Source organism: Streptomyces sp. NPDC050619 (assembly GCF_040654815.1).
Taxonomy (GTDB): Bacteria; Actinomycetota; Actinomycetes; order Streptomycetales; family Streptomycetaceae; genus Streptomyces.
Map to the genome: position 1 here is coordinate 53,873 of NZ_JBFAIR010000038.1, position 56,348 is coordinate 110,220.

The following is a 56,348-nucleotide window of genomic DNA, read 5'->3' on the forward strand; positions in this document are numbered from 1 at the left end:
GCCCCGCAGGCCCCTGGCTGGACGGTGCCTTCGCCGACAGCCCCGCAGGCCCCTGGCTGGACGGTGCCTTCGCCGACAGCCCCGCAGGCCCCTGGCTGGACGGTGCCTTCGCCGACAGCCCCGCAGGCCCCTGGCTGGACGGTGCCTTCGCCGACAGCCCCGCAGGCCCCTGGCCGGACGGTGCCTTCGCCGACACCCCCGCAGGTCCCCGGCCGGACGGTGCCGTCACCCACAGCCCCGAGGGTTCCCAGCCAGCGGGTGCCTGCACCGAAGCGGGTGCCTACGCGCACGCCCTCGCCCCGCCGCGGAGCATCTTCGCCGACGCCGGTGCCGCCGGACTCGCCGCCGCCGCGCGCCGGGCCGCCGAGGAGCTGGGCGGGCTGGAGTCGGCGCGCCGGGCCGAGCGGCGGCTGGCCGGACTGGACGAGGAGCGCGTCGAGCTCGACCGGCAGGAGCGGGCCGACGAGGACGTCCGGCTGGAGGCGGAGGCCTGGCTCGCCGGGTGGGAGGGGACGCGGGCCGCACTACAGAGCCGTATCGAGTCCGCTCAGGAAGCCGCCACCCGGGCCGAACAACTCGCCGTGCAGCGCGAACCCGCCCAGCGGCGGCTCCAGGCGGCCCGGCAGCGCGACCAGTTCGCGGTCGACACGGACGATGCGCAGCAGCGGGCCCTCGCCTCCGCCGAACGCGCCGTGGAGGCCCGCGCGCACTGGCTCGACCTCAAGGAACAGCGCCTGAACGGCATCGCCGCCGAGCTGGCCGCGCACCTCACCGACGGCGAGCCGTGCGCCGTCTGCGGAGCCACCGAACACCCCGCCCCCGCCCGCAAGGTCGCCGGGCACGTCGACCGCGAGGCGGAGGAACGCGCCCTCGCCGCCTACCAGCACGCCGACGACCGGCGCGCCGAGGACGAACGGCGGCTCGGCGTCGTACGGGAGGCCCTGGCCGCCGCCACCGCCGAGGCCGGCGACACACCCACCGCACAACTCGCGGAAGCCGCCGAGGAGTTGGAGCGGCGGTACGCGCGGGCACGCCGGGACGCCTCCGTGCTGCACCCCGCGCACGAGGAGCTGCGCCGGGCCGAGGGCGAACACGAGCAGCGCACCGCGGCCCGGCAGCAGGCGGCGGTCAGGGCCGCCTCCCGGGTCGGCAACCGGGAGCGGCTGGACCGTGAGAAGGCCGCGCTGGAAGCGGAGCTGACCAAGGCGCGCGGCGCCGCCGACAGTGTGGCCGCGCGGGCCGCGCAACTGGAGCGGCTGGCCGCACGGCTCACCGACGCCGCCGACACCGCGCGCGTGGCTGAGGACACCGCCCAGCGCCTCAAGGACGCCGACGCCCGCCTCGCCGACGCCGCCTTCCGCGCCGGCTTCGACACCCCGCAGTCTGCGGCCTCCGCACTCCTCGACGACGCGGCCCACCGCGAGCTGCAACGGCGGCTGGACGCCTGGCAGGCCGAGGAGGCCGCCGTACTACGCGCCGTCCTCGGCGAGGAGGACACCGCTGCCGCCGCCCAGCAGCCGCCCGCCGACCTCACCTCCGCGGAAGGCGCCGCCGCTGCCGCGGCCCAGCGGCTGCGCGACGCCGCCTCCGCCCGCGACGCCGCCGCCCGGCGCTGCGCCGAACTGGACCGGCTGTCCGGGCGGGCGGCCGAGGGCGTACGGCGGCTGGCGCCGCTGCGCGAGGAGTACGACCGCGTGGCCCGCCTGGCCGGCCTCGCCGCGGGCACCTCCGCGGACAACGAACGCAAGATGCGCCTGGAGTCGTATGTGCTGGCGGCCCGGCTGGAGCAGGTCGCCGCCGCCGCGACCGTACGGCTTCAGCGCATGTCGTCGGGCCGGTACACCCTCGTCCACTCCGCCGACCGCAGCGGGCGCGGTCGCAGCGGTCTCGGGCTGCATGTCGTAGACGCCTGGACCGGCCGGGAGCGTGACACGGCGACGCTGTCCGGCGGCGAGACCTTCTTCGCCTCGCTCGCCCTCGCCCTCGGCCTCGCGGACGTCGTCACGGACGAGGCCGGCGGGGTCCGGCTGGACACCCTCTTCATCGACGAGGGCTTCGGCAGCCTCGACGAGCAGACCCTGGACGAGGTCCTCGACGTCCTCGACTCCCTGCGCGAGCGGGACCGCAGCGTCGGCATCGTCAGCCATGTCCCCGATCTACGGCGGCGGATCCACGCGCAGTTGGAGGTAGTGAAGGGGCGTTCGGGGTCGGTGCTGCGACAGCGCGGTGTCGGGTGAGGTCAGTGGCCCAGCGGGCGGCGCGGGAGCGGGGAGGAGTAGACGACGCTGGTGGTGACCGAGCCCAGCGTGCCGATCTTGCCCGACACCTCTTCCAGATGGCGCATGGAGCGGACCGCGACCTTGATGACGAAGCAGTCGTCGCCCGTCACATGGTGTGCCTCCAGGATCTCGGGCGTCACGGCGACCAGATCGTGGAAGGGCTTGTAGTTGCCGTTGGGATAGCGCAGGCGGACGAACGCCAGGATCGGCAGCCCGAGCCGCTCCGGATCCACGACGGCCGCGTACCCCTGGATGACGCCCGCCTCCTCCAGCCGCCGCACCCGCTCGGTGACCGCGCTCGCTGACATGGCGACGGCCCGGGCGAGCTCGGCGAAACTCGCCCGGCCCTCCCGCTGGAGGACGTCGAGGATGCGCCAGTCCGTGGCGTCCGGGGAATACGCGGTCATGCCCGAGGGATAGCAGGGGAATCCCCGGCGAAGCAAGGGGAGGGCCGGGGATCGCCCCTTCTGGGACGGGGACCACCGCTCGTAGATTTCTGGCCAAGCAGAACAAACAAGCAGAACAAACAAGCAGAACAAAGCTGAACAGCTGAGGAAGGCCAGACCATGAGCGTCACCACGACCGCCGCCAACCCCGTCCTGCGCGTCGCCCCGGCGGCCCCCGGCGCGGCAGCCGCCTACTTCCGTGCCAGTCTCGCCTTCCACGCCGACGTGTCCGACGTAGCCGCCGCGCTCGCGGCCGGCGGCGACCCCGGCTTCGTCGTCCTCGACTCCCGCTCCACCGAGTCCTGGGACCAGGGCCACATCCCGGGCGCCGTCCACCTCCCCACCGCGCTGATCCCCGAGCGGGCCGAGCAACTCCTCGACAAGTCGGTGCCGGTCGTGACGTATTGCTGGGGCCCCGGCTGCAACGGAGCGACCCGCGCCGCCCTCGCCCTCGCCGAACTCGGCTACCCGGTCAAGGAGATGCTCGGCGGTTTCGAGTACTGGGCGCGCGAGGGCTTCGAGTTCGAGACCTGGGAAGGCCGCGAGCGCCGACCCGCCGACCGGCTGACCGCGCCGGTGGACGCGGAGGACTGCGGCTGCTGAGGCGGGAAACCAGTGGGCCTCCTGTGCGTGTAGGTTCTGGCGCATGGTGCGATACGAGGAGCCGGGCACGGTGGACTGGGTCGAGTCGGGCGGTGGGCCGCTCATAGCGGTGCCGGAGACGGTCCTGCCGTTCTGGGCGGGAGCCGACGGCGACGAGACCGCGTCCGACTACGACCGGGCGTGCGAGGTCGAGGGGTTCATCGGGCTGCTGCCCGTCGGGGACAGCGCGGCCCTGGTGTTCGGCGACGAGCCCGCCTCCACCACGTATCTGCCGGACCACGCCACCTTCGTACGCTGGTCCGCGGCCGACTCCGAGGCCGCGCTGCTCGCGCAGGTGCCGTCGGCGCTGGACGCGGCGGTGTGGGAGCCGGAGGTGCGCTGGAACGTCCCCGGCACGGTGCTGCTGTTCGACGCGGCCTGGCCCGGCCCCGACTCCGCCCGCACCGACCACGTCAGGGTCGAACTGGAACCCGGCCGGTACGCCGTCCGCGCCGCCCACGTGCGGCCCGGCCCCGAGACCTGGCTCGGCCTCGTGCAGCTACGCCAACTGCCGACCTGACCCGACGGCGAAAATCCCGTGCGCCCTCGCCCGGGCGCGGCCCATCATCGTCGGCATGCCTCGATTCCCCCACCCCAGCCCCGAAGAACTGCGCCGCGACCCCCTGCCCCTGCGCGGCCGTACCGCCCTGGTCACCGGAGCCAGCCGGCGGGCCGGCATCGGGCATGCGGTGGCGCGGCGGCTCGCCGCGTACGGGGCGAGCGTCTATCTGCATCACCATGTCCCGCACGACGAGGAGATGCCCTGGGGCGCCGACCGGCCCGAGGAGGTGATGGCCTCCGTGCGCGCGGCGCTCGGCGATCCGGACGCCCGGGTCGTCGCGGGTCCGGGTGACCTGTCCGACCCGGCCGCGCCCGCCGAGCTGATCGCCACCGCCGCCTCGGAGCTCGGCGGACGGCTCGACATCCTCGTCGCCAACCACGCCCTCAGCGGCTTCGACGGCACCCTGGACACGATCGACGCCGCGATGCTCGACGCCCACTGGGCGATCGACACCCGCTCGGTGCTGCTGCTCGTGCAGGCCTACGCCCGGCTGCGGGCCGGGCTGCCGGCGCGTATCCCGGGCGGCCGGGTGGTGATGATGACCTCCGGTCAGGACCACGGCGCCGGCATGCCCGGCGAGATGGCGTACGCACTCCAGAAGGGCGCCCTCGCCTCCATCACCCGCTCCCTGGCGACCACGCTCGCCGAGCACGCGGTCACGGTGAACACCGTCAACCCCGGCCCGGTGGACACGGATTACCTGACCGGCGAGGCGTACGACACCGTCGCCGCGATGTTCCCGGGCGGCCGGTGGGGCATGCCCGACGACCCCGCCCGTCTCATCGCCTGGCTGGCGACGGACGAGGCGGGCTGGGTCACCGGCAACGTGATCGACTCGGAGGGCGGCTTCCGGCGCTGACCCTCACAAGAAGAGCTACAGCTGCGACAGCTCGTCCACCAGGTCGTCCAGGCCCAGGGAGCCCTGGGACAGGGCGGCCATGTGCCAGGCCTTGAGGTCGAAGGCGTCGCCGTGCCGCTCGCGCGCCTTCTCACGGCCGAGCAGCCAGGCCCGTTCGCCCAGCTTGTAGCCGATCGCCTGCCCGGGAATCGTCAGATAGCGGGTCAGCTCGCTCTCCACGAAGTCCGCCGGACGGCTGCTGTGCGCGCCGAAGAACTCCTGGGCCAGCTCCGGGGTCCACCGCTCGCCCGGGTGGAAGGGGGAGTCCGCCGGGATCTCCAGCTCCAGGTGCATGCCGATGTCGACGATGACCCGGGCGGCCCGCATCATCTGCGCGTCGAGGTAGCCGAGCCGCTGCTCCGCGTCCGTGAGGAAGCCCAGCTCGTCCATCAGCCGCTCCGCGTACAGCGCCCAGCCCTCGACGTTGGCGCTGACCATGCCGATCGAGGCCTGGTAGCGGGAGAGGTCCTTGGCCACGTGCGTCCACTGCGCGAGCTGGAGGTGATGACCCGGCACGCCCTCGTGGTACCAGGTCGAGACGAGGTCGTAGACCGGGAAGCGGGTCTGGCCCATCGTCGGCAGCCAGGTGCGGCCCGGCCGCGAGAAGTCTTCGGACGGCTGCGTGTAGTACGGCGCCGCCGCACCACCGGGCGGGGCGATCCGCGACTCCACCTTCCTCACCCGCTCGGCGAGTTCGAAGTGGGTGCCGTCGAGCGTCTCGATGGCCTGGTCCATCAGACCCTGGAGCCAGTCGCGGACCTCGTCGACACCCTCGATGTGCTTGCCGTGCTCGTCCAGGTGCGCGAGCGCCACCCACGGCGTCTCGGCGCCCGCAAGAACCTTCTCCGCCTCCTTCTTCATCTCGGCCAGCAGCCGGTGGTACTCGGCCCAGCCGTAGGCGTACGCCTCGTCCAGGTCGAGGTCCGTACCGTTGAAGTAGCGCGACCAGCGGGCGTAGCGCTCACGGCCCACCGTGTTCGGCGCGCCCTCGATCGCCGGCGCGTACACCTCCCGCATCCAGTCCCGCAGTGCGGCGACGGCCGCGGTCGCCGCGCGGGCTGCCTCGTCGAGCTCCGGGCGCAGCGACTCGGGTCCGGCCGACGCGAAGTCCTCGAACCAGCCACGTCCCTTGCCGTCCGTGTCCGCCCACTCGGTGAGCTGCTCGACGAAGGTGGCCGTCGGGCGCGGGCTCGCGTACAGCTCGCGCTCCAGACCGAGCGCGAGGGACTCGCGGTAGCCCGCAAAGGCGGCCGGCACCGCGCGCAGCCGCTCGGCCACCTGCGCCCAGTCCTCGTCCGACTCGGTCGGCGTGACGGTGAAGACCTCGCGCACCGAGTGCGCGGGCGTGGCCATGTTGCCCACCGAGCGCAGGCCCTCGTCGGCCTCGTGCACGGCGAGTTCCGCGGTGAGCCGCTCGCGCAGCAGGCGTGCGCACCGGCGCTCGATGTCACTGTCCGCGCCGGGCCGGCGCTCGGCCTCGTCGAGCCGGGCGAGCGTGGAACGGTGAAGGTCCGCGAGCGCCGCCTGGCCCGCGGGCGAGAGGTCGGGCAACCTGCTCGAACTCTCCTTCACGCCGAGATAGGTACCGGTGACCGGATCGAGGGCGATGAGCTCGTCGACGTAGGCGTCGGCGACCTCGCGGGGCAGCGGGCTCTTGGTCTGCGACATGCGGACCATCCTCGTACGAGGGGTCGCCGCACGTCACCCGGATTGCGCCGAGGGCGTAGCAGGCGGCGACAGGGGGCAGCAGGGGGGCGACAAGGGGAAACGGCCCGGCGAGGTCCGCCGGGCCGTTCGTGGTGTCGTGGTAAGCGCCGGTGCTCTAGTCCCGCACGATCCGCTCCCCGAACTCCCGCTCCCGGGACTCCTCGTACGGCCATCCCGAGGCGACCGAGGCCGCGTCCAGGCGGGCCGTGATCACCAGGGTGCCCTCTTCGATCTGGTAGTCGAGGGGGAGCCCGAGTCCGCGCATCGCGGCGACCATGCCGGTGTTGGACGACTGCGTCACGGCGTACACGCTCTCGCAGCCGGCCTCGACCGCCATCGCGACCAGCCGGCCCAGGAGTTCGCCGCCGATGCCGCGCCGCTGCCAGGCGTCCTCGACGAGTAGCGCGACCTCCGTCTCGTCCCCGTCCCACAAAAGATGACCGAGCCCGACGATGCGCCCGGAGGGCGTCTGCACGGCGAGCGTCCGGCCGAAGCGCGGGCTGAGCAGGTGGCTCAGGTAGCGGTTCGCGTCACCGACCGGTCCGTGGTAGCGCATGCCGAGCGTCCGTGCCGAGCACCGCTCGTGCATCGCCGTCGCGGCGTCCAGGTCGTCGGTGTCGGCCCGGCGCACGGTGATCGCGTTGCCCTCGGGCAGCGTCAGCACGTCCTGGCTGCGCGGCACCCGCGGACCGAGCCGCGCGTCCAGCTCCACCAGCGCCCGCGCCCGCGCGAACTCCGTCGGGGTGAACGGCAGATACGGCCGCTCCACGGTGATCACTCCGCCTTCCGGCGCCCGCAGCCGCATCACGGTGTCCTCCAGCACCCCTTCCACCGGCACGGCCTGCGGCTCCCGGCCGCCACCGGCCGCCCGCGCGGCGGGCAGCGAACGGATGGTGCACCGGCCGAGCAACTGCCGCAGCGCCAGCGGGAGTTCCGCCGCGTCCAGCGCGGTGCGGGCGGCCAGGCCGAGGACCCGGGTCGGCGCGTCCACCAGATCGTGGGCGTCCGCACGCTCGATCCAGGTGTCGAAACCGCCGGCCAGCGCGACCGCCCGCGTGACCTCGCCGGCCGCGAGCCCGGCGGGAGCGCGCAGCAGGAACTCGTCCACCGTGCCGTCGGCCAGGGGATGCGTCTGGAGGCTCAGGATGTCGACCTGCCGTCCGGCGAGGGCCGCGCACAGGGCGGCCAGCGAACCGGGTTCGTCCTTCACCGTCGTCCGCATGCGCCACAGGGTGCTCTCCCCGGCCGCGGCGGCCGGTGCCGTCGGCGACCGGTCGGACGGCCCGGCCTGCTGTCCCTCGGACGGCGGCCGGGCATCGGTATCGCCCGCCGGTGGTGCGTGACCGTGGCGGTGTGCCCACCAGGTGTGGAACCCGGCCGTGGCGATCAGGGCGATCGCCGAGACCACCAGCAGCGCCGGGCCCTCGGGGCCGTGCCCGACCAGGTTCGCCACGGCGTCCGCCACCGCGACGGCCGTGAAGAGGGCGGCGAGTTCGACCGCGTCGCGGCGCCAGTGGTGGACGGGGCGACCGTGCTTCACACGTGTCACATCAGATACTTTTCGAGTCATGCGTCCACTGTGAAGGAACGGTGTTGCGTGATCACGAACGCTCTGTGACTGATCGGTAAAGTGTGATTCTGTGTCTTTTGTTGTTCTTTTAACAGCGGCGACTGCCACAAACAGCAGCGGCGGCTGCCACAAAGTGCCCGCAGGCGCGCCGCGCACCGGGAGATGACGCCGGTGCGCGGAGCGTCCTACGAGGGTACGGGACCTACTGGCCGACCCGTCCCGGCTGCAACACCTGTGTGAACAGCACGGTCCCGTCCTGCTCGCGCAGCCGTACCGTCAACTCCCCGCTGTCGCCGTCGATGTCGACCTCGCCGAAGAACTGGTAGCCGTCGGCGGGCGAGACGTTGGCCACGGTGGGCGCCTTGACGAAGACGCGGTCCGGGCCGAAAGTGCCGTCCAGCGTGTTCGCCGGGAAGGCGCCCGCGTTGAGCGGCCCCGAGACGAACTCCCAGAACGGCGCGAAGTCCTTGAACGCGGCCCGCGACGGGTCGTAGTGCTGGGCCGAGGTGTAGTGGACGTCGGCCGTCAGCCACACCGTGCCGGTGATCCGCCGGTGCTTGACGAACCGGAGCAGCTCGGCGATCTGGAGCTCGCGGCCGAGCGGGGCCCCGGGGTCGCCCTGCGCGACCGCCTCGATGTTCGGCTTGCCGTCCGTGGCGTCCGGCACGACCAGGCCGAGCGGCATGTCGGAGGCGATCACCTTCCACACCGCCCGGGAACGGCCCAGCTCGCGCTTGAGCCACTCCAGCTGCTCGCGGCCGAGGATGCCCTGCGCGTCGGCGGTCTGGTCGTCCGGCGAGTTCGCGTTGCGATACGTGCGCATGTCCAGGGCGAAGACGTCGAGGAGCGGGCCGTAGTTCTGCACCCGGTAGACCCGGCCGTCGGGACGGCGCAGCGTCGAGATCGGGAAGTACTCCGAGAACGCCTGCCGGGCGCGGGCGGCGAGGACGTCGACGTTCTTCTCGGTGTACCGGCTGTCGGCGAGGATCTCACCGGGGAACCAGTTGTTGGTGACCTCATGGTCGTCCCACTGGATGATCGAGGGGACCTGGGCGTTGAAGGCCCGCAGGTTCTCGTCCAGCAGGTTGTAGCGGAAGTTGCCGCGGAACTCCGTCAGCGTCTCGGCGACCTTCGCCTTCTCCTGCGTGGTGATGTTGCGCCAGGTCCGCCCGCCGGGCAGGGGCGCGGTCTCGGCGAGCGGGCCGTCGGCGTAGATGTTGTCGCCGCTGCACAGGAAGAAGTCGGGGTCGAGCCCCGCCATCGCGTCGTAGATCCGGTAGCCGCCCAGCTCGGGGTTGATGCCCCAGCCCTGCCCGGCCAGATCGCCCGACCAGACGAACCGTACGCCGTCGCGCCGTTTGCCGGAGGCCGTGCGGAAGGTGCCGGTGACCGGTTCGCCGGTGCGGCGCGGGTCGTCCGGGTCGGCGAGCAGCACGCGGTAGTGGATCTGCTCGCCCGACGGCAGCCCGCGCAGCGCTGTCGTGCCCGTGAAGTCCGTGTCCGCGCCGAGCAGCGGGCCATGCCATCTGCGCGGGTTGCGGAACGACTCGGTCGCGGACGTCTCGACGATCATCCGGGCCGGACGGTCGGACCGTATCCACACCAGCCCGGAGTCGGAGGTCACGTCGCCCGTCTGCACGCCCCAGCCCGCCTTGGGACGCCCGGACAGGGCGAAGGCCGGCGCGGCGCCGAGGGCGGTGGGCAGGGTCAGGGCCGCCGAGGCGGCCAGGGAACCGCGCAGGACGCTGCGGCGCCCGGGGAACGGACGGTGTGACATGGAGAGGCCTCCAGGGACGGGATCCGGCCGGTGTGCAGTGCCACAACTACTGGGGCACCGCAGCGCCCACGGAAACCACAAGTGAACAACTGACCGCCCGCACCCGGGAACCCGTGTGCGATTCGGGGACGCGAAAGGCGCGAATGCGTACCGTGCCCCTCAGCCGGCGACCGCCTCGGCCATCATCCGCACGCCCGCCCGGATCCGCGCCGGCGCGAGGTGCGCGTAACCCAGAACCAGCCGCACACCCTTCTTGTCTCCCCGCTCCCTGTCGTCGGGCTCGGCACGCGCGTGCGTGTAGGCCGTCAGCGGGCGTACGGTCACTCCGGCCGCGGCCACCTCCGAGAGGAACCGCTCCTGTGGGCCGTAGCGCTCCGGCAGCGCCGCGATGACATGCAGGCCCGCGGCGATCCCGGACACCTCGGAGCCGGGGAAGTGCTCGTCCAGGGCGGCCACGAGCGCGTCCCGGCGTTCCCGGTAGGCGCGCTGGCAGCGGCGCAGCTGGCGGTCGTAGTCGCCGCGCTCCAGGAACCGGGCGAACAGCGCCTGGTCGAGCGTGGGATGGCCGAGGTCGAGGGTCCGTTTGCGGGCGACGACCTCGTCGACGAGCGACTCCGGGACCAGCAGCCAGCCCAGCCGCAGCCCCGGCGCGAGGGACTTGCTGACCGAGCCCGTGTACGCCACGTGTTCGGGGTCGAGCCCCTGGAGCGCGCCCACGGGGGCGCGGTCGTAGCGGAAGTCGCCGTCGTAGTCGTCCTCCAGGACGAGCCCGTCCACGGACCGTGCCCAGTCGAGGAGTTCGGCGCGGCGCCGCGCGGAGTACGCGACCCCGGTGGGGAACTGGTGCGCGGGCGTCGTCACGACGGCCCGTACGTTCGAGGAGCGCAGCGGGCCGACGGCGAGTCCCTCGTCGTCCAGGGGCAGCGGCACCGTGGTGACACCGGCCGAGGCGTACAGCTCGGCGTGCTGCGGGCTGCCGGGATCCTCGACGCCGACGGAGCGCACCCCGCGCGCGTGCAGCACGAATCCGAGCAGTGCGGTCGCCTGGGTCACCCCGGCCAGTACCACGATCCGCTCCGGGTCCGCGACCACGCCCCGGCGGCGCGCGAGCAGTTCGGCCAGCGCGGTGCGCAGCCGGGGCAGTCCGCGCGGATCGGGGTAACCCAGGCCCTGATGCGGCAGTTCCGCCAGCACCCCGCGCTGCGCGGCGGCCCACGCGGCGCGCGGGAACAGCGACAGGTCCGGCGATCCTGGAACGAATTCGGCCCGGGCGCCCAGGGAGCGCGGGGCGAGATCACGCGCGCGGGGGCGCGCGGCCCGCACGGCGTCGCTCACCCAGGTCCCGGACCCCCGCCCGCTGCGCAGGTAACCCTCCGCCGTCAGCTGCTCGTACGCCTCCGTGACCAGGCCCCGCGACACTCCGAGGTCGGCCGCCAGGTCCCGGCTCGACGGCAGCCGCGTGCCCGCCGCGAGCCGCCCCGAGCGGACCGCCTCCCGCAGCGCCGCCTGGAGGGAGCGACCACGCGCGCGTGCCGGCGCCGACGCGGCGGGCAGGAGCAACTCCCACGCGGCGGCGGTCCCGGAGCCGGTCGGTGATGACGTCATGCAAGGGGACCTTAGACGCACCGGGCCACGGCCATCCTCCGCTCTTGCGAGGGGTCACCCCGGCTGCCGCGTAACCAGAAGTGAAAGGAGCGCCCGTGGACGCCAAGAACAGATTCGAGACGAAAACTACCTTCGCGCTCTGCCGACTTGAATGGCTGGCCATTCTGGTCGTTTCACTCGTGCTCGCCTTCCAGCATCTTTCGGAAATTCGCTGGGGTGTGTTCATCGCCCTGTTCGCGGTGATCGACGTCATCGGCTACCTCCCCGGGGCGTTCGCCTTCCGGCGCAGCCGTGACGGGCGGATCGCCCGGGGCTACTACGTGGCCTACAACACGATGCACAGCCTGGTCACGGCGGGCGCACTGGCCGGAGCGTGGGCGTTGTTCGTCCGGCCGGAATGGGCCCTGCTCGCTCTTCCCATCCATCTCATGGGCGACCGGGCGCTCTTCGGGAACTCCCTGAAACCCTTCAGTGTCCCTTTCGAGCCGAGCAATCCAAGCGATTCCCTGGAGGGTGCGCATGCCGTCCGTGCTTGACACGCTCGCCGACCACAGTGACAATCCCAGCTCTTTTCTCGCCCTGAACAGTGGGAACGAATACTTCCGCGACGACCGTTTCGAGGGCGCCTGCGCCTATCGCAGGTCAGGACGTCACATCCTCCAGTTCGGCGGGCCGTTCACCGCACCGGAACACCGGGCGCGGCTGCTTGAGTCCTTCGTCGCCGAGGCCGGGCCCCGCCTGGTCGCGGTGCAACTCCAGCGCGCGGACGCCGAGTTGTACGCGCGGCACGGCTTCACGGTCAACCAGATCGGAGCGTCGTACGCCGTCGACCTGGCCCGTTTCACCCTGCGAGGCTCCCGGTTCGTGCGGCTGCGGAACAAGATCTCGCGGGCCCGGCGGGCGGGCCTGGAGGTGGCCGAAGTCCAGCACGACGACGACTGCTCCGAACTGGACAGACTGGACGACACCTGGCTGCGGGACAAGGGCAGGCACGTCAAGGAGTTGCGATTCCTCGTCGGCCAGCGGACCGGGCCCCTGCAAAAGCACCGCCGGCTGTTCGTCGGCCGCATCGAGGGCGAAGCGGTCGGCTACATCAACTACTCACCGGTCTACGGCAGCCGGCCCGGGTGGCTGCACGACCTCAGCAGGCGACGGCCCGACGCGCCGCCCGGCGTGATGGAGGCCCTCAACGCCACCGTCATGGAACGCTTCGTCGCCGACGGCGCCGGATGGCTCCACTTCGGGTTCACCCCGTTCACCGGGCTCGGCGAGGAACACGAAGTCCCCGGCGCCAGCCGCGGGTTCGCCCGCTTCGCCCGGCTGCTGGCGGAGCGCGGGAAGGCCATCTACCCCGCCGCCTCCCAGCTCGAATACAAGGAGAAATGGGCCCCGCACGCGGTCCTCCCGGAGTACATCGCCTTCCTGGGCAAGCCCCGCATCGGTGCCGTCTGGCAGCTGCTGCGCGCCACCAACGCCGTATGACCGAGCAGCGCTCACTCATCCCACCCCGGAGGACCCCACGTCCATGAGATTCCTCGAACGTGAACGCACCACACTGGCCAAGCTCCTGCCGGATCTCGACCCCGCGCTCCGCGAGACACCGCTCATGGAGCTGGAGCGGCCTGGCAGCCCCGGTATCGGGCACTTCCGGGACAGCGGCGGCCCGGGCCTCCTGGTCCCCGAATCCCACCAGGGCCGGGGCGCCACCGCGCTGGACGCGCTGCGGGTGCAGCGGGCCATCGGCAGCCGCTCGCCGTCCCTCGCCGTGGCGACCACCATGCACCACTTCTCCATGGCCACCCTGGTCGGCCTCGGCCACCTCGGCGGCGAGGCCGACGGCCTGGAATGGATGCTGATCGAAGGCGTGGCGTCGACCAACCGCGTCATCGCCTCCGGCTTCGCCGAGGGACGCAGCGGCGCCGGCATCCTGGAACCGTCCATGACCGCCACGGTCACCGAGGACGGCGTACGGATCAACGGCGTCAAACGCCCGTGCAGCCTGGCCCGCTCCATGGACGTGCTGACCGCCAGCGTCCTGGTCCCCCGCGAGGACGGCCAGGGCGACGAACTCGCGGTGGCCCTGGTGCCCGCCGAGAGCGAGGGACTGAGCGTCACCGGCTTCTGGTCCAGCGCCTTCCTGGCCGGCGCGGAGAGCGAACAGGTCACGCTCACCGACGTGCTCGTTCCGCCGGAACTCCTGCTGCGCACCGCGGCACCCGCCGGGCAGCGGCTCGACGAACTCCAGACCGCCGGACTGATCTGGTTCCAGGCGCTCATGACGGGCAGTTACCTCGGCGCCGCGAGCGCCCTGGTGGAACGCGTGCTGCTCAACGACCGGATCCCCGAGCACGAGCGAGTGCGCCTGTACATCGAGACCGAGGCCGCGATGGCCGCCGCCGAGGGCATCGCCCGGCGCGTGGACGACGGCGACCTCGGCGAATCCGCACTCGCCCAGTCGCTCTTCATCCGCTACGGCGTCCAGGACACCCTCGCCCGCGTCGTCCCGCGCGCGGTCGAACTGCTCGGCGGACTCAACTTCATGACCTCCGACGAGATCGGCCACCTGGCCGCCTGCGCCAACGGCCTGTCACTGCACCCGCCGTCCCGGACCCGGATGACCGGCCCCTTCTCCGGCTACCTGGCCGACCAGCCGCTCGCCATCGCCTGACCGTCACGCCATCGCCGGACGGTGTCATGCCGTCGCCCGAGGCATACGCCGTCCTACGGCAGCCGAGTCCCGTTGGGGGAGTACACCCATGCCGCGACAAGTCCCCAGTCCCAGTCCCAGTCCCACTCCCTTGCCCACACCCCGCACCGCCCCGCGCGAGCGTCCCACCCTGCTGCTCACCGGCGGCTCCGGGGTGCTCGGGCGAGCCCTGATCGACGAGCTGACACCCGACTTCGACCTGGTCTGCCTGCGCCGCAACCGGCCTCTGCACGACCCCCGGGTGCGTGAACTCCAGGGCGATCTCCTCGCCCCCCGCCTCGGTCTGCCCACCCTGGCGTGGGACCGGCTCGCCGGCGAGGTGGACGTCGTCCTGCACTCCGCCGCCGAGACCAACTGGCGTACCCCGCCCGAGGACATCGTGCGGACCAACACCTCGGGCACCCGCGCCATGCTCGACCTGGCCGCCCGGGCCGACGCGCCCCTGTACCTGGTGAGCACCGCGTTCGTGGCGAGCAGCCCGGCCGCCGAGGACCACCGGCGCTTCCCGGGCGCCGCCGCCTACCTCGCCTCCAAGACCGCGGCCGAGCAGATGGTGCGCGACGCGGGACTGCCCGGGGTCATCGTGCGCCCCTCCGTCGTGATGGGCGACTCCGTCACCGGGCGGATCGCCGGGCAGCAGGGGCTGACCAAGACGATCGGCTCGATGGTGCTGGGACAGGTTCCGGTGCTGCCCGGCGCCCCCGAGGCCCGCATCGACATGGTCCCGCAGGACTTCGTCACCCGGGCCGTCGGCGACCTGATCCGGGGCGGGGTGCGCGGCGGGGAGTACTGGCTGACGGCCGGCAAGGAGGCACCCGCCCTGCGCGAAATCTCCGATGTCTGCGCCGAGTTCGCCGTACGCCACGGACTGCCCGAACCGCACCGGCCGCGCCTCATCCCGGTCGAGGCCGTGCACCGGCTGCTGCTGCCCATGCTGGAGGGCACCTCGATGCCCGCGTCGATGCGGCAGCGCCTCCAGCACTACGCGGAACTGCTCCTGGTCTTCCAGCGCGAACTGCCGTTCGCCTCCTCCCTCGGCGACCCCGACTGCGGCACGCGCCTGACCCACACCGATATCCGTGCCGCGCTCGTTCGCAACCTGGAGAGCTGGGCCGAAGGCAGGGCCGGAGTGCTGAGGCGGCACCGCGCCGCCCGGCCGGCCGCCACGACCCCGAAGGAGCTGGCGTCATGACGATCTCGCCCCCCGCGCCCGTCATTTCGGCCGCACCCCTTCCCGGCGGCACGGAACTCGTGGAGCTGTACCTCAGGCACATCGGCTCCGGCCGGGCGGTGATGGGCCGGGTCATGGGCGGCATGGCCGAGGTCCGCTCCGAAGGGACCTGGATCCACACCGACGACGGCCGCCGCTTCCTCGACTTCGGCGGCTACGGCGTCTTCATCCTCGGCCACCGGCACCCTGCCGTCGTCGAGGCGGTGCACCGGCAGATCGACACCCACCCGCTGGCCAGCCGCGTCTTCCTCGAACCGGTCGCCGCGCGCGCCGCCCAGGCGCTGGCCGCGCACACCCCGCCGGGCCTCGACTACGTCCACTTCGTCAACTCCGGTGCGGAGGCGACGGAAGCCGCGCTGAAACTGGCCCGCGCGAACGGCCGCAACTCCGTGATCACCACCCGCAAGGGCTTCCACGGCAAGACCCTGGGCGCGCTGAGCGTCACCGCCAACGCCACCTACCAGGCGCCGTTCCGACCGCTGCTCCCCGACACCACACAGGTCGCCTACGGCGACACGACCGAGCTCAAGCAGGCGCTCGCCGCTCGCCGCGACCGGGCCTGCGTCATCGTCGAGCCGGTGCAGGGCGAGGGCGGGGTACGCATCCCGCGCCCCGGCTACCTCCGCGAAGTGGCCGCGCTGTGCAAGGAGTTCGGCGCGCTGCTCGTCGTCGACGAGATCCAGACCGGGATGGGGCGGCTCGGCACCTGGTGGGGAGTGGACGCCGAGGGCGTCAGCCCCGACGTACTCCTCGTGGGCAAGGGGCTCAGCGGCGGAGTGGTCCCGATCGCCGCGATGGCCGCCACCGAGCAGGCGTACGGCCCCTTCAGCCGCGACCCCTACCTGCACACCTCCACCTTCGGCGCCTCCCCGATCGCCTGCGCCGCCGCGCTCGCCACCGTCGAGACGATGGAGCGGGAGGACACCGTGGCGCGAGCGGCGACGCTCGGCGCGCGCATCCTCGCCGGCGTGCGGGCCGTGTGCGCGCCGTATCAGGAGGTCCTGGTCCAGGACGTGCGCGGCCGGGGGCTGCTGATCGGCATCGAGTTCGCCGAGGAGCAGGCGGTCGGTGAGCTGCTGCTGGAGCTCATCTCCCGCGAGGTGCTCGTCAACCACTCCCTCAACTCCACCCGGGTGCTGCGGCTGACCCCGCCCGCGGTGGTCGAGGACGCCGCGCTCGACCAGTTCTTCATCACCCTCGCCGAGTCGCTGCGGACCGTTGCCGCGCGCATGGCCGTGTGACACCACAACCCGGAGACCGGAAACGGAAAGGAAAGGGAGAACCATGCGCCATGTGGTCCTGCACGCGAACGTCGAGGGCCTCGCACCGGCCGACGTCTACCGACGCATCACCGACTTCCGCCGATATCCCGAACTCACCGACACCGTCCGCGAGGTCCGCGTCGACGCTCCGCTCGCCGACGGCTCGCTGGTGTCGGAGTGGACCGTCTCGTTCCGGGGCGGGCTGATGCGGTGGCGGGAACGGGACACGTTCGCGCCGGACACGCTCTCGCTGACCTTCGAACAGCTCAGCGGCGACTTCCAGACCTTCGAGGGGAGCTGGCGCTGCGAGGCGCGGGACGACGGCGGCACGCTCGTCGTCTTCACCGCCTCCTTCGACCTCGGTATCCCCACCCTCGCGGAGATCCTCGACCCGGTGGCCGAGTCCACGCTGCGGACCAACATCGCCCGCATCCTCATGGGTCTGGTGGGCGCGGAGGTGATCGATGAGTGCGCCGCCGTGGCTCGCGGCTGACCGGGAGATCGTCGAGAACCGGCCCGCTCCGTGCGCCGACCCCCTGCGCGACGAGCCGGGCCCCGGTGCCGCCCGCTGCCTGGGCCTGTACGCCAAGCTGGCCGCCGGGGTGACCGTCGTGACGGCCCGTGGCGAGGAGGGCCCGCTCGGCATGACGGTCTCCGCGGTCACCTCCCTGTCGGCCCGCCCACCGCTGCTCCTGGCCTGCCTGCGCGACGGCTCCCGGACCCTCGCCGCCGTCCACGCTCACGGAGCCTTCGCGGTGCACCTGCTGCGCGAGGAACAGCACGGCCTGGCAACGCGGTTCGCGAACCCGACGACGACCGCGGCCCAGCGGTTCACCGGCACCGACCACCGGCAAGTGCTGGGCGTCCCGGTGATCCAGGGGGCACTCGCCTGGTCGGTGTGCCTCGTGGAGGACGTACGGCGCTACGGCGACCACCATCTCGTCGTCGGACGAGTGGCGGCCGTGCACGTGGGCGGGGGGCGTCCGCTGCTGTGGCACGAGCGGCGGTTCCGGGGGGTGACGGAGTGTGAGCCTGGGCCGGAGCCTGGGAGAGCACCGGGTCATGAGGCCGATGCGGTGCCGACGGCCGAGAGGGTCCCGGTGCCCGTGCCCGTGTCCGTACCCATGTCCGTCCCGGACGGCCCGGGATGACGACCCGTAGCCGTCTGCCGGCCGGATCCCCCGCCTGGGAGCCGGCCGAAGTGCCGCCCCAGCCTCAACTGCACGGCGTGGTCACCGCGGACGTGGCCGTGGTCGGGGCCGGTCTCGCCGGCCTCGCCTGCGCCTACCACCTCGCGGAACGCGCCCCCGGCCTCGACATCGCCGTCGTCGACGCGGAGCGGACCGCGGCGGGGGCCAGCGGCCGGGGGACCGGCCTGCTGGGCCCCCGGGCCGGTCCGCCGATCGACCGTGCGGCACGCCGCTTCGGTCCCCAGGAAGCACGCCGGATGCACCTGGCCAGCGTGCGAGCGGTGGAGCAGGTCCTCGACCTGTGCGCGCGCCTCGACGTGCGCTGCGGGCTGCGGCGCGGCGAGCAGATCGTGGCGACGCGCTCGCCCGCACACCTGGCTGCCCTCGCCCGGCAGGCGAAGGCCTACCGGGCGCTCGGCCTGGACGTGCCCGTCCTGTCCGGGGCCGCGATCCGCTCCCGGATCGGCGTGCCCTACACCGCGGGGCTCCTGCACCGCACCGCGGCCACCCTCGACCCGGCCGCGCTGACTTGCGCCCTCGCCCGGGCCTGCGCAGCCAAGGGCGTGCGCTTCTACGGCGACAGCCCGCTGCGGGCCGTGCGCCCCGGGGACCTGGTCGGACCCGAACTGGTCTTCCCACACGGCAGGCTCTACGCCGGGCAGGCGGTGCTCGCCGTCAACTCCGCCGCGCAAGGAGTGGGTCTGCCGGTCGGCACGGTCCTGCCGCTTGAGGTGTACGCCGTGTCCACCGCGCCCCTGCGCCGGTCGGCGTACGAGGCTCTGGGCGGGCGCGCGGGGTACGCCGTCGTGGACGCGGCACCGATGGCGCCCTACTACCGGCTCCTTCCGGACGGAGGGCTGGTGGCGGGCGGCGGAACGGTCACCGCCCCGGCCGGGCTCGGCCCGCCCCGGCTCCAGGCCGTCCGCGAGCGGGCCTGGAACTGGCTGGGGCGCTGGCTGCGTTCCCTGCACCCCGAGCTGTCCGACGTACCGGTCCTCCACCGTTGGTCGGGCCGCATCGGCATGACCCTCGACGACCTGCCGGTGGTCGGACCGGTCCCCGGCTGCCCCGACGTCTGGTACATCGGCGGCTGCTGCGGACACGGCCTGGCGATGTCCGTGGCACACGGCGCCCACGTGGCCGGAGCACTGCTGGGCGATCCTGACCCCGGGGACCCCCTGCCCTGGCACCGCTCCAGAGCCCCACGACTCCCCGTCCGAGGCCCCGCCCGTCCCCTCCTACGGGGCTACGTCGCCACACTCGGCCGCGCCGCGCGACGCACGTGCTGAGGACCGAGGGGCGGGGGTGGTTGTGGCTGTTGGGCGTGGGGTGGCTCTCGGGTGTGGTGCGGCTGCCCCGTCCGGCTCAGCCACCAGGGTCGGCGGCTTGGCCCGGGCCCGGCTCCGTCCCGCCCGGCGTCCCTCCGTGACCAGTCATAACCTGCCATAACCAGCCGTACCCCTCACCTCGTCAGAAAGGCGCCCATGCGACCGCCCCTCAACACCGACGGCACCCTCCCGCCCACCCTGCCCATGGGAACCCCGGACGTCGCCTATCACCTGGCCCTGCGTGGCCGGCCGTTGCCGGTCGTGTTCGCGTTCCGGTTCGGTGGGCCTGCCCCGAGCCTGGAGGCCGTACGCGCGCGCGTGGCCGAACGCGCACACCGCATCCCGGCCTTGCGCTACCGCGTCGCGCCCGACCGGAAGGTGCTGCTGCGCGTCGACCGGATCGCGGTGGAGCAGCACGTGCACGAGGCCTGGCTGTCCGAGGACGACGCCGGCGGCGCGGGCGCCGTACGGCTGCTGCTGTCGCGGCCCATGAACGTGGGCGAGCGGCCGACCTGGGACGTCTGGCTGGTGCACGGGCCGGAGGGTGATCACACCCTGTGCTACCGCACCGACCACACCCTCCAGGACGGCGTCGGCGCCGCGCACACCGCCCGCGCCCTCCTCGACGACAACCCCGAGGGCGGCCCGGCAGCGCACCACCGCTCCTGGCCGACCCCGCGGGGTCTCGCCGGCGCGATCGGTGACGTAGCGGCCTCCTTCCGCCCGACCGCCAAACCCGCCTTCGACGGGACGAGCAGTGGTCGTACGACCGCGTGCCACGCGGACACCTCGCTGGAGCGGCTGCGCGCCATCGGCCGCGCGCACGGGGGGACGGTGAACGACGTCTATCTCGCCGCGCTCTCGCACGCCGTCCGCACCTGGCACCTGAAGGCCACCGGCTCCCCGCACCCGCCTCTGCCGGTCGCTGTCCCGATGTCGGTACGGGCGCCGGGGGAGGAGTGCGCGCCCGGCAACCACATGGTCGTCGCGCGACTGCTGTTGCCGTGCGACGAAACCACACCACGGCAGGCCTTCGCCCGGGTCGCGGCCCGCACCACCCGCCTGCGCGCGAGCCGGCAGCGTGATGGCCTCAACCTGCTGCTGGCCGCCACCCCGCGGGCGATCGGTGCCAGGATCGGGACGCGGCTGGTCAACGGCTCGGTCGTCGCCGGCCCGGCGAGCAGCGTGAACTTCGGCCAGGCCCTCGTCCACCAGGGGCTCGCGGCCCGCCGGGCCGTCGTCCTCTCCGGCCTCGCGTCGGGCATCCGGGTCCTGACGACGCTGACCGGCCACCATGACGTCGCCTGCCTGACCGTCGTCCACGACGAGTCCCTGGCGACCGCCGACGAACTCCCCGACCTGTGGCTTGCAGCCGTCCTCGAACTGGAGCGGGCGTAGCCGCGACCTCCGGAACCGAAAACGAACAGCGACAGGGGAGCCCGGAGCCGCATGGCCCCGGGCTCCCCTGCTCTGCGCACCTCAGTCGCGCAGTGTCCCCGTCGTCAGGAACACGCACTTCGCGGCGGCCTCGGTGAGCAACGGCAGATAGGGGGACAGGCGCTGGATCACGTACGGCAGGGTGAACAGGTCCGCCGCCCGCGCCTCCCAGCCCTGCCCCGCCCACCAGCCTTCCGGTTCGGCGAGCTGCCAGTGCCAGGCGATACCGGTGGCCGACAGGGCGTCGAGGAAGGGCGCCACGAACGACGAGGAGGCGGACTCGGCGTTCACGCACTCGGCGCCGAAGACACTGCCGGGCGCGGAGAGTTCGGTCATCGTGCCGACGATGGCCTCCACCGCGTGCGGCTGAAGGTGATAGAGGAGGGTCTCGCACAGCCACGCGGTGGGCCGCCGGGGGTCGAACCCCGCGGCGAGCAGTTCCTCGGCCCAGGCGTCGGACGGGTCGACGCCGATGGTGCTGCGGCGTCCGCAGGTGGGCGGGCTCCAGTCCAGCACGTGGTCCTTGAAGGCCAGTACGGCAGGGTGCTCCACCTCGAAGACATGCACCCCGGTCGGCCAGTTCAGCCGGAAGGCGCGCGTGTCGAGACCCGCCCCGAGCAGCACCACCTGGCGGCAGCCCGAGCGGGCCGCGTCGACCAGGTACTCGTCGTAGAAGCGGGTGCGCACCACCGCCCAGTCGGGCAGCAGCCGTTGCAGCGGGCCCTCGCCCGGAGGGCCTGCGCTGAACCCGGCCGTGTGCAGGAAGTCGGCGGCCCAGGGATCGAGGACGTACGGCGCCTCCCGTTGGCACTCCGCGGCATGGGCGGCCGCCGTCCAGAGCGCGACCCGCGACAGACCGTCCGGCAGCGTGCTGCTGGGTACGGGCGGTGACTGCGGGCGGGCGGTGTCGGGCATGAGTGACCTCCGTCTGATCGTGCCAATGGTGTTGTTCGTCGGGAGTTGGACGGGTCAGCCGGACCGGCGCCGCCCCAGCACAAGCGCCAGCGCACCCAGCGCCAGCAGGCCGCCGGAGGGGTGGATCGAGCGCTGCCCGCCCATCGCGGCCGAGGTCCGCGGCTCGTGGATGTTGAGGGCGAACTGGCGGTTGGCCACGTCGCCGAGAACCGCGCGCAGCTGCTCGGGACTGGCGACGGCGGCGAGCATCAACTCCATGGAGTTGCGGGCGAACTGATGGCGGCCGAGGAACTCGCGGCCCAGCGCGAAGAGGATCTTCGGCACCTCCCCCTGGAACACCTCCGGCAGCGTGATCTCGGGCGCCAGGCACCGCACCGAACCGTCGAGGTTCGCGAAGGACTTGCCGAGCAGGGAGACCGCCGGCGGAGAGCCGATGCCCCGCTTGGTCGCCTTCGCCAGCACGGTGGTGAGCGAGACTCCGAAGTTCATCTCGTCCAGGGAGAGATGGGAGACCTTGGGGACGAACGACGCCATGTCGGCGGTGAACGCCGGCATGTTGGCCCACGCCGTCATCCGGCCCATCTCCGCCCAGTGGTGCGCCAGCCCCGACCCGTCGTTCTGCGCCAACGTCATGAACAGCGGCAGCAGTTGGAGGCTGGTGCGCCGGTCCAGGCGGCCGACCATGCCCCAGTCGATCAGCGTCGCGGGCCCGCCGGGAACCGCGAAGACGTTGCCCGCGTGGGGATCGGCGTGGAACATGCGGTGGACGAAGTAGCCGTGGTACATGAAGCGCAGCAGATCCTTGCCGATCTCCGTGCGCTCGTCGTCGGTGAAGTGGGCCCGGTCGATGTGCCGCACCGACTTCCCCGGGGCCAGCGACTGGACCAGCACCTTGGGACCGGCGTACAGCACCCGGGGCACTTCCAGCGTGCGGAAGGGGCGGATGTTCTCCCGGGCCTCGTCCATGTTGCGGGCCTCGCCGGTGAAGTCCAGCTCCGGCTCCATCGCGTCGAAGACGGAGCCGAGCATCGCCTCGATGTCGATGACCTCGTTGAACCGGGGCGCCACCCGGGCCACGATCCGGGAGGCCCGGCGCATGAGGGCCATGTCCGCCATGACGCCCTCGCGGATGCCGGGCCGCTGGAGCTTGACCACGGCCGGCCGGCCGCCGGGCAGTGTCACCCGGTAGACCTGGGCGAGGGAGGCCGCCCCGAGCGGGGTGACGGTGTCGATGTCGTCGAACCGCAATTTCCAGTCCGGTCCGAGGTCGTCGGCCAGCACGGGCTCGAAGACCGAGAACGGCTGGACGTCGACCTGGTCGTGCAGGTTCTGCAGCTCGTCCCTGATGGACTGGGGCACCATGTCGGGCCGGGTGGACAGGATCTGACCGAGCTTCACATAGAAGGGCCCGAGGCTCTCCAACGCGTGGCGCACCGCCTTGGCGCGCCGTTGTTCGGCCCCGGCGGAGGCCTCGGCGGCCTCCGCCGGAGCCCATTCGCCCCGTTTCGTGCGCTTACGCAGCCGTGTGGCCTGTCCGACCTCGTCGGCGACGAGGCTCCCCAGGACCTTGACCACGAGACGTAACCGATCGCCGACGACAGACGCCATCGTGTGTGATCCTCCTCAGACCCTTGAGCCCGGTCCGGGGGCGCCGGCCGGTGTGCTCGGCGAAACCGGTCGAGCGGGACGACGACGCGGTCGGTCAGCTGCTGGCCGAAGCCTTGCCGCCGGCCTGGCCCTGGAGCGCCTGGATGAGCTTCGGGATCAGTTCCGTCAGCTGGGCGAGCTGGGCCGGCAGCGAGAGCAGGTCGCCCACGCCTTCGGCGGCGTGCCCGACCCCGCCGGCCAGCTGACCCACTCCTCCGGCCAACTGCCCGACGCCGCCCAGGGCGCCTGCCGCACCGCCGAGCGCGGCGAGCGGATTGGCGGCACCGCCGAGCGCCGCCAGCGGGTTGCCCGCTCCGGTGAGGGCGGCCAGCGGATTGCCGGCGCCGGCGGCTCCCGTGAGGGCCGCGAGCGGGTTGGCCGCGCCCGCGGCGCCGGTGAGCGCGGCCAGTGGGTTGGCCCCGGCGCCCGCGAGGGCGGCCAGCGGATTCGCGGCGCCCGCGAGCGCCGTGGCCGGATTGAGGGCACCGGAGAGGGCGCCCAGAGCGTTCGCCGGAAGCCCGGCCAGCGTCTCGACGGCGTTGCCGGACGACTTCGACTTCTCCGGCCGGTTGAGAATGTCGTCGAAGGCCTCCTTGCTGCTGTCGGCCATATTCCCCATCAGATCCTTGAGGATGTCCTGCATGTTCTTGTTGTTGGCCATGAACGGAGTTCCTTTCGGTGTGAGAGTGCTGCGAAGCCGTCGTTGCGGACGTTTATCCGATGCGGTCTTCCATGGCCTTCGCGCACACCGTTTTCAGGCGTGCCCGGCCTCTGGTGAAAGCGGCTTCGGCTGCTTTGACGGAGATGTTGTGCAGGCGAGCGAATTCCGCAGTGGAAATCCCCGCGGCACGGGCGAGTATTACTTCCTGCTCCCGGCCGCGCAGGTATTTGACCTGATCCATGAGCCACTTTCCGAAGGCCTCGTCACAGACGTCCTCCTCGGTGGTCCCGGGATCGTTCAGGAGGGCCGCCCGCTGTAACAGGCGGCTGCGGCGCTCCATTTCGCGGTAGTAGTCGATGCAGAGGCGAAGTGCCACGGACGTCAGAAAGGGCCCCAGGCGATTTCTGTCGAGCGAGGCGTGCGCGGCTGCGCGGGCCATCGTCTCCTGAACGCAGTCCTCGGCGTCCGGTAAACTCGGGAGTCTTCGGCGAACCAGCCGCATGAGGCGGTCCTGGTGCTGGAAAATCTCTTCCCAGGAGCAGGGGGCGGGCGATGGGCAGGTGGAAGGTTGCGCCATTTTAATTGCAGCCCGTGTCTCTCGGTCAGGCAGGTGGAATTGGGCCGCATTTAATTCTCGGCCATGCGGTTTTCCTACCCGACGCGATGTGGCGGCAAACCGGGAATTTAAGCTTCCGAATGGCGCAGGAATGTTTTTCCTTTCACCTTCCTTTCCGCCGCGTCCAGTCGCGGTTCCAGTTGACCCACATGTCCCGTGCGGTCTGGTGCACCAGGGACGCGCTGCGCCCCAGCTCGGTGCCGTAGACCTGGACCGCCTCCTTGCCCACGAGCCGCGCCCCGCCGGTGAAGTAGGCACCCCGGACGTGCCGTGGCGAGCGGTACTTGCCCCACAGCAGGATCTTCATCAGCGGCCAGAGGGTGAACACCCCCGCCGGGCAGCGGTCTTCGGGGTCGAGGGTGCCCCACACCGCCGGGCACAACTCGCTCTCACGCAGCAGCGCGTAGATACGCGTGATCGCCTGATCCTTCGTCAGCTCGCCCGCGCCATAGGCGAGTACGGCGTCGCGTGCCCTCTCGAAGAGCCGCTCGACCCAGGGATTGTCGACGCCCTGGAGTCCCCGGTAGGGCGGTGTCTCCAAGGAGTCGAAGGCCGCCGGATCGTGTGTCTTCTCGAAGGTCACGGCGGCCTGGTTCTGGGCGTTCGTGCCGTACAGCGTGGTGATGGTCCACACGCGGTTCCAGGCGTTCCACAGATCGAAGTCGTCGAAGGACAGATAACTGCAGGACACCAGGTCGTCGTAGAACCGGAACATCCGCTTGATCCAGTGCTCCAGGTAGGAGAACCGGGCGGTGTCGAAGTCGTCCTGGCGCACCGCCGAAATGAGCCGGTGGCTCAGGGCGTTGAGCGACATCACGGTGACCGCGAGTCCGCTGGAGAAGAGCGGGTCGATGAAGTCACTGGCGTGCGGCAGCAGGCACCACCGGTCGCCGACCACCGTCCGTGAGGAGAACTGGGTGCGATCGGTCGAGACGTACGGCCGTACGGACCGCGCCTGCTCGAACTGCCGGGCCACGCTGGGGAATCGCCCTACGTGGTTCCAGAACTCCTCCTCTGCGGAAACCCCTTCGGGACGCGGATAGCGGTCCAGGTCGAGGTTGACTCCGACACTGCACAACTCGCTGGTGCTGGAGGTGTGGTTGTCGAACGGGATCACCCAGAACCAGCCGCCCTGGAAGAGGTGGTGGAGGGTGCCCTGGCTGAACGGGCTCGGCATCTTGTGCTGCTCGCGCGGGGGCGCCACGGTGTCGAAGGGCTTCACGTTCACCATGTGCGTGAAGATGGTGCGCGAGCGCGTGCGGTAGGGCGGATCCTGCCTGAGTCCCAGGCGCTCGGGCAGCACGGCCCGCATGCCGCCGGCGTCGACCATGTACGAGGCCTGGAAGGTGCCCTTCTCCCGGGTGACGAGGGTGACGCCGTCCTCGTCGAACTTCACGTCGTCGACGACGGTGTGGGTGTGCGCGGTCGCGCCGTACGAGACGGCGACGTGGAACATGTACGCGTCCACGTCCTGGCGCAGGTAGTGCGAGTCGGGGCCGAGCGGCGGCCCCCACGTGGGGTACTGGGTGCACTCCTCGGGGCGGGTGGTCTCGCCTTCGCGGTGGTAGACGAAGCTGAAGTTGCGCTTGATCCCGCAGTTGGACGACACATGGCGGCGCAGCGCACCGTTGGTCGCCAGGTGCTCGATCTCCGGGACGTCGTAGCGGCGGGCCAGGACCCGCAGTCCGAAAGTGGTCTCGGGGACGGTGGACTCTCCGATGGCGAACCGGGGATGACCGCTTCCTTCCAGAAGCAGTACGCGCACGCCGTGGCGCGCGAGGATCGCCGCCAGCATGGTCCCGCCGATGCCGCCTCCGACAATGGCGACATCGAAAACACGCTGGTCCTCTTGCATGTCTGCGGTCCTTTCACGACAGGAAGAGCGAGTGGCCGGGCCGGAGTTCAGCGGGTGGGCGCCGAGGAGATCGGCAGCGCCCGCCGCACCCCGCAGGCGGCCACCCGCGCGGAGAACGAGACGGCGAACCAGGGTGTGGGCGCGAGGCCGGCCAACCGCCGCCGCTCGCCCGGCACTTGGCCATGCCCGCGTCCGGTGACGTCCAGCCAGGCACCGAAGTGCAGCAGCCGCGCCTCCGGGCCGGCGTCGCGTGCCGGGAACGGCCGCATGTGCTCGCGGACCGCACGGGTCAAGGCCCCGCGCCGCTCATCGTCCACCCCGTGCCCGGCCAGGAAGCGGTCGAGCAACTCGGCCGAACGGCACGGGAATCCGCCCCGCACTCGTGGTGCGGCCCCGGTCAGCCCGGTGTCGTGGAACACGGCGGCGGCGAGCAGACCGGCCCGGTCGTAGCCGACTCCCTGGGCCCGCGCCCGCGCGTCGGCCAGCAGGAACGTCCGCAACGAGTGCAGCGCGGTGCGCGGCGGCAGGCGCCGGCCCAACTCCTCCAGCGCCGCGTCCACGAGAGGGTCACCGAGCAACTTCGCCAACGCGGGCTCGGCGAGCAGCGGATGCCAGGGTTCTGACACCGCCTCCGGTGGAACACCGCGTGCTGCGGCCATGTCCTGCCCCCCTGCATATTCGTCTGGCTGGTTGCGCCTATCTCATCTCTCTTTACGCTCGGGTCGCGTTTCCCCCTCCGCGTGTTCACGGATCGCTTTGACCTTGGCCGGTCTTCGACCCCTTCGTCGTCGAACGTGGATACGGCAGAACAAGCGCCTGCTGCGGAAAGGCAGTTGATCTTCGCGCTTCTTCTCCTGTGCGCATCGACGCTTATCGGTCAGGCTGAGCGCGAAGCGCGGCGCGCAGGGCGGGACTTGCGCGCCGGGCGCGCTCTGCTGTTCCCCTTTCGGGGGAGTTCGAGGGTGAACGGGCCCGGGCAGGCAGCACACCGTGATCGCCGTACTGAACGTGCAAGAACGCTCGCTCCCCGCCCCGCAGGAGGCCGTCGGCGCCCTGATCGACGCCCTCGGAGGCGACAACGACCGCCTCTGGCCGCCCGATTGGCCGCCCGTGCGCTTCGAACGTCCGCTGGCCGTCGGAGTGTCCGGCGGTCACGGCCCGGTGCGGTACGTGGTGAGCCACTATGTGCCGGGCCAGTGGGTGCGCTTCCGGTTCACCGGCCCCCGCGGCTTCCGGGGCTTTCACGAATTCAGCGTCGAGCGCCTCGACCAGCGGCACACCGTCCTGCGCAACACCCTGGTGCTCCGCCCGCAAGGGGTGCGCTGGCTGGGCTGGCTGCTGTTCTTCCGGCCCCTGCACAACGCGGCGTTCCAGCACAGCCTGGACTGCGCCGAGCACGCGCTGACCGGCCGGGTGCGGCGCCCGGTGCGGTGGAGTTGGTATGTGCGTCTGCTGCGGGCCGCGGCCGCCCGATGGTCCTCACACGTGTGAAATCGAATGCGCGAGCCCTACTTACTCGATGGAATGAATTCTTTCCCCCGATCGAGGGATCGTTGTCTCCTTTCGTGGACGGAAAACTGAGAACGGATAATCCGCAAGGCTTCCCGCACGAAAGGGAGATGGTCGTGAGTTTCCTGAACCCGAAAATCCCCGGAATCAACTCGGACGACATCGTCACCGACGTCACCGAGGCACCCCACCGGCTGGACGGACTCGCCCAGGCCGGCGCCGCCCAGGTCATCGCCACCGTCGACGTGGAGGCCGGAGAGGACGACTGGGACCTCCCGCTGACCGAGGAACACCCGCGCCCCGTCGTGCTCGTACACGGCACGTTCGGCAATCGCGGCTACACCTGGACCCAGGCCGCGCCCTTACTGCGGCAGCACGGCTACCGGGTCTTCCGCCCGGACTACGGTCAGTACCTCAACCCCGTCCTCTTCGGCCTCGGTGACATCAAGGACTCCGCCCGCCAACTCGCCGCCTTCGTCGACGAGGTGCTGCGCCGCACCGGAGCGGAGCAGGTGGACATGGTCGGCTTCTCGCAGGGCGGCATGATGCCGCGCTACTACCTGCACGCGCTGGGCGGCGCCCCCAACGTGCGCCACTTCGTCGGCATCGCTCCCAGCAACCACGGCATCACGCCCCAGGGGCTGATGAACCTGGCCTCCCAGATCCCCGGCGCGCGGGAACTCGTCGAGCGCGGCGCCGTCGAGAAGACCGTTCCGGCCTGGCCCCAGCTCCAGCACGACCACCCCTTCCAACGCGAACTCGCCGCCCTCGGCGAGACCACGGCGGGCGTCCGCTACACCGTGATCGCCACTCGGTACGACGACGTGGTCACCCCGTACACCTCGTGCGCCCTCGCCGGCGCCGAGGGGCACGACGTCCGGAACATCGTCATTCAGGACATCGACCCCGACGACCACACCGCGCACGCCGGCATGCCCTACAACCCGACGGTCCTGAAGGAGGTCCTCAAGGCCCTCGACTCCTGAACCGCGAGCAGCCTCGTCAACGGCTCCCGTCGAGCACGACGCGCGCGACCAGAGCCGGATCGTCGTTCATCGGGACATGACCGCAGCCGGGCAGCCGCACCAGCCGGGCCCGGGGGATGACGTGCTTGGCGCGGATCCCCTGCCGGGGCACGAGCAGCCGGTCCTTGCTGCCCCAGGCCACGGTGACCGGGACGCCGGGGATGTCGTCGGTGAACTGGACCTCTCTGCCGGACCGGAGGGTCTCGGTGAACCCCGTGGCGCGGGCCAGGGCGAGGGTCTCGGCGACCACGGCCTCGGGCGGACGGCGGGCCGGGCGGGCGTAGATGGTACTGGTGAGGACCGTGCGCCCGGCCGCCGAGCGGGACAGCCGCTCGACCAGGGGCAGCGGCAGGCGCTGGGCGGTCTGCCGCATCGCCATCAGGACGCCGAAGGCGTAGCGCCGCTCGACCGGCGTCCAGAAGCCGGCCGGGGACAGGGCCGTGACCGACCGCGCGAGCTTCTCGCGGCCGAGGTCCAGAGCCAGCAGGCCGCCCAGCGAGTTGCCCGCCACGTGGGGCCGCTCGATCTCCAGTGCCTGGCAGAACGCGCCCAGCGCGGCGCTCATCGTCGGCAGGTCGTGCGCCAGCCCGTCCGGCATCGCCGGGGACTCCCCGCATCCCGGCAGGTCCACGGCGATCACGTCGCGCTCGGCCGCCAGGACGGGTATCACCGGGTCCCACACCTGCCGGTGGTGGCCTATGCCGTGCAGCAGGAGCAGCGGTTCGCCGCTGCCCACGCGCGCGTACGAGACGGTCATGCTCCGCGGGCCGTACGGCGTGGGGACCTTGAAGGAGAGGGTGGCGGTGTCGGTGTCGGTGGCGGACAAGGGGGCTCCTCTTCTGGTCTTCATCTGTCACTCATGTCACTCAGGTCACTCACTCGTTCAGGAGAGCGACAGCTTGTCAGCAATTACTACCGGCGGGTAGCCCCCGGGTGGCGGCCAGGATCTTCCCCGCCTGGACACGACCGCACGGGTCGGCTGGGATGGAGCCGTGACCGCCGACACCCTGGCCGATGCCTTCGAAGAACACCGCCCCGTCCTGCTGGGCGTCGCCTACCGCATGCTCGGCCGGGTGGCCGACGCGGAGGACGTGGTCCAGGAGGCCTGGCTGCGCTGGTCGGCCGCCGACCGGGCCGAGGTGCGCGAACCGCGCGCCTACCTGGTGCGCATCACCACCCACCTCGCCATCGACCGGCTGCGCCAGGTCAAGGCACGCAACGAGACGTACGTCGGCCCGTGGCTGCCCGAGCCGTACGTCACCGACTTCGGGGACACCGTGCCCGACACCGCGGAACGGGCGGTGCTCGCCGACACCGTCTCCCTCGCCCTGCTCGTCGTCCTGGAGTCGCTGTCGCCGCTGGAACGGGCGGTGTTCGTCCTCAGGGAAGCCTTCGGCTTTCCGTACGCCGACATCGCCGCCATGCTCGACCGCGGTGAGCCGGCCGTGCGCCAGCTCGCCGGGCGGGCGCGCAAGCACGTCGAGGAACGCAGGCCGCGCTACGAGGCCGACCCGGTCCAGCAGCGCGACCTCACCGAGCGGTTCCTCGCCGCCGCCGTGGACGGAGACCTGGAGGGGCTGCTGTCGCTGCTGGCCCCGGACGTCCGCCTCGTGGGCGACAGCGGCGGCAAGTCCAAGGCGCCGCTGCGGGCCCTGGAGACCGCCGACAAGGTGGGCCGCTTCGTCCTTGGCGTCTCCCGGAAGGGAGACATCCCGGACCTGTCCTTCCGCTTCCTGGAAATCAACGGCGGCCCCGCGCTCGTGGTCCTGTCGGGGGACAAGCCCGACTCCGTCTTCCAACTGGACGTCCTGGACGGGCGCATCCAGGCCATCTACGTCATCCGCAACCCCGACAAGCTGCGGTCGCTGGCCTCCGCGTAGGCGCGGCACCGCGCGATCGAGGATTGGTCTTGACCAAGGGTGAGGGCCGCCCTATGGTCGCAGATAAGTGCAACAACCTTTAATAAACAAGGGCGTTAAAACGCCGGACCACGGCGACCGCGGAGGACAGGGTGGGGACCACGCAGCTGGAAACCGTGCCGGAACCGAAGTACTGGCATCTCAAGACCGTGCTCAGCGAGGCACTGGACTCCGAATTCTCCGTCGGCGAGATCCTGCCCAACGAACGCGACCTCGCCGCCCGCTTCGGCGTCGCCCGCGCCACGCTCCGCCAGGCCCTGGAACAGCTCGAACTCGAAGGCAGGCTTCAGCGCCGCCGCGGTGTCGGTACGACCGTCGCCCCGCCGCGCATGGGCGTGGCCGTCGGCACGCAGCAGCACGACTGGCCGGGCGCGGCCGGTGATGTCTGGCAGCCCGTCGACTGCACGCGGGAGGTACCGCCCGCGGCGGTCGCCGCCGCCCTGGAGACCGGCGAGGAGCAGCCCGTGCACATCGTGCGCCGCTCCCGCACGACCCACGGCCAGCCCGTCGCCGCGGAGCTGCTCTACATCGCCGGGACGTCGGTGCCCGACCTCTCCGCCATCGACGCGCCTTCCGGTGCGGCACGCGCGCGTGCCGTGCTGCGCGAGCTGCAACGCCTGGAGCTGGAGGGCCAGGAGAGCGATGTCGAGCTGGGTTCGGCCCGCGCGGACGACGCCAAGGAGCTGGACCGGCTCCCGGGAGCTCCCGTCCTCGTCGTCACCACCCGCTACTCCACCAAGGGCCGCATCGCCGTGCTCTCCGTCGCCACCTACCGCGCGGACACCTGCCGGCTGACCTTCGGGGACTCCGGCGGCGTGGAGATCCACCAGGATCCGGAACGCCGGGCGTCCTGAGCATCGGGGGTCCTGGGCGTCGCGCGTTCTGGGCGTCGTACGACCGGACGAGCCCGTGCCCCGGAGTTCCTCCCGGGTGCGGCTCGTCAGCGGCGGGCCGTCATCGTGCCTTCCACCGCGAACAGTTGCTCCTCCACATGATCGAGGGCCAGCCGCAGCGCGCCGGTCGCCACGGCCGCCTCGCCCAGGAGCGACAGAGCGACCTTCGGGGGCCGCAGACAGTAGCGGGCCAACTCCCGCCGCAGCGAGTCCAGTACGCCGTCCAGGCCGACCGCCCAGCCGCCGATGACGACCAGTTCCGGGTCGAGGGCCAGCACCAGCGCCGCCACGTCGTGCACCAGCCGCTGGATGAAGCGGTCGACGGCCGCGCGGGCCCGCTGGTCGCCCTCGCGTGCCTGGGCGAAGACCTCGGCGACCGCCTGCTCGTCGAGCGGATGCAGGGGCTCGTCCGTGGTGGACAGCAGTGTCTCCGGGGTCGCCTCGCGGCCCAGCAGGTGCAGCGCGCCGATCTCCCCGGCGGCCCCGCCGTAGCCGCGGTGCAACTGCCCGCCGATCAGTGAGCCGGCGCCCGGGCTCAGTCCGGCCAGCACGAACACGACGTCCCCGGACTCGGTCGCGGCGCCCTTCCAGTGCTCGGCGACCGCCGCGGCGTTGGCGTCGTTCTCGACCAGGACCGGGCACTTGAAGGAACGGCTCAGCCGCTCACCCAGCCGCAGTCCCGTCCACTCGGGCAGCGCGGTGCCCAGCCGTATCGTGCCGTCCGCCTCGACGATCCCGGGCGTGGCGACGCCCACGGCCCGCAGCGAGTCGCGCGCGACCCCGGCCCGGCGCAGCAGCTCCGCCACCGCGGTGCGCACCCGCTCCAGCCGCTCGTCCGCCGAGGCCGTCTCGTCGACGTCCTTGGCCTGCGCGCCGATCACCCGGCCGTCCAGGTCGGCGAGGAGCACGGCGACGCGATGCGCCCCGATCTCCAGACCCAGCAGATGACCGGCCTCGGCCCGGAACCGGAACCGCCGCGCGGGCCGGCCCTGCCGGCGCACGACGCTCTCGTCGGCCGCCTTCTCGACGACGTAACCGGCCTCGATGAGCCCCTCGACGACGCCCTCGACGGTCGGCCGGGACAGTCCGGTCACCCGGGTGATCTCGGTCAGCGTCGCGCAGTCCGTGGCACGCAGCGCGTGCAGCACCACCGCGGAGTTGATCCTCCGCAGCAGCGAGGGATCCCCGCCGGTCAGCCGCCCCACCGTCCGTCCTCCCAGCTCGTGCGCGTGTTGGCCGGATCGTACTCGGCGCGGCGGACCCCGGCGAGTGCCGCGGCGCCCGAGATCACCGACCGGCCCGTGCGGCCCAATCCGCTCACCCCGGGGCGACGAAGCCCGACTCGTACGCCGTGATCACGGCCTGGGTGCGATCCCGTGCCCCCAGCTTCGCCAGTACGGCGCTGACGTGCGACTTGACCGTCTCGGTCCCGACGACCAGCCGGGCGGCGATCTCCGCGTTCGACAGCCCGCGCGCCATCAGCCGCAGCACCTCCGCCTCCCGCTCGGTCAGCCGGGCCCGCTCCAGCACGTCCCGGGCCGCGCGGTTCCCGCCGTCCTCGCCGTAATCGGCGGCGAGCCGCCGCACCGACGCCGGGAACAACAGCGACTCGCCCTCGGCGACCAGCCGCACCGCGTGCACGATCTCGGCCGGCCGGGCCCGCTTCAGCAGGAATCCGTCGGCACCGGCCCGCAGCGCCTCGTACACGTACTCGTCGTTCTCGAACGTCGTCACCACGAGGATCTTCGGCGGCGCGTCCACCGTCCGCAGCACCGCGCGCGTGGCCTCGATCCCGTCCATCAGCGGCATGCGTACGTCCATCGCGACCACGTCGGGCCGCAGCTGCCGCACCAGCGGGATCACCGCCGCCCCGTCCGCCGCCTCCCCGACGACCACGATGTCGGGCTGCGCCTCCAGCACGGCCCGCAGACCCGCGCGGACCAGAGGTTCGTCGTCGACGAGCAGAACGGTGACCGGCATCCGGCCAGCGTAGATCAGCGCAACGGCAGCTCGACATGCACCTGCCAGTCACCCTGGTCCGGGCCGGTCCGCGCCCGCCCGCCGAGCAGACCCGCCCGCTCGCGTATGCCGCGCAGACCGCTGCCCCGCCCGGGCCCCGGTATCTCGGCGGTGAGCGGATTGCGCACCTCCAGGCCGAGGGCGCCGTCGGTCACCTCGATGCGCACCCGGACGGGGACGGCTCCCGCGTGCCGCAGCACATTGGTCAGCGACTCCTGGAGGATCCGGTAGCCCTCGCGGGAGACCGGACCGGGCACGGTGTCCACCGGGCCGGTCAGTTCGGCGTCGATCTTCGCCCCCGAGACCCGGGCCGACTCCAGCAGCCGGTCGGCGTCGACCAGCGTCGGCCGGCTGCTCACCGGCCGCTCCGACTCCCGCAGGATGCCCAGGACACGTTCCAGATCCTCCAGCGCGGCCCGGCCGGTCTCCTCGATGGCGCCCAGCGCCCGGTCGGTGAACGCCGGATCACCCGCCGCGCGGGCCGCGCCCGCCTGCACGACCGCCACCGTCAGGGCATGGCCGATGGAGTCGTGCAGCTCCCGCGCGATGCGGGTGCGCTCCAGGAGCCGCTCGGTTCGCTCCTCGAGGGCGGCGAGACGCTCCGCGGCGGACGGGCCGAGGAACCGGTGCGCGAGCACGGTGATCAGCTCACCCAGGCCCACCACGGCCGCGTACAGCGCGACCAGCGGGAGCGGCACCAGGAGGGCGTACGCCCAGTGCGGTGACGCCTCGGCGAGCACCGGGATGTCGTGCTGCACTCGTCCACGAGCGGTCTCGACCAGGCCGTACGACAGCAGCGGCAGCCAGACGGTGACGGGTCCCGCCACCCATCCCAGAGCCAGGCGCACTTCCAGCCACAGCACGGTCCGCAGCCGCTCGCGCCAGGTCGCCGACGGCTCCACGGAGATGACGGAGATGTCCGTGGCCCGCTCGCCCGGCGTCAGCAGCAGCCGCGCCTGCACGCCCTCGCCCATCCGTACGGCCGGGATGAGTCCGACCGGGACCAGTACGAGCGCGGGCACCCACGGCTTCGACATGTCGATGAACATCCACACGCTGACGAACAGCATCGGCACCCACAGGTGCAGCAAGCGCGTGTACGTCGTCCCCCGGAGCAACGGGCGCAGAAGTCGGGCCATTTCGCCATCGTGCCAGCCGCCACTGACAACGGGCCTCCCCCGCCCGGGGGAGCGGAACTCCACCGGCGGGGGAGGCCCTGACCCCGCCCCGGCGGCCAGGCTGCTGCCATGACCAGCATCGACGTCCAGGACCTCACCAAGGAGTACGGCTCCCGGCGCGCCGTAGACCACCTCACCTTCCGCGTCCCGCCCGGCCGGGTCACCGGTTTCCTCGGCCCCAACGGCGCCGGCAAGTCGACGACCATGCGACTCGTCCTCGGCCTCGACCGGCCGACCTCGGGAACCGCCACGATCGGCGGCCGTGCCTACGCCACCCTCCACGAACCCCTGCGCCACGTCGGGGCCCTGCTCGACGCGCAGGCCGCGCACGGCTCCCGCACCGGCCGCGACCACCTGCGCGCCCTGGCCGCGAGCAACCGGATCCCGGACCGCCGGGTCGACGAGGCGCTGGAGGAGACCGGGCTGGCGTCGGTCGCACGCCGCCGGGTGAAGACGTACTCCCTGGGCATGCGCCAGCGGCTGGGCATCGCCGCCGCCCTGCTCGGCGACCCCGAGGTGGTCCTGCTCGACGAGCCGTCCAACGGCCTCGACCCCGAAGGCATCATCTGGATCCGCGCGCTGCTGCGCCGGCTCGCGGGGGAGGGACGCACGGTCCTGGTCTCCAGCCACCTGATGACCGAAACCGCGTCCTTCGCCGACCACCTCGTGGTCCTCGGCAAGGGCCGCCTGCTGGCCGACACCCCGCTGCGGGAGTTCATCCACGCGCGCGTGCGGCCACGCGTACGCATCCGCACGACGGACGCCACCGCCCTCCGGAGCGCTCTCGCGGGGCACGGCCACGAGGCGGTGCAGCACGAGGACGGGCACTGGACCGTCACGGGCGCACACACGGACGACATCGGGCGCCTCACGTCTGCCGCCGGCGTACCGATCCTCGAACTCGCCGCGGAGGAGGCCACGTTGGAGCAGGCCTACCTCGATCTGACGGCGACGCAGACCGAGTTCAGCGCACAGACCCAGGAGGCCTGATCATGGAGTTCGCGGCACCGAAGGCGGGCACGGCGTTCACGCCCGTTCTCCGCTCGGAGTGGATCAAGATCCGCACACTGCGGTCGCTCGTCGGCGCTCTGGGCGCCGTCCTGCTCGCCACCACCGCGTTCTCCGCGCTCGCCGGTCTCGACAGCGACGGCGACGGCGCGGACTTCGATCCGCTGTTCTCGGCCTTCTTCGGCGTCAACTTCGGCCAGATCGCGGCGATCGCGTTCGGTACGACGGCCGTGGCGTCCGAGTTCCACGGCGGCGGCCTGCGCGCCACCTTGGCCGCGGTGCCGCATCGGGGCCGGTGGTTCGCGGCCAAGGCGACGGCGATCGCCGCACCCGTCCTGGTGGTCGGTCTCGTCACGGGTGGCCTGAGCCTGGCGGTGGGCCGGGCCGTTCTCGGCGCCGAGGCGGACGGGCTGACGTGGCGCGAGGGACTGCGCGGGGTGGTCGGCTGTGCCGTCTACTTCATGCTGATGGCCCTGCTCGCGGCCGGTGTCACCGCCCTGCTGCGCAGCGGTGTCGCCACGCTCGGCATCCTGATCCCGTTCCTGCTGATCGTCTCCTTCGTGGTCGGGGACATGTCGGGCAGCGTCGCCGACTTCCTGCCCGACAAGGCGGGCCAGGTGATCTTCCACGCGACGTGGGACGGCTCCCTCGGACCGTGGTCCGGGCTCGCCGTGACCGCCTTGTGGGCGGCGGCCGCGCTGCTGGCGGGAGCGTGGAGTGTGCGTAGGCGGGACGCCTGACCTCGCTGGATGGAGGACCGCCCGCCCATTGTCAGTGGGGGCCGGTTTACTGGAGCACATGGACAGTGGGAACTACCTCGCCAGGATCGACTCGCTGTGCACCCGGGATCTGGCCGGGGAGCACAGCGGGTCGGACGTGTTCATGGCGGGATCCGGATATTGCATCGTGTCGCTGGAGGTGAGTCATGAGCTGCGGACGGAGGACGCGTCGCGGCGGGTGCGGACCGAGGCGGAACTCCACGCCCTCAAGGAGGACATATCGCTGATGCTGAACGCCCGTTGGGGCGAGCAGCATCCCCTGTGGTGGATGGGGACGATCGTGGTGCGCATCGATCGGGGCGAGGTGATAGCGGAGCCCTGGGCGACGGTCAGTACCCTGGTGGACGAGCTGCATCTGTGGCAGCCGGAGGGCAAGGGCCGCTGGATCGCCATCGGGGTCGCCGACCGGGACGTGGACGACGAAGTCCACCTGCTCGCCGTCGTCACCGAGACGGACCCGCCGTGGGGGCCTGCTGTGACGGCCTGCCGGTGATGTGTGACGGACCCGCCGTGACGCGTCAGGCGTCCCCGGCCGCCTCGCGCAGCCGCGCGAACTCCGCCGCCATCGTCTGCGCTGTCCAGTGCGCGTTCAGCCCACTCGGGTTGGGCAGCACCCACAGGCGCGTCTCCCCGATCGTCCGCTCCTGCGGCCCCACCTGGGCTTTACGGTCGTCGAAGGCGGCCCGGTATGCGGTGACCCCGACCACGGCCAGCCACCGGGGCCGCAGCCGTGCCACTTTCAGCGCCAGCAGCCGCCCACCCTCCCGGTACTCCTCGGCGCTCAGCTCATCGGCGCGCGCGGTCGCCCGCGCCACGACGTTCGTGATGCCGAGGCCGTACGACAGCAACTCCCGCTGCTCCGAAGGCTTCAGGAGCCGCGTCGTGAAACCGGACAGGTGCAGCACCGGCCAGAAGCGGTTGCCGGGACGGGCGAAGTGGCGGCCCGTCGCGGCCGTCATCAGCCCCGGGTTGATGCCGCAGAAGAATCAGCTGAGCTGGGATACGGCAGGTCAGAGCGGCGCCGATCCCCTGACCTGCAACGCAGCATGCGTGTTCGGGGAGTTCGCTGCGTCTTCGTGTAGTACGGCGCAGAGATTTGCATGATCGTTTTCCCATCGGTTTCCCAGTTTCCCGCCTGATCGGGCGGGGAGGCGGGAAACGCGAGCGGGGCGTCACAGGGGCCGGAGGTCAGCAATGGCCTCCGGCCCCCGGCCGAGTACTGCTGGCCAGTCCTGAGCGACGTGAAGGAGCAACTGGCGGTGCTGCATTCGAGCAGGTACTGCTGGGCGGCCGAGGTGCAAGGTCCCACCGGCCTGAGCGAGTCGGCCCCGGTGCCACGGCGCCAAGACAATGGCCCAGTACGCTGATGCAGTCCCTCGCCGCGGACTTCCAGCTCGACGATCAGCGCGACCAGAGCAATGAGCCCTTTTCAAGCTGTGGTGCCTGACCGCGAGTTGAACTGTCCTGCGCAACGACGAAGTTCCTGGCGGACACGGGTTCTCGACCAAGATCACCCGTGGCCGCCAGGAGCTTCGCGTGCTTGTCCGGCCCTACCCTTGCCGAGTACCTCATCCAGGCAGGTGGGATCGGGTTTGGGTGTTGGCCGGGGCCGGTCGAGTCGCTGGTATCGCGCGGCGCCGGTTGGCGCGGGATGATGATCGGTCGTGCTGCTGAGACTGGCGTACCTGGGTGTGGCGAACGCGTTCGTGATGCTGCGGCTGCTGCCGATGAGTGACCGGGAGAAGGATGTCGAGGTCCTGGGCTTGTGCCACCGGATCGGCGTTGTGGAACGGCAGCTGAACGGGCAGCAGGTTCGGTTCCACGCGGGCGACCGGGTGTTTTTGGCGTCGCTCCTTCATGGCCTGCCACGGGAGGTGCTGCGCCGGATGCGGCTGCTGGTGCGGCCGGACACGGTACTGCGCCGGCACCGTGACGTCATCGCGCGCCGACACGCTTCCCAGTTCCGGCCGAAGTGCGGAGGCCGGCCCCGCGCCGTGCACTCGGTCCGGGCGCTGGTGCTGCGCCTGGCGAGGGAGAATCCACGTTGGGGTTATCGGCGCCTGCACGGTGGGCTGCTCGTACTCGGGGTAGAGGTGGCAGCATCCATGGTCTGGGAAATCTTGGAGGAGGCCGACGTCGGCCCGGCGTCCGAGCGGGCCTCCAGCAGCTGGGCGGACTTCCTGCGCTCCCAGGCCGACGCGCTCCTGGCGTGCGATTTCTTCGAGGCCGTCACTCTGTCCGGGGCGGCGCACCCCCGCTTGTACGTGTTCGCCGTGATCGAGCACGCGAGCCGCCGGATCCGGGGCGTGACCGCGCCCCCGACCGCGTCCTGGGTGGTCCAGGCTGCGAAGAGTCTCGTCATGGACATCGAGGACGTCGGCTGCCGGGCTCGCTGTCTGGTCAGGGATCGGGACGGGACGTCCCCACGGCCGTTCGACGAGGTGCTCAAGGACGCGGGTATCGAGGTGGTGCTCGGCGGCGTCCGGATGCCGCGCATGAACTCGGTCATGGAGTGGTGGGTGCGGACCTGCAGGCGAGAGCTGCTGGACCGTACGTTGATCTGGAACCAGCGCCATCTCCTGCGCGCCCTGCGCGAGTTCGAGACGTTCTATAACGAGCACCGGCCGCACCAGGGTCTTGCGAATGCCCGCCCTCTCCGCTCGCTGCCCGCTCCGATCGAGGACCCGGACCGGATCGCCCATCTGGACATACGACGGCGAGCGCGACTCGGCGGCACCCTCCACGAGCATCAACATGCCGCCTGACCAGCATGGAGGAGGTATTCGGCAAGCGCAGATGTCCCGGGCGCCGGCCACGCCCGTGCTCAGCTCGGTGAGTTCGCGGCGCACGTCGTCGTGCTCGGCGGTGCCGACCAGCGCCGCGGACAGCATCTGCCCGACGGGATCGGTGTAGGCGTGCTCGCCGCGGTGTACCGCACCCGGTGGAGGTTGACGACGTCCCAGGCGCGGTTGTTGGACTCGCGCACGGCGACGGTGGCGTCGCGGGTGGCCTGGAGCGAGCGGAGGACGTCGACCACGTCGTGGCCGGCCAGGTGCTTGAGGACCTTCGCCTCCAGCAGCGCCGGGTCGCTCGGCCGGGAGGTGTCGTCGTCGTGGTGCCAGTCGCAGTCGTCCAACGGGCAGGCGAAGCAGGGCCAGAGGTCCAGGGCCGCGCGGCTGTAGTGCGGGGCCTGCCCGTGGTCGGCTTTCCACCAGCCAGCGTGCTTCGCCGCCTGGAGTGCGGTGGTCGCGTCGCTCACGTCGGGAACCTCAGTCACTCGGGGGAGGGAAGGCCGACGAGGTGGCGCGGCGGCTCGTCGTCGCCGTAGGCCAGGGCGAGTTGGTGGATGGCAGCGGTGAGGCCGGGCAGCAGGGTCCGCGCGCCGCTCTCGTTGGGCAGGGTGAAGCCCTCGAGGTCGAAGTTGAGCCCCCACGCCTGCAGGAAGCTGTCGTCCCGCCGGGCCTGGGCGGAGGCCGCTGCGTACAGGTCGAGGATCCGCAGTACCGCCTTGCGCAGCTCGGTCGCCTGGTCGGCCGGGGTGTTGGCGATCGTCTCGCGCAGCCAGGCGGCGGTCTCGGCCGTCCTGTCCGGCAGGGGCTCCGTCACTGTGTCTCCATTCGCTTCGCGGGCTGTGTGCGTCCTCGGCGTCAGCCCGTGAGCTGTCGACGGATCTCCGCGCGCTTGGGGGTCTCCCAGCGCGCGAGGTAGTCGGGGTGTTCCCTCCACTCTTCACCGGCGGCGGTCAGGTGGTCCCAGGCGAGCGCGGCCTGCTCGATGTCTCCTTGCTTCAGGAGGTCCAAGACGTATGCGGTGGTGCCCGTGACCGCAAGCTTGTTGGAGTTCGAGATGCGGCAGAAGCGGGCGATGGCGTCGCCGTCCATGGTGGCCGCGTGCTCCTCGTCGGCGCGCTCAAGGATGAAGGCGTACAGCGCCTGGACGTCGTCGGCGGTGGGCACGGTGACAGCCATCGAGTGACTCCCCTCTCAGGGCCGCTCACACAAGCAGCCTCGGATAAGGGAATTTATACGAGGGTGATGGTCAAGCGTCGTCGGCAGTGTCTGCGGCGGCTATGGCTGGAGTGTAGGGCGGTGGCTGCAGCAGCCTCACCGGCTCCTGGTCGTTCGTTCGTTCCCACCACAGGCCCTGGGCGTCCAGGAGCTGCATGGTCACACCTACGCTTTCGCCGTTCTGCAGGGGCGAGAAGACTAGCGTGCCGCCGGGCTCGACCATCCGGTGCGAGACAGGCAGTTTCACGCGGCCGCCCGGCCCCAACTCCCCTCCGGGCCAAGGCACGGAGGCTCGACTCCGCACCGCGAGGAATTTCCACTCCCCGTCCGCCTCCTGGACCTTCGCCGTGACCAGCAACCTCGATATGGGCAGCAGGCTGTGATTCGTGATCAGCAGCCTCGCGTCGGATACCCCCGTGAAGGTAACCAGCCGCGCCTGCGCCGCCTCCTGATCCCGCCGCTCGGCATCACGTTGGCGCCCGTCCCGCATGGCGACCCACAGGGCGACGCCGGTGGCTGCGAAGGTCGCCGCTGCGCCGGCGATGCTTGAGCCAACCGACCACCAGTCCGTCATGCGTTCCCCCGCCTCGTGTCCCTCAATGCCATGTTCCAGACCGATCTCACTGCCGGGCTGCGGCATCGTCCGGCAACGCCGCCTCGGACCGCAGCGTCCTCAGCTCGGCGATCGCGCCGGCGCGGCGGCCGTCGTCGGCCTTCTTGCCTGCACGGCGTCGCCCGATCTTGCGGTACTTCTCAACCTGCTCCGTGCTGGACCAGTCGCCGGTGATGTCCTTGATCTCTCCAGCGGAGTAGCCGAGCCGCCCAAGGTCGGCCGGGACACCTGCGCGCCACCCGTGCGACGTCGCGTTGCCCTTCACGTCCAAGTCGGCGCGCTGCGCCATGCGCTTGGTGATCTCGTTGATGGCGTGCGGGGTCAGGCCCCAGCCCTTGTTGCTGACCGGGTCGAGGTTGTCCCCCTTGTTGACGCGGCGCAGCAGCGGCATGTGCGGAGCGCCCTGGCCGCGCTTCTTCAGTTCGTCAATCCACTGCCGGATATCCGCGACCGCCTCCGGGTCGTCGATCTCGTACTCGCGGCCGTTGTCGTTCTTGTCGTTCTTCGACGTCCACTTCCGTACGACCAGCAGGCTGGGCCCCACGTCCTCCACGGAGGCGATGCGGAACTTCGCTAGCTCCGAACGACGGCCGCGGCAGTAGTAGCCGAGGTGTCCGATCACTTTGTCCCGCAGGCCGGCCAGGGTGTCCGGGCAGGCGGCGAGCATCTGCAGGCGGCGCTCCATGTCCAGGGGTGGCGCTTCCCGGGGGGTGCGGCCGGCCTCTCGCTGCTCGTGCCGCGCGTCCGCATAGATCTTCAGCGCCTTGGCGGTGGGCGGCCACTTCTCGTGCCCGGCCCGGGCGTTCATGTCGACGATCGCTGCGATCGACAGCCGGATCGTGTCGTGCCCGACCTCCTGGCGCCGCAGATGGGACACGTAGGAGACGAGGTTCGCCTCCGTGGTGCGCGGCCCTGGCCGGCGGCCCCGCGACGCACACCAGTTGGCGAACGCCTTGAAGCGGGAGTCGTAGGTCTCCCGCGTGTTCTCCCGGCCGGAGTTGGCCAGGTCTTCCTCCGCCTCGTCGGTGAACAACTCGTTGATGTCGACCTCGCCGTCCGGCAGGGACGGCAGCGCGTCGCTCGGTACGACGATTTCGGCGTCGACAACTCCTTCTTGGGGGACGAGATCGGTACTGGGCATGGGGTGCTCTCCGGGCTGGGCAGGGAGACGCCGGCTGCCCCGTTCCAGATGGGGCGCTGGCGCAGTGTATGGGTGAGGTACCGCATCGGCGTCGATCGGACGCCGTGATCAGGCACACGGGTGAAAGGGCAGGCACCCGATGTACCTTGCGGGCCGGACCGCGAGGCACGGTCAGGTCCGGGTTCGTTTCGTGTGGTCGGTGAACTGGGCGTCGAGCCGGTCGGCGTCCTCGATGAGCCGGTCCGACAGCACCAGCAGGGTCCGCGCGTCCAGATCGCTCTTGCGCCGCGCCTCCTGCTGCCACTGTTCGGCCATGGCCCGCATCATCGCTGTCACTCCGTCCCCGGCGACGTACAGGCGGCCCGAGTCGTCGGTGCCGGCGTCCAGCAGGGCAAAGTAGTCCGCGCCTGCCTCGTCCACCCGGTCGCGGCCTGCTGGGGCCTGATCAGGGTCGGGGCGACCGCCACGGTTCCAGGATTTGGTCACGACTCGCTCCACTTCAGCTCGGCGGACTGGCCCAGACACCTGCCGCAGATTCTCTGCTCCGTCTCCCACGGGCGGAACGGCCTGAAGCAGCTGTCACATTGATGGAGGCCCGGGACGGCGGCGGCACACCGGAAGCAGAAGTTCACCGGGTCGTCCGGTGCGGTGGCCAGCCGAGCCCCCGCCACGAGACTGTCCTCTTCGCAGTCCGGGCAGGTCTCGGTGGCCATCTGTCCGTACACGTCACCCTCAGGGTCACGGCGCAGGACCAACAGGCTGTACTCGAAGGCTGCATCGTACGGAGGATGGGAGGAACCGCAGAACAGGCAGGTGAAGGTACGGAACTCGGGGGCGCCCGGGTCAGGTCGAAAGGCCCATTGGCGGCAGTAGGGGCAGCACACGGTCTGATCGAGGTAGGGCGCCAGCTCACTACGCAGGCGTTGCATGCGCTTCTTCACGAAGCCCTGGATCTCCGTGAGACCGAAGCGGATGTGCTCCATGTCGACCCACGTGCCCGCTAGTTCGGACTCTGAGAGCGCCGGCAGCAGTTCGTGGTCGAGGAATCCGATCAAGAAATCGAGGACCTCGGCGGCCTGGCTCTCCACTGCTCGCGCGTTGGCCGCCTGCCCGATCAGGCCATAGTGCTGCAGTGCGTTGCGATGGTTCGCCAGCTTCGACAGGGCACTGCTGTCCTTGTCGCTGATGACGACCTGGGCGATGTCTTTCAGGCGTTGCACGGTCTCGTCCGGGCTGCAGCTCTTCAGCGAGCCGTCTTCCAGCCTCGCCCGCTTGGCCTGGCCCGGCTCCTTGAAGACCAGCGACCAGTGCTCGATCTGGAGACGGGCCTTGAGGAGCACCTCGGCGCCAGCGGCGAGGTGGAGGACGGCGTACTTCAGGTCCCGCGCGCTGACCTGCTCGGTGCCGGCCTCCAGGTGGTCGACCACGCTGACCAGATAGTCCAGGCCGTTGGTGATCGGTGGGAAGTACACCTCGCTCCCGGGGGCCTCGACCTCTCGGCTCGGCTCAGCTCGCCGCGGCCGCCGGGGGGCGCCAGGTCCGCGCCAGCTACTCGTGTTGATCACTGCGGTCCCCCGCTCATCCACTCCTCGGCCCGGCGCCTCCAGTGCAGGGGGCAGCCGGGGAACTGCGCGGCGAGCTCGTACAACGGCGCCAACGCCTCGTGCAGCGCCGGGCTTTGGCTGTGCCCGGCGGCCAGGCCGTGGGCGAACCCGGTCCGGGAGGTCAGCAGGCCGCCCACCGCACGCAGCAGTGCCCGGGTGGCCGGAGCAGCCTCCGGTGCCTGCTCGGCGTCGGCCTCGACGAAGCGGTGACGCAGGTATGCCGTCAGCTCCCCGATCTCGGCCGTGGACGTCACCGGCATGCAGGCGGCCGGGTTCACCGGGGCGACGTCCCTGCTGGCAGTCAGGTCCTGGGACGGGTTGGGCAGGCGGCTCATGCGTCCGGCTCCGTCCACAGGGCGGCGGTCACCTCGAGCGGCAACTCCTCACCCCGGCGGGCGAGTTCGTCGGCGAGCCGGACGCGCTGCCTGGCGGGCCAGCGGGCCACAGTCTCGGCGAGTGCCTCGCTCAGCGGTCGGGCCCGCCGCCGCTCGGCGACCACCGCCACTTCGGCGGCGTCCATGTCCGGGTAGCCGATGCCGAGCAGGTGGATGCCGCCCAGCAGTTCGTGCATCGGGGCGTACAGCCTCGCGTCGGCCTCCTGGCGACGGGCGCGGGGATAGCGGCGCCGGGCAAGGAATAGGTTCAACGGATCGGCATCCAGCTGTACTTGGGCCACTGCCTCGGGTGTCGGCGGCTGGTTTTCGACGATGTGCGCGTCGACCGTGTCCAGTACGCGGGCGGCCAGGGTGTGCAGGGCCTGATCGTGTTCGGGCCCCCCGTCGACGGTTGCCTGCTCGCGCACCTGCAGCGCGTGGCGCAGCACGCCGGCGCGGTAGACGAGCCGGGTGGCGCGGGCGCTGAAGGTGCGCAGGAGAGTTGGATGCACGGCCAGGAGCCTAGCCGGAATCACCTTCCATAAGGACAGTTATGGAAGGTGATTGACCCGGCCAGGCCGTCATGTCATCTGCGGAGCCCGTCCGTTCATCCGCCCGAGTGACCCGTCGGGCCGCCTTCAAGATCCAAAACGGCTGTGCGCCACTCTGGCGGCCCGGGAGCCGCTGCGAGGTCGCGCCCATTCCGGCGACTCCGAGTTCGGGCGCCCAAGGCGCCGCTCTGGAGGCCGATTTTCGGCGAGTCCACAAGAAGTTGGTCTACAAGGTCTCGCGACGATTACCGCGGCCGCCCTCCAAGGAGCCGCGGTGCGGCCGACGATACGATCCCGGCGCCAAGGCGGACCAGGCTGCTTGCCACGACCTTCTTCGAACGAGCGGATACACAGGAGGCGGCTGCGCAGTGGCTCGGTCTGCCCTTCAGTACGTACAGACGGCACTTGGCGCAAGAGGTTGACAGAAAGCGGAGCGCTCCCTGAGTGAACCGGTTGGGGGTAGCCGCCGTTGTCACCTGGCGGCGGGACCGTCCGGCCGGACACTTCGCGTGCCTGGCCCGGCCGACCGACACGCGGATCCGTCCGCGGATGGGCAGAGCCGATCCGTATGGGATCACTCAACCTCTCACGCAAAGGTAGCTATATGACCGCGGTGTTCGTTCATGGTGTGCCCGAGACTGGTCAGGTGTGGGACCGGCTCCGGGCCCGCCTCTCGACCGACTCGACAGCCCTGGACCTGCCCGGGTTCGGCGTGCCGCGTCCCGCCGGGTTCGGCGCGACCATGGACGAGTACGTCCGGTGGCTGGAGCGGGAGCTGCGAGAGATCGACGGACCGGTCGACTTGGTCGGGCACGACTGGGGCGCCGTGCTTGTGGCGGGGATGGCGACGAACTCCTCTGTTCCTGTGCGGAGTTGGGCCATAGATGTGGCAGGCGTACTCCACCCCGAATACGTCTGGCATGACCAGGCCCAGCTCTGGCGGACGCCGGGAGCGGGGGAGCAGTGGGCGACGGCCGTGGTCGAGGCCGCCCCGGGAAGCCCGGCAAGCCCCGCGGTGGGGCTTGCCGAGGCCGGTGTGCCCGCCGAGGACGCCGCGGCGATGGGCGAGAAGCTCGACGCCACCATGGCGGAGTGCATCCTGGACCTCTACCGCTCGGCGACGCCCAACCCGCACGCCTACTGGGAAGCCGGACTGTCCGCCCCCGCCGCCCCCGGGTTGGTGATCCAGGCCCCGCTCGACCCCTACGACGACCTGGCCACCTCCGACGAGATGGCCGCCCGCCTCAAGGCCCGCACTCAGCGCATCGAAGGAGTGGGTCACTGGTGGATGCTGGAGGACCCTGACAGCGCGGCCGCCGCGCTGGAACGGTTCTGGGCCGCTGTCAGCGAAGGCTGACGGCCACGGCGGGCCGTGCAACTGTCCACTGCCACTGCTGCTGTCCACACGTCACGCCGACGGTCCCTGTGCCACGCCGACGGTCCCTGTGCCACGTCGGCGGTTCCTGTGTCACGTCGATACGACGTAGCCGCCGTATGAGCGGCACCGACCAGCCGACGGGCCTGCGAAGTCAACAGCTCCGGTGCCCCGCATGGGCGGCACCGATCGACGGAAGGAAAGAGAACACTCAATGGTGCACACGTTAGTGCTGGGCGTCGGCCCGACGGGCCTGATGACGGCGATGATGCTGGCTGTGGAGGGACATCGGGTCACGGTGCTCGACCGTGATCCCTCCCCGCCGAAGGGCGGGGCCGAGGAGATATGGAGCGGCTGGAAGCGGCCCGGCGTCCGCCAGTTTCCGCAGCCCCATCTGCTTCTGCCGGGCGGCTACCGCCTACTGGCGGCCGAGTTTCCCGCGGCGGTGGAGCGCCTCATCGGCCTGGGGGGAAGCCGGTTCAACATGATATCCGGGGCCTGGGACGTGGGAGAGACCGGCGGCCCGCAGCCGGGCGACGACCGTTTCGAAACCGTGGCTGCCCGGCGGCCCGTGCTGGAGGCGGCCCTGCTGGCCGAGGCGGAGCGGACTCCCGGCATCACCGTGCGACGCGAGGCACAAGTCACCGGACTGCTCACCGGGACGGCCCGCAATGCGGGGCGCCCGCACGTGACGGGTGTACTGATCCGGGGCGGTGAGCAGGTGGAGGCGGACCTCGTGATCGACGCGTCCGGCCGCCACTCGCAGGTGGCCGCGATGCTGGCCGGCATCGGTGCCACACCGCACGAGGAGCGGGCGGAGGCGGGCCTCCGCTACTACACCAGGTACTTCCACTCGGCCGACGGCATGACACCCCGTCCGACACCGTCGCCCATATGCCACCACAACAGCGTCACTATCGGCACCGTTCCTGCCGACTCCGGCACATGGTCGGTGACGCTGGCGACCTCCAGCCGCGACCAGGAACTGCGCGGCCTGGCCGACATCGACGCGTGGCACCGGGCGATGAAGCTGTACCCGACCGAAGCCCACTGGGCCGAGGGGGAGCCGATCACCGGCGTGACCGCGATGGGCGGATTGGGAAGCACCTACCGTCGCTTGGTGGTCGACGACCTGCCCGTGGCCACGGGGATTGTGGCGGTCGGCGATGCCTGGGCCTCCATCAATCCCGTGTTCGGCACGGGCATGACCATGGGCTTCCGGCATGCCGCGCTGCTGCGGGACACGCTGCGCATGGTCGGCGCCGACGATCCGGTGGAGCTTGTCCTGCGGCTCGACGACGCCACCCAGAAGAACCTTGCGCCCGTGTGGGAGAGCATCGCCGCGTGGGACCGGCACCGTCTGGCTGAGATCGACGCCGAGATGCGGGGCGAGGCCTACAGCACCGACGACAACGACTGGAATGTGGACGTCGCTTTGAACATCGCCCGCTGGAAGGATCCCGCCATCGCGCGCGGCCTCGTTGACGTGGGCGGCATGCTGGCCACTCCCGAGGAGGCCCTGGTGAAACCCGGTTTGGCGCAGAAAGCCGTCGAACTGGCCGCGGGCGCCTCCCGCTACCCCCACCCCGGCGCCACCCGCCAGGAACTGCTGGCCGCCCTGGCGAACGACTGACACCGGGGCAGGTGCGCAGGCGACGGCCTGAACGGCCTTTGTCCGCGTGCGGCGCCACGTCGGGCTTGTGGGCGCCTGCGCCCAACGCCTGCGCAGGTACGGTGCCGGGTGGGCGCCGAGGGTTCCCGTCAACGCTGCGCGGAACCAGGCGAGTTCCGCTCTCCGTCCGACGAAAGCCGGATCCCGGCCGGCCACCAGGGTCCGGGTCCGGCCGATCAGTCCACGAGGTGAGGAGCATGGCATGACAGGGCTGGAACGAGCGCTGGCGTTCTGCGAACGCTTCGGAATGCGACTGCCGGTGCTTCACGCTCCGATGGCGGGGTCTTCCCCTGTCGAACTGGCCGACGCGGTGGCGGAGGCCGGGGGAATGGGCGCCCGGGGCGCCCTGCAAGACACCCCGGATCGCATCGCGGCGTGGGTGGACCAGTTCCGCGCCCGGTCCAATTCGGAGGACCACAGGCGGCGCACCGACGATGCCCGGGCATTTCTCAGCCGTTTCGGTCCTCCTGGCGAAACCGCCCCGACGGACCCCCCGGTGTTCGACGAGCAATGTGAAGCCCTGCTCCGCGCCCGCCCGACCGTCGTCTCCTCGATCATGGGCCTGTTCGAGCCCGAATACGTACGACGCCTCCATGCCCTGGGCATCGCTTGGTTCGCCTGCGCGACCACCCTCGACGACGCTCTCGCCGCCCAGAACGCCGGCGCGGACGTGATCGTGGCCCAGGGCATGGAAGCGGGCGGTCACCGGGGCAGCTTCGATCAGGACGACGCCGACCACACCGACATCGGGCTGTTCGCCCTGTTTCCCTGGTTCGCCGACCACCTGCGCGTGCCCATCGTCGCCGCGGGCGGCATCGCCGACGGACGAGGGGTGGCCGCCGCACTCGCCCTGGGCGCCAGTGCGGTTCAGGTAGGAACCGCCCTGCTCCGGTGCCCCGAGACCGCAACCGCTCCGGAATGGGCCGCCGCGCTGAACGGCCTGGCACCGGACGCCACCCTGACCACCCGCGCGTACACCGGACGGTTGGCCCGGGCCGCACCCACCGCGTATCTGAAAGAATGGAGCGAACCTGGTGCACCAAGCCCTGCACCGTATCCGGACCAACTGCAACGCGTCACCCAATGGCGGCGAGGCACCAACGAGGTGGACCCAGCCAACCACTGGTCCGGCCAGAGCGCTGCCCTCGCCACCGACGAGCCCGCGGGCGAGGTCCTCACCAGGATGTGGCGCGAAGCCTCCATCCTGATCACCTGAACACATGGTGCGCGCGGCATCGGCGATGATGGCCGCGTCCCGGGCCACCTTGCAGCCGGCGTCCCGGGCGACGGCCGGCGGCCGGCGGCCGGCGGCAGGACGCGTGGGAGGTGATACGCCGACGGTGCCATCGGTGTCAGCGGCGGCGGACCGCGAAGCGCTCCACCGCGAGCGTGCCTCCGTCGATGCGGACGCCGAAGCCGTAGCGGTACTGTCCGCGAACCGTCGGATCGTCGAGCCGTGCGTAGCGGCCGACGTCGGCGGTGAACAGGTACTGCCAGGCGCCGTCGGCGGCCGCCGCGTACGCGGTGAGTTCGTCGCGGTGCATGACGCATGTGAGCCGGGCGTTGGGCCCGGGATAGCTGATCTTCCCATCGAGCTGGACGATGCGTTGGGCGGCCGGGTCGCCGTTGATCCTGACGTCCCAGCCGGTGCGCCCCTGCCGGTGGTTGTACCAGATCATCAGGTAGTTGTGTGCGTCCTTGACGAGCCCCGCTAACAGGGTGTCCTGGTTCGGCGCGGCGGCCCCGGCGTACGAGCGCCGGCTGACGACGACCGCGGCCGACGACGCGTCGGCGGCGCGATCCGAGCGCAACAGTGCGAAGGCAGGTGCCCCGTCGGCCGCCACGGTGAGCGCGCCACTGGTGGCCCGCACCGTCCCGGGACGTTCCTCCGGATCCGGTGCCAGCACTGTGAATCCGGGGAGCCCACTGTCGAACTCCTGCTCCAGGATCAGGTTCGGGAAGTTCTTGGGCGTGGGTTGTGGCGGCAGTAGGTCGACGTCGCGCAGGTGCCTGTCCAGGGCCGCTTGCAGTTGTCGCGTCTCGGCGGGCAGTTGGGCGGCGAGGTTGTCGGCCTCGCCGGGATCGGCGAGGAGATCGTACAACTCGGCCCGCCCGTCGTGCAGATGCCGCAGCAGCTTGTACCGGCCGCGGCGGACCGAGGCGGTGGGTGCGCCGGGGTCGTGCCAGTGCGGGTACACCCAGAACAGGTCGGTACGCCGCGGCGCCGCGCCGCCTGCCAGCAGGCCGGCGAAGCTGATGCCGTCCAGGTGTTGTCCCGGCGGCCTGGCGACGTCGGCGGTGTCGAGCAGTGTGGGCATGAAGTCGATGGTGCTGAAGGGGGTGTCGACGACCTGGCCGCCGGGTCCTGCCGGGTGGTAGGCGATCATCGGTACACGGACACCACCCTCGTACAGGGTCGCCTTGCTGCCGCGCAGCGGGGTGCTGGTCGCCACGGCGCTGTCGCCGCCGTTGTCCGACAGCAGCAGAATGACGGTGTTCCCGGCGATGCCGAGCTTCCGCAGTGTGTCCCGGATCGCGCCGACGCCGTCGTCGATGACCTCCAGCATCGCGGCGAGGACCGGGTTCCTGCCCGGCTGTCCGGCGCCCGGCTTCGCCGCGTACTTGTCGACCAGCGGCTGCGGCGCCGCCAGTTTCGTGTGGGTGGCGTAGTGCGACAGGTAGAGGAAGAACGGCTTCTCGTCGTCGTCGGCGCGGGTGATGAAGTCCAGTGCCTCCAGGTTGAGCCGATCCGTGGGACCACGGGTTCCCGGGCCGGTCACGCACTGGACCGGTGTAGGTCTCGCTCAGGTGCCACTTGCCGATCAGGCCGGTGCGGTAGCCGGCGTCGCGCAGCGTCTCCGGCAGGGTCTGGTGACTGGTCGGCAGAAAGTCGTCACCTGCGGCGCCGAGGAACTCCGTGATGCCTGCGCGCGCCGGGTTCTGCCCGGTCATGATGCTGGCCCGGGTCGGCGAGCAGACCGGTGCCGCCGCGTAGCCGGCCTCGAACCTGGTCCCGTCCGCGGCGAGGCGATCCATGTGCGGGGGTCTCGTTGAACGTGTTGCCGTAACAGCCCAACTCCCGCCGGGCGAGGTCGTCGATGAGAACAACGATGATGTTGGGCTTCGTCGCTGCCCCGGCGACGTCGGCGCCTGCCGCCGAGCCGACTGTGGCGGTGAGGTCGGCGGCGGCCAACCCCCGTAACACTGTGCGCCGGTTCGGCATTGCTGCTGTCATGGCGAGGACCTCCGGTCTGGTTACTGGTTCCGTGTTCCGCCGGCCACGCGATGGCCAGTATCTGAGGGTGATGTATTTGACGACGCAAACGGCTCACACCTGAGATCACGCGCTCGGTGGTTCGATCGCGTCATCCCCACCGGATCAGTCCGCTGTGCTGCGGGCGGCGAGGTGTTGGAGGTGGGCGACCGTGCCGTTGCGACGGGCGCGCCGCAGTCCGTGCTTGGCCATGAGGCCACTCGCGACGGTTGCGACAGTCCTGTTCGGCGGCGCGGTCAGGCCCTTGGACGTGTGGGGGGCGTAGAGGGCGCCTTCATCGGTGACGGTCAGCCAGCCGGTAAGGGTTCGCATGCTCAGTCCGACGCACTGAGGTTGGAATGCGTGGGCCAGGAATCCCGCTCGGCGTGATCCTGGTGGCAGTAGTCCGGGAGGTGCGGTGAGGCGCAACCCGCCCTCGTCGTGTCCGGTGACCTCCACCGGGAGGATAACGGGGTAGCCGTCGGCGCCCTGATAGGCCAGCAGGCGATGCGGGAGGGCGGCGATCTGTAGGGCGAGCGTGGGAACGTCTGTCCGTGGTGTGGTGCCGTGTTCGGGTGGTTGTTGTTCGGTGGGCGGTTGTGGCCAGGAGGGCCCGGTGACCGTTACTGGTCCATGAGCCGAAAGATCAGGCCAGGTGGCGATTCGTTCCACCCCGATGTCGACGAAGGCGCGCTCCTGGTGGTACTCGCGAAGCAGCCAGTCCCATGCCATGCCCCGCTTGGTTTTCCCGAGGAAAGGCTCGGAGGCGTCCATCAGCTGTGCCAGCCGCTGTGCCGGGGGCCGCAGGTCCACCGATGCGTTGCCCTGGGCGAGTATGTAGCAGCTGTGGGTGGCGAAACCATGCGCGCGTGTGTGGTAGGCGAGGGAGACGCGTGGGTTGCTCAGGATGCGCTCCAGTTTCTTCGGGAAGGCCAGCGAGGTGGTGAAGCTGACCTCACCCGTCGCCTGGTCTGCGACTCCTACCGGGGACACGCTGGTGACCACCGCGCCGCCGGCCGGGGTGAGGTAGGCGACCGCGACGGTCAGGTCGCCCTTGATCGCCTCGTGTGCCGCGTCGGGCCACGCGAGAGGGGAGTGCGTCATGAGCTCGTCCCTCGCAGAACTCGCAGGTCGGCGACCGCTTGGCTCCGCATGGAGGGAAGGAGCGCCCTCACCGGTTGCGGCATGTTCACGAACATCGACTCCACCTCGGCCGGTGTGCCCACCTCGTCGAGGAATCCGATCATCAAATGCCCGGCCACGGGCGGCGTCGTGGCGATCACCCGTTGAGAGAACTCTTTCCACTGCGTGGGCGTGATGTGGTCGTGCAGCGCGGGGAACAGGATCGGCTCCTCGTGGGTCAGGTGGTCGCGCACGCTGTCACGCACCTCGACGGCCGCCTCGCGGAGCGCGGGTCGGACATCACCGTTCATACTGTCCCGGCCCTGGCTGTCACCATGCCCGGTTGCCCCTTCGGCATCGCCGGCTCTCTCCGCCCCGGTCACGGCGGCAGCGGCGAGGCGGTCGAGTGCGTTGTCCAGACGTTCGTGTTCCTCGCTGAGCTTGTGGAGTGCGTGCTCTGTGTCCGGCGCGGCCGCCACGATCTGCGGCCACAGCAATTCGTCTTCCGTCTCGTGGTGATGGCGCAGGTTGACCACAAGGAAGTCCCGCAACTGCGCGAGTGACTCGGAAGGTATCGAGGGGCGGCCGGCGGCGTCGGCGAGCAGGCCGGTGGCCAGCCGGTGGGTCTCGTGGACGAGTCGCGTTTCCATGATCGCCATTGAGTCGTGGTGGGCGGCCGTTTCCATAGTGGAGAACCTTTCGTAGACAAGTGCATGTAGCTGATCCGTACAGATCTGCTCACTCGGTTCGAGGCCGGGGCGCGAACGGCGCTCGACGGTTGAGGAATCCGCTGTGTCGGCCGCTTTGCTCAAGCCGCTGGCCAGGGAGCACCTCCAGTCGCCTGCGGGAGTGGCGTGCAGCCCGCGGCGTTACGAGGAGGGCCAGGGCGAGCAGCGGACAACCCGTCGCGATCTTGGCGACCGCGAGCCGGCCGGAGAGAGCTGGCTGGACGGGCTCCTTGCGCACCCAACCCCAAAACGGTGATCGCCATGGCAACGCCGATGGCGACGCGGCTTCGCCTTCGGCGGGACTGCCGCGTCGGGCTGTTGGTTTCGGGCCTTGGGGACAGAGTGTGCTGACTCAGTCATGGTGTGGATCAACTTGCCTCGGATAAAGGGACGTTGGTCATGTACTGGCTGCGGCGTCGAGACTCTCGCTGCCTCGTGCCGCCTGCTGGAGCCGGGACCGGGCTACGGCTGTTCGCCGACCCGGGTTTTGGCGCCCGGGGCTTACGGCGGGTCAGCGCATGAACTCCTGAACTGCTCCTTCGCGGCGCGTGGATACCGAAGGCAGTGAACATCGGCGCGGCCGGGTGTGCACGATCCTAATTTTCAAGTTAAGGCGTCTGCAATGATTACATAGGATATCCGGTGTCGGGTAGGTTGCAGATATGCCAGAGCCGACCCGGGTCTATCGATCCAAGCGTCGCGAGCAGGGGGCCATCCAGACCCGCCAGGACATCCTGCGAGCGGCGCGCCATCTGTTTGTCACGCATGGCTATGCCTGCGTCACAGTGGCCGACATCGCGCGGTCTGCCGACGTCGCGGTGAAGACGGTCTATGCGAGCGTGGGCACCAAGACGGAGGTCCTGCATGCCCTCCTGGCTGCGGACGTGGCGGACTCAGGGGCCGACGACACCCTTGACGAAGTGCGCGGGATGCAGGACCTCTCGTCCGTGATCGCCTACGTGGCCCACAGCATCCGCACCAACACCGAACGCTTCGCGTCATCATCGATCGACCTGCTTCTCTCGTCCGCGGCGAGCGACGAGAAGGCGCGCGAGGTGTGGGACTACGTCATCGCGCAGTACCGTCAGGCGCTCCGGGGCATCGCGCAGCACCTGGTCGCGATCGGTGCCGTCGCTCCGCATCTGGACGTCGATGCAGTAGCGGATCGCCTGTGGCTCTGCTTCGGACTACGGGCATGGCGAGCTCTCGTTGTGGACTGTCACTGGAGCTACGACGCTGCCGAGCGCTTGCTCACCCGCCAGGCCATCACCCTGCTCGAGGACCCCGAGCCGCCGTAAGTAGTCGATACGGCCTCAACACCTGGCTCGCCCCTGACCTCCGTCGCAGCGTTCCTTCAGCGAGGGCGACCGCCGGGCATGGGTCGCCGAGGATTTCGGGATCGTAGGACAGTTGCCCAGTTACCGCGCCACGCTCGACCGAAGCCACGCGGCCGGGACGCCGTCGTCATCGGGCGCATTCGCTGGTCAAGCCGCTGTTGCGGCCCCTCGGGCATCCCGGAACGCAAAACACTTCAGGGTCGCGCACTTGCTCGCGTGTCACTTAGTGACGTACTGTCGCTTGAGGTCATTATGGAGGAAGGGTGGCCAGGCGCCATGACGACGCAGGAGCGCAGCGGGGGAGGGATGAGTGAGAAGCGGCGTGCGCGGCTGCGGCTGGAGATCTCCCGGGAGGCGGCGCGCCTGTTCTGGGAGCAGGGAGTGGCCGCCACGAGCGGCGATCAGATCGCGGAGGCCGTGGGACTGTCCACGCGCACCATCTGGCGGCACTTCCGCAGCAAGGAGAGCTGTGCCGAGCCGATCGTCATGCAGGGCGTTGTCACCCTGATGACGGTGCTGCGCAGCTGGCCCCGGCACAGTTCCCTCGAAGACCACCTGGCCACGGAACTGGTCAGATTCCGTCACGAGGCACCGCCCGTCGATCTTGCCGACGAGATGCTCGCGATGAAGATGATCCGGCTCGCCGACACCGAGCCCGCGCTCCGCACGGCGTGGCTGATGGCCTGCGACCAGACAGAACGCGAGATGTGCGTGATCATCGGTGATCGTCTCGAGCGCCCGTCCGGTGATCTGGAAGTACGGATGCACGCCGCGGCCTCCGCCGCCGTCGTGCGGGTGCTGGACGAGCACATCGGCACCGCCATCCTCGCCGGTGACGATCTCGCGGAGTTCACCGACGTGACGGCCCTCTCCCGGCGTCTCGCCCATGCGATCCGCACGGCCACCGGCGGAGTCGTCGGCGACCCCGTCGACTGAGAACACCGAGTACCGGCAAGCCCACCGACCGAACTGAAGCGAATCCAGGAGGAGTTGACATATGTCCGCGATCCCGCGCGAGGTCCCGCGCCTCGCCGTCGAGGACTTCTTAGGCCCGCCCGCCCGTACCCGCGCATCGATCTCGCCCGACGGCACCCGGATCGCCTACCTGGCGCCGTGGCGGGAGCGGCTGAACGTCTGGGTGGAGAGCGTCGACGCGGACGAGGAGGCGCGCTGTGTGACCGCCGACGACAACCGCAGCGTGCACACGTATCACTGGAGCGACGCTCCGCGGTGGCTGCTCTACGAGCAGGACGGCGATGGGGATGAGAACTGGCACGTCTACCGGGTCGACCTGGAGAATCCGGATGCCGAGGCGGTCGACCTCACCCCCTTCCCCGGCGCCACGGTCGCGGGTTTCGAGTCGACCGTCGCCCGGCCGGGCAGGGCGCTGCTGCATCTGAACCGCAGGGATCCCGCCGAGTTCGACCTCTACGAGCTCGACATCGCCACCGGTGAGCTGACGATGCTGGCGCAAAATCCCGGCCAAGTGGCCGGCTGGCTGTACACGCCCGACGGAGACCTGTATGCCCAGACCCAGACGGCCGACGGCGACATCGAGCTGGCGCAGTGGGATGCCGGGATGGGAAAACCGCGCCCGGTCACCACGTTCGACGGCACCGACTACCCGCTGGGCATCCAGCCGTCCCAGCTCACCCCGGACGGAACCGGTGTGTGGCTCGGCTCCAACCGGGACACCGACCGGACCCGTCTGGCCCGGCTCGATCTGGCCACCGGCGAGGAGACCGAGGTCGACAGCCACCCGGACTTCGACCTGGACACGCGTTCCACCGTCTTCCCCACGCTGCCGTCGCCGCTCATCCGCAACCGGCACACCGGTGAGCTGATCGGGGCGCGTTACCTGGGCGAGCGGCAGGTGATCCATCCGCTGGACCCGCACTTCGCCGCG

The 56,348-nt window shown here is 71.0% G+C and carries 54 protein-coding genes and 2 pseudogenes (1 of these 56 cut by a window edge); 27 read left to right on the top strand and 29 right to left on the bottom strand.

Features of this window, described 5'->3' with window-relative positions; translation table 11 throughout:
• Positions 1-2,237: SbcC/MukB-like Walker B domain-containing protein (locus AB0I77_RS42350; RefSeq protein ID WP_363288187.1), on the top strand; the 2,237-nt coding region annotated here is incomplete at its 5' end.
• Between the two features lie 2 nt (positions 2,238-2,239).
• Here AB0I77_RS42350 and AB0I77_RS42355 read toward each other — a convergent pair.
• Positions 2,240-2,686 carry an Lrp/AsnC family transcriptional regulator gene (locus AB0I77_RS42355; protein ID WP_363288188.1) on the bottom strand — a complete coding sequence of 149 codons (447 nt, stop codon included), beginning with the start codon at positions 2,684-2,686 and terminating at the stop codon, positions 2,240-2,242.
• Positions 2,687-2,845: 159 nt separating this feature from the next.
• On the opposite strand from AB0I77_RS42355, the gene AB0I77_RS42360 reads away from it, so the two are divergent.
• Genes AB0I77_RS42360 through AB0I77_RS42370 form a run of 3 tightly spaced genes read left to right on the top strand, consistent with a single transcriptional unit; the run spans position 2,846 to position 4,788 of the window.
• A complete protein-coding gene (locus tag AB0I77_RS42360) occupies positions 2,846-3,328 on the top strand; it encodes a rhodanese-like domain-containing protein (RefSeq protein ID WP_363288189.1) in 483 nt (160 codons plus the stop codon).
• A 43-nt stretch (positions 3,329-3,371) separates the two neighbouring features.
• A complete protein-coding gene (locus tag AB0I77_RS42365) occupies positions 3,372-3,887 on the top strand; it encodes an immunity 21 family protein (protein WP_363288190.1) in 516 nt (171 codons plus the stop codon).
• Positions 3,888-3,942: 55 nt separating this feature from the next.
• Complete coding sequence (locus AB0I77_RS42370; protein WP_363288191.1) at positions 3,943-4,788, top strand: SDR family oxidoreductase; 846 nt, start codon at positions 3,943-3,945, stop codon at positions 4,786-4,788.
• Positions 4,789-4,803: 15 nt separating this feature from the next.
• On the opposite strand, the gene AB0I77_RS42375 is transcribed toward AB0I77_RS42370, so the two are convergent.
• The 4 genes from AB0I77_RS42375 to AB0I77_RS42390 all read right to left on the bottom strand — a co-directional run bounded on the left by AB0I77_RS42375 (position 4,804) and on the right by AB0I77_RS42390 (position 11,486).
• Positions 4,804-6,495, bottom strand: a complete 1,692-nt coding sequence (locus tag AB0I77_RS42375; RefSeq protein ID WP_363288192.1) for a DUF885 domain-containing protein — start codon at positions 6,493-6,495, stop codon at positions 4,804-4,806.
• A 154-nt stretch (positions 6,496-6,649) separates the two neighbouring features.
• Entirely contained in the window at positions 6,650-8,104 is a 1,455-nt protein-coding gene (locus AB0I77_RS42380; protein ID WP_363288193.1) for a GNAT family N-acetyltransferase, read from the bottom strand.
• Between the two features lie 202 nt (positions 8,105-8,306).
• Positions 8,307-9,881: an alkaline phosphatase D family protein gene (locus AB0I77_RS42385; RefSeq protein WP_363288194.1), complete on the bottom strand. Its 1,575-nt coding sequence runs from the start codon at positions 9,879-9,881 to the stop codon at positions 8,307-8,309.
• A 159-nt stretch (positions 9,882-10,040) separates the two neighbouring features.
• A complete protein-coding gene (locus AB0I77_RS42390) occupies positions 10,041-11,486 on the bottom strand; it encodes a PLP-dependent aminotransferase family protein (RefSeq protein WP_363288195.1) in 1,446 nt (481 codons plus the stop codon).
• 95 nt (positions 11,487-11,581) lie between these two features.
• Between AB0I77_RS42390 and AB0I77_RS42395 the strand changes: the two genes are divergently transcribed.
• From AB0I77_RS42395 to AB0I77_RS42435, 9 genes and pseudogenes are all read left to right on the top strand, one after another.
• Positions 11,582-12,022, top strand: coding sequence for a hypothetical protein (locus AB0I77_RS42395; RefSeq protein ID WP_363288196.1), 441 nt, complete (start codon positions 11,582-11,584; stop codon positions 12,020-12,022).
• Positions 12,006-12,968, top strand: coding sequence for a DUF2156 domain-containing protein (locus AB0I77_RS42400; RefSeq protein WP_363288197.1), 963 nt, complete (start codon positions 12,006-12,008; stop codon positions 12,966-12,968). The genes AB0I77_RS42395 and AB0I77_RS42400 overlap by 17 nt, the downstream gene beginning before the upstream one ends.
• A 43-nt stretch (positions 12,969-13,011) precedes the next feature.
• Positions 13,012-14,154 (top strand): acyl-CoA dehydrogenase family protein, encoded by a 1,143-nt coding sequence (locus AB0I77_RS42405; protein WP_363288198.1) that lies wholly within the window; start codon positions 13,012-13,014, stop codon positions 14,152-14,154.
• A 130-nt stretch (positions 14,155-14,284) separates the two neighbouring features.
• Complete coding sequence (locus tag AB0I77_RS42410; RefSeq protein WP_363288199.1) at positions 14,285-15,385, top strand: SDR family oxidoreductase; 1,101 nt, start codon at positions 14,285-14,287, stop codon at positions 15,383-15,385.
• On the top strand, positions 15,382-16,665 hold the full coding sequence (locus AB0I77_RS42415; RefSeq protein WP_363288200.1) for an aminotransferase class III-fold pyridoxal phosphate-dependent enzyme: 1,284 nt from the start codon (positions 15,382-15,384) through the stop codon (positions 16,663-16,665). Before AB0I77_RS42410 ends, AB0I77_RS42415 begins: the two co-directional genes overlap by 4 nt.
• Positions 16,666-16,708: 43 nt before the next feature.
• Positions 16,709-17,179, top strand: coding sequence for an aromatase/cyclase (locus AB0I77_RS42420; protein WP_363288201.1), 471 nt, complete (start codon positions 16,709-16,711; stop codon positions 17,177-17,179).
• A pseudogene (locus AB0I77_RS42425) lies at positions 17,151-17,708 on the top strand (flavin reductase family protein); the annotation flags it as partial. The gene AB0I77_RS42420 and the pseudogene AB0I77_RS42425, both read left to right, overlap by 29 nt.
• A 125-nt stretch (positions 17,709-17,833) precedes the next feature.
• Positions 17,834-19,165, top strand: a complete 1,332-nt coding sequence (locus AB0I77_RS42430; RefSeq protein WP_363288202.1) for an FAD-binding oxidoreductase — start codon at positions 17,834-17,836, stop codon at positions 19,163-19,165.
• 195 nt (positions 19,166-19,360) lie between these two features.
• Positions 19,361-20,602, top strand: a complete 1,242-nt coding sequence (locus AB0I77_RS42435; protein ID WP_363288203.1) for a wax ester/triacylglycerol synthase domain-containing protein — start codon at positions 19,361-19,363, stop codon at positions 20,600-20,602.
• Positions 20,603-20,683: 81 nt separating this feature from the next.
• Here the strand turns inward: AB0I77_RS42435 and AB0I77_RS42440 are convergent, their stop codons facing one another.
• The 6 genes from AB0I77_RS42440 to AB0I77_RS42465 form a co-directional block, all read right to left on the bottom strand.
• Positions 20,684-21,556, bottom strand: coding sequence for an SAM-dependent methyltransferase (locus AB0I77_RS42440; RefSeq protein ID WP_363288204.1), 873 nt, complete (start codon positions 21,554-21,556; stop codon positions 20,684-20,686).
• A 54-nt stretch (positions 21,557-21,610) separates the two neighbouring features.
• Positions 21,611-23,164 (bottom strand): AarF/UbiB family protein, encoded by a 1,554-nt coding sequence (locus AB0I77_RS42445; RefSeq protein ID WP_363288205.1) that lies wholly within the window; start codon positions 23,162-23,164, stop codon positions 21,611-21,613.
• A 94-nt stretch (positions 23,165-23,258) separates the two neighbouring features.
• A complete protein-coding gene (locus AB0I77_RS42450) occupies positions 23,259-23,864 on the bottom strand; it encodes a hypothetical protein (protein ID WP_363288206.1) in 606 nt (201 codons plus the stop codon).
• A 52-nt stretch (positions 23,865-23,916) separates the two neighbouring features.
• Complete coding sequence (locus AB0I77_RS42455) at positions 23,917-24,441, bottom strand: sigma-70 family RNA polymerase sigma factor (protein ID WP_363288207.1); 525 nt, start codon at positions 24,439-24,441, stop codon at positions 23,917-23,919.
• A gap of 142 nt (positions 24,442-24,583) precedes the next feature.
• Positions 24,584-26,335: a tryptophan 7-halogenase gene (locus AB0I77_RS42460; RefSeq protein ID WP_363288208.1), complete on the bottom strand. Its 1,752-nt coding sequence runs from the start codon at positions 26,333-26,335 to the stop codon at positions 24,584-24,586.
• A gap of 47 nt (positions 26,336-26,382) precedes the next feature.
• Positions 26,383-26,994, bottom strand: coding sequence for a hypothetical protein (locus AB0I77_RS42465; RefSeq protein WP_363288209.1), 612 nt, complete (start codon positions 26,992-26,994; stop codon positions 26,383-26,385).
• A 334-nt stretch (positions 26,995-27,328) separates the two neighbouring features.
• On the opposite strand from AB0I77_RS42465, the gene AB0I77_RS42470 reads away from it, so the two are divergent.
• Together AB0I77_RS42470 and AB0I77_RS42475 are read left to right on the top strand one after the other, a co-directional pair.
• A complete protein-coding gene (locus tag AB0I77_RS42470; RefSeq protein ID WP_363288245.1) occupies positions 27,329-27,826 on the top strand; it encodes an SRPBCC family protein in 498 nt (165 codons plus the stop codon).
• 128 nt (positions 27,827-27,954) lie between these two features.
• Positions 27,955-28,830: an alpha/beta fold hydrolase gene (locus AB0I77_RS42475; RefSeq protein ID WP_363288210.1), complete on the top strand. Its 876-nt coding sequence runs from the start codon at positions 27,955-27,957 to the stop codon at positions 28,828-28,830.
• A gap of 16 nt (positions 28,831-28,846) precedes the next feature.
• Here the strand turns inward: AB0I77_RS42475 and AB0I77_RS42480 are convergent, their stop codons facing one another.
• Positions 28,847-29,626, bottom strand: coding sequence for an alpha/beta fold hydrolase (locus AB0I77_RS42480; protein WP_363288246.1), 780 nt, complete (start codon positions 29,624-29,626; stop codon positions 28,847-28,849).
• A 235-nt stretch (positions 29,627-29,861) separates the two neighbouring features.
• On the opposite strand from AB0I77_RS42480, the gene AB0I77_RS42485 reads away from it, so the two are divergent.
• Positions 29,862-30,749, top strand: a complete 888-nt coding sequence (locus AB0I77_RS42485; RefSeq protein WP_363288211.1) for an RNA polymerase sigma-70 factor — start codon at positions 29,862-29,864, stop codon at positions 30,747-30,749.
• Positions 30,750-30,880: 131 nt separating this feature from the next.
• Complete coding sequence (locus AB0I77_RS42490; protein ID WP_363288212.1) at positions 30,881-31,642, top strand: GntR family transcriptional regulator; 762 nt, start codon at positions 30,881-30,883, stop codon at positions 31,640-31,642.
• 86 nt (positions 31,643-31,728) lie between these two features.
• Here AB0I77_RS42490 and AB0I77_RS42495 read toward each other — a convergent pair whose 3' ends face one another.
• From AB0I77_RS42495 to AB0I77_RS42505, 3 genes are all read right to left on the bottom strand, one after another.
• A complete protein-coding gene (locus AB0I77_RS42495; protein ID WP_363288213.1) occupies positions 31,729-32,886 on the bottom strand; it encodes an ROK family protein in 1,158 nt (385 codons plus the stop codon).
• Between the two features lie 112 nt (positions 32,887-32,998).
• Entirely contained in the window at positions 32,999-33,661 is a 663-nt protein-coding gene (locus tag AB0I77_RS42500) for a response regulator transcription factor (RefSeq protein ID WP_363288214.1), read from the bottom strand.
• Positions 33,662-33,675: 14 nt separating this feature from the next.
• The gene (locus AB0I77_RS42505; protein ID WP_363288215.1) at positions 33,676-34,839 is read right to left on the bottom strand and encodes a histidine kinase; all 1,164 of its coding nucleotides are present in this window, start codon (positions 34,837-34,839) and stop codon (positions 33,676-33,678) included.
• Positions 34,840-34,947: 108 nt separating this feature from the next.
• Between AB0I77_RS42505 and AB0I77_RS42510 the strand changes: the two genes are divergently transcribed.
• From AB0I77_RS42510 to AB0I77_RS42520, 3 genes are read left to right on the top strand one after another with little or no spacing between them, the layout of a single operon-like run.
• Positions 34,948-35,868, top strand: coding sequence for an ABC transporter ATP-binding protein (locus AB0I77_RS42510; protein ID WP_363288216.1), 921 nt, complete (start codon positions 34,948-34,950; stop codon positions 35,866-35,868).
• Positions 35,869-35,870: 2 nt separating this feature from the next.
• A complete protein-coding gene (locus tag AB0I77_RS42515; protein ID WP_363288217.1) occupies positions 35,871-36,626 on the top strand; it encodes an ABC transporter permease in 756 nt (251 codons plus the stop codon).
• A 58-nt stretch (positions 36,627-36,684) separates the two neighbouring features.
• The gene (locus tag AB0I77_RS42520; protein ID WP_363288218.1) at positions 36,685-37,158 is read left to right on the top strand and encodes a hypothetical protein; all 474 of its coding nucleotides are present in this window, start codon (positions 36,685-36,687) and stop codon (positions 37,156-37,158) included.
• Between the two features lie 25 nt (positions 37,159-37,183).
• Here AB0I77_RS42520 and mug read toward each other — a convergent pair whose 3' ends face one another.
• The gene (mug, locus tag AB0I77_RS42525; protein ID WP_363288247.1) at positions 37,184-37,639 is read right to left on the bottom strand and encodes a G/U mismatch-specific DNA glycosylase; all 456 of its coding nucleotides are present in this window, start codon (positions 37,637-37,639) and stop codon (positions 37,184-37,186) included.
• Between the two features lie 690 nt (positions 37,640-38,329).
• Here mug and AB0I77_RS42530 point away from each other — a divergent pair.
• A complete protein-coding gene (locus AB0I77_RS42530) occupies positions 38,330-39,430 on the top strand; it encodes an integrase core domain-containing protein (protein ID WP_363288219.1) in 1,101 nt (366 codons plus the stop codon).
• 59 nt (positions 39,431-39,489) lie between these two features.
• On the opposite strand, the gene AB0I77_RS42535 is transcribed toward AB0I77_RS42530, so the two are convergent.
• From AB0I77_RS42535 to AB0I77_RS42575, 9 genes are all read right to left on the bottom strand, one after another.
• Positions 39,490-39,924, bottom strand: coding sequence for a hypothetical protein (locus AB0I77_RS42535; RefSeq protein ID WP_363288220.1), 435 nt, complete (start codon positions 39,922-39,924; stop codon positions 39,490-39,492).
• Positions 39,925-39,938: 14 nt separating this feature from the next.
• Entirely contained in the window at positions 39,939-40,271 is a 333-nt protein-coding gene (locus AB0I77_RS42540) for a hypothetical protein (RefSeq protein WP_363288221.1), read from the bottom strand.
• A 41-nt stretch (positions 40,272-40,312) separates the two neighbouring features.
• The gene (locus tag AB0I77_RS42545; protein ID WP_363288222.1) at positions 40,313-40,633 is read right to left on the bottom strand and encodes a hypothetical protein; all 321 of its coding nucleotides are present in this window, start codon (positions 40,631-40,633) and stop codon (positions 40,313-40,315) included.
• A 70-nt stretch (positions 40,634-40,703) separates the two neighbouring features.
• Positions 40,704-41,312: a hypothetical protein gene (locus AB0I77_RS42550; RefSeq protein ID WP_363288223.1), complete on the bottom strand. Its 609-nt coding sequence runs from the start codon at positions 41,310-41,312 to the stop codon at positions 40,704-40,706.
• Positions 41,293-42,426: a tyrosine-type recombinase/integrase gene (locus AB0I77_RS42555; RefSeq protein WP_363288224.1), complete on the bottom strand. Its 1,134-nt coding sequence runs from the start codon at positions 42,424-42,426 to the stop codon at positions 41,293-41,295. Before AB0I77_RS42555 ends, AB0I77_RS42550 begins: the two co-directional genes overlap by 20 nt.
• Positions 42,427-42,597: 171 nt before the next feature.
• Positions 42,598-42,912 (bottom strand): hypothetical protein, encoded by a 315-nt coding sequence (locus tag AB0I77_RS42560; RefSeq protein WP_363288225.1) that lies wholly within the window; start codon positions 42,910-42,912, stop codon positions 42,598-42,600.
• Positions 42,909-43,898 carry a hypothetical protein gene (locus AB0I77_RS42565; protein ID WP_363288226.1) on the bottom strand — a complete coding sequence of 330 codons (990 nt, stop codon included), beginning with the start codon at positions 43,896-43,898 and terminating at the stop codon, positions 42,909-42,911. Before AB0I77_RS42565 ends, AB0I77_RS42560 begins: the two co-directional genes overlap by 4 nt.
• 89 nt (positions 43,899-43,987) lie before the next feature.
• Positions 43,988-44,365 carry a hypothetical protein gene (locus tag AB0I77_RS42570; protein WP_363288227.1) on the bottom strand — a complete coding sequence of 126 codons (378 nt, stop codon included), beginning with the start codon at positions 44,363-44,365 and terminating at the stop codon, positions 43,988-43,990.
• Positions 44,362-44,916 carry a hypothetical protein gene (locus AB0I77_RS42575; RefSeq protein WP_363288228.1) on the bottom strand — a complete coding sequence of 185 codons (555 nt, stop codon included), beginning with the start codon at positions 44,914-44,916 and terminating at the stop codon, positions 44,362-44,364. The genes AB0I77_RS42570 and AB0I77_RS42575 overlap by 4 nt, the downstream gene beginning before the upstream one ends.
• A 643-nt stretch (positions 44,917-45,559) precedes the next feature.
• On the opposite strand from AB0I77_RS42575, the gene AB0I77_RS42580 reads away from it, so the two are divergent.
• From AB0I77_RS42580 to AB0I77_RS42590, 3 genes are all read left to right on the top strand, one after another.
• Complete coding sequence (locus tag AB0I77_RS42580; RefSeq protein ID WP_363288229.1) at positions 45,560-46,312, top strand: alpha/beta hydrolase; 753 nt, start codon at positions 45,560-45,562, stop codon at positions 46,310-46,312.
• A 232-nt stretch (positions 46,313-46,544) separates the two neighbouring features.
• Entirely contained in the window at positions 46,545-47,963 is a 1,419-nt protein-coding gene (locus tag AB0I77_RS42585) for a hypothetical protein (protein WP_363288230.1), read from the top strand.
• 241 nt (positions 47,964-48,204) lie between these two features.
• Positions 48,205-49,218, top strand: a complete 1,014-nt coding sequence (locus tag AB0I77_RS42590) for a nitronate monooxygenase (RefSeq protein ID WP_363288231.1) — start codon at positions 48,205-48,207, stop codon at positions 49,216-49,218.
• A gap of 136 nt (positions 49,219-49,354) precedes the next feature.
• Here AB0I77_RS42590 and AB0I77_RS42595 read toward each other — a convergent pair whose 3' ends face one another.
• The 4 genes and pseudogenes from AB0I77_RS42595 to AB0I77_RS42610 form a co-directional block, all read right to left on the bottom strand.
• Positions 49,355-50,782 (bottom strand): sulfatase-like hydrolase/transferase, encoded by a 1,428-nt coding sequence (locus tag AB0I77_RS42595; protein WP_363288232.1) that lies wholly within the window; start codon positions 50,780-50,782, stop codon positions 49,355-49,357.
• A 76-nt stretch (positions 50,783-50,858) separates the two neighbouring features.
• Positions 50,859-51,038: pseudogene (locus AB0I77_RS42600) on the bottom strand (sulfatase-like hydrolase/transferase); the annotation flags it as partial.
• Between the two features lie 343 nt (positions 51,039-51,381).
• Positions 51,382-52,359, bottom strand: a complete 978-nt coding sequence (locus AB0I77_RS42605; protein WP_363288233.1) for a hypothetical protein — start codon at positions 52,357-52,359, stop codon at positions 51,382-51,384.
• Positions 52,356-53,189, bottom strand: coding sequence for a hemerythrin domain-containing protein (locus tag AB0I77_RS42610; RefSeq protein ID WP_363288234.1), 834 nt, complete (start codon positions 53,187-53,189; stop codon positions 52,356-52,358). The genes AB0I77_RS42605 and AB0I77_RS42610 overlap by 4 nt, the downstream gene beginning before the upstream one ends.
• 578 nt (positions 53,190-53,767) lie before the next feature.
• Here AB0I77_RS42610 and AB0I77_RS42615 point away from each other — a divergent pair.
• The 3 genes from AB0I77_RS42615 to AB0I77_RS42625 form a co-directional block, all read left to right on the top strand.
• Positions 53,768-54,403: a helix-turn-helix domain-containing protein gene (locus AB0I77_RS42615; protein ID WP_363288235.1), complete on the top strand. Its 636-nt coding sequence runs from the start codon at positions 53,768-53,770 to the stop codon at positions 54,401-54,403.
• Positions 54,404-54,718: 315 nt separating this feature from the next.
• Positions 54,719-55,378, top strand: coding sequence for a helix-turn-helix domain-containing protein (locus AB0I77_RS42620; protein WP_363288236.1), 660 nt, complete (start codon positions 54,719-54,721; stop codon positions 55,376-55,378).
• 61 nt (positions 55,379-55,439) lie between these two features.
• Positions 55,440-56,348: the 5' portion of a S9 family peptidase gene (locus tag AB0I77_RS42625; protein ID WP_363288237.1), read on the top strand. Its footprint extends 996 nt past the window's final position; the window shows 909 of its 1,905 coding nt (coding positions 1-909); the start codon lies at positions 55,440-55,442; the stop codon falls past the right edge of the window.

Coding starts and splice junctions, on each gene's coding strand:
- AB0I77_RS42390 (WP_363288195.1), bottom strand. CDS start 11,486: ATGACGTCATCACCGACCGGCTCCGGGACCGCCGCCGCGTGGGAGTTG.
- AB0I77_RS42430 (WP_363288202.1), top strand. CDS start 17,834: ATGACGACCCGTAGCCGTCTGCCGGCCGGATCCCCCGCCTGGGAGCCG.
- AB0I77_RS42455 (WP_363288207.1), bottom strand. CDS start 24,441: ATGGCGCAACCTTCCACCTGCCCATCGCCCGCCCCCTGCTCCTGGGAA.
- AB0I77_RS42545 (WP_363288222.1), bottom strand. CDS start 40,633: ATGGCTGTCACCGTGCCCACCGCCGACGACGTCCAGGCGCTGTACGCC.
- AB0I77_RS42480 (WP_363288246.1), bottom strand. CDS start 29,626: ATGACCGTCTCGTACGCGCGCGTGGGCAGCGGCGAACCGCTGCTCCTG.
- AB0I77_RS42445 (WP_363288205.1), bottom strand. CDS start 23,164: ATGGCGTCTGTCGTCGGCGATCGGTTACGTCTCGTGGTCAAGGTCCTG.
- AB0I77_RS42510 (WP_363288216.1), top strand. CDS start 34,948: ATGACCAGCATCGACGTCCAGGACCTCACCAAGGAGTACGGCTCCCGG.
- AB0I77_RS42580 (WP_363288229.1), top strand. CDS start 45,560: ATGACCGCGGTGTTCGTTCATGGTGTGCCCGAGACTGGTCAGGTGTGG.
- AB0I77_RS42585 (WP_363288230.1), top strand. CDS start 46,545: ATGGTGCACACGTTAGTGCTGGGCGTCGGCCCGACGGGCCTGATGACG.
- AB0I77_RS42405 (WP_363288198.1), top strand. CDS start 13,012: ATGAGATTCCTCGAACGTGAACGCACCACACTGGCCAAGCTCCTGCCG.
- AB0I77_RS42605 (WP_363288233.1), bottom strand. CDS start 52,359: ATGACGCACTCCCCTCTCGCGTGGCCCGACGCGGCACACGAGGCGATC.
- AB0I77_RS42370 (WP_363288191.1), top strand. CDS start 3,943: ATGCCTCGATTCCCCCACCCCAGCCCCGAAGAACTGCGCCGCGACCCC.
- AB0I77_RS42385 (WP_363288194.1), bottom strand. CDS start 9,881: ATGTCACACCGTCCGTTCCCCGGGCGCCGCAGCGTCCTGCGCGGTTCC.
- AB0I77_RS42500 (WP_363288214.1), bottom strand. CDS start 33,661: ATGCCGGTCACCGTTCTGCTCGTCGACGACGAACCTCTGGTCCGCGCG.
- AB0I77_RS42615 (WP_363288235.1), top strand. CDS start 53,768: ATGCCAGAGCCGACCCGGGTCTATCGATCCAAGCGTCGCGAGCAGGGG.
- AB0I77_RS42360 (WP_363288189.1), top strand. CDS start 2,846: ATGAGCGTCACCACGACCGCCGCCAACCCCGTCCTGCGCGTCGCCCCG.
- AB0I77_RS42400 (WP_363288197.1), top strand. CDS start 12,006: ATGCCGTCCGTGCTTGACACGCTCGCCGACCACAGTGACAATCCCAGC.
- AB0I77_RS42460 (WP_363288208.1), bottom strand. CDS start 26,335: ATGCAAGAGGACCAGCGTGTTTTCGATGTCGCCATTGTCGGAGGCGGC.
- AB0I77_RS42415 (WP_363288200.1), top strand. CDS start 15,382: ATGACGATCTCGCCCCCCGCGCCCGTCATTTCGGCCGCACCCCTTCCC.
- AB0I77_RS42550 (WP_363288223.1), bottom strand. CDS start 41,312: ATGCCGCAGCCCGGCAGTGAGATCGGTCTGGAACATGGCATTGAGGGA.
- AB0I77_RS42380 (WP_363288193.1), bottom strand. CDS start 8,104: ATGACTCGAAAAGTATCTGATGTGACACGTGTGAAGCACGGTCGCCCC.
- AB0I77_RS42465 (WP_363288209.1), bottom strand. CDS start 26,994: ATGGCCGCAGCACGCGGTGTTCCACCGGAGGCGGTGTCAGAACCCTGG.
- AB0I77_RS42420 (WP_363288201.1), top strand. CDS start 16,709: ATGCGCCATGTGGTCCTGCACGCGAACGTCGAGGGCCTCGCACCGGCC.
- AB0I77_RS42475 (WP_363288210.1), top strand. CDS start 27,955: ATGGTCGTGAGTTTCCTGAACCCGAAAATCCCCGGAATCAACTCGGAC.
- AB0I77_RS42505 (WP_363288215.1), bottom strand. CDS start 34,839: ATGGCCCGACTTCTGCGCCCGTTGCTCCGGGGGACGACGTACACGCGC.
- AB0I77_RS42450 (WP_363288206.1), bottom strand. CDS start 23,864: ATGGCCAACAACAAGAACATGCAGGACATCCTCAAGGATCTGATGGGG.
- AB0I77_RS42365 (WP_363288190.1), top strand. CDS start 3,372: ATGGTGCGATACGAGGAGCCGGGCACGGTGGACTGGGTCGAGTCGGGC.
- AB0I77_RS42570 (WP_363288227.1), bottom strand. CDS start 44,365: ATGAGCCGCCTGCCCAACCCGTCCCAGGACCTGACTGCCAGCAGGGAC.
- AB0I77_RS42555 (WP_363288224.1), bottom strand. CDS start 42,426: ATGCCCAGTACCGATCTCGTCCCCCAAGAAGGAGTTGTCGACGCCGAA.
- AB0I77_RS42515 (WP_363288217.1), top strand. CDS start 35,871: ATGGAGTTCGCGGCACCGAAGGCGGGCACGGCGTTCACGCCCGTTCTC.
- AB0I77_RS42375 (WP_363288192.1), bottom strand. CDS start 6,495: ATGTCGCAGACCAAGAGCCCGCTGCCCCGCGAGGTCGCCGACGCCTAC.
- AB0I77_RS42435 (WP_363288203.1), top strand. CDS start 19,361: ATGCGACCGCCCCTCAACACCGACGGCACCCTCCCGCCCACCCTGCCC.
- AB0I77_RS42440 (WP_363288204.1), bottom strand. CDS start 21,556: ATGCCCGACACCGCCCGCCCGCAGTCACCGCCCGTACCCAGCAGCACG.
- AB0I77_RS42520 (WP_363288218.1), top strand. CDS start 36,685: ATGGACAGTGGGAACTACCTCGCCAGGATCGACTCGCTGTGCACCCGG.
- AB0I77_RS42355 (WP_363288188.1), bottom strand. CDS start 2,686: ATGACCGCGTATTCCCCGGACGCCACGGACTGGCGCATCCTCGACGTC.
- AB0I77_RS42620 (WP_363288236.1), top strand. CDS start 54,719: ATGACGACGCAGGAGCGCAGCGGGGGAGGGATGAGTGAGAAGCGGCGT.
- AB0I77_RS42590 (WP_363288231.1), top strand. CDS start 48,205: ATGACAGGGCTGGAACGAGCGCTGGCGTTCTGCGAACGCTTCGGAATG.